General features: G+C 73.5%; 54 protein-coding genes, 3 tRNA genes and 1 pseudogene (2 of these 58 running past the window's edge). 24 read left to right on the top strand and 34 right to left on the bottom strand.

Translation table 11 applies throughout. The annotated features are described in order from the left end of the window. The 6 genes from ACFVXH_RS13065 to ACFVXH_RS13040 all read right to left on the bottom strand — a co-directional run. A protein-coding gene (locus ACFVXH_RS13065; protein ID WP_387822879.1) for a TetR/AcrR family transcriptional regulator crosses the window boundary here: on the bottom strand, positions 1-387 show its 5' portion. 177 nt of this gene lie to the left of the window's left edge; 387 of the gene's 564 nt are visible here — the first part of the coding sequence; the start codon lies at positions 385-387; the stop codon falls past the left edge of the window. Between the two features lie 98 nt (positions 388-485). Further along, positions 486-908, bottom strand: coding sequence for a MaoC family dehydratase (locus ACFVXH_RS13060; RefSeq protein WP_387822877.1), 423 nt, complete (start codon positions 906-908; stop codon positions 486-488). 5 nt (positions 909-913) lie between these two features. Continuing rightward, a complete protein-coding gene (locus ACFVXH_RS13055; RefSeq protein WP_049651991.1) occupies positions 914-1,372 on the bottom strand; it encodes a MaoC family dehydratase N-terminal domain-containing protein in 459 nt (152 codons plus the stop codon). 117 nt (positions 1,373-1,489) lie between these two features. Beyond that, the gene (rpmG, locus tag ACFVXH_RS13050) at positions 1,490-1,654 is read right to left on the bottom strand and encodes a 50S ribosomal protein L33 (protein WP_006604855.1); all 165 of its coding nucleotides are present in this window, start codon (positions 1,652-1,654) and stop codon (positions 1,490-1,492) included. Between the two features lie 83 nt (positions 1,655-1,737). Then, positions 1,738-1,810, bottom strand: a tRNA-Met gene (locus ACFVXH_RS13045). A 43-nt stretch (positions 1,811-1,853) separates the two neighbouring features. Continuing rightward, positions 1,854-1,926 (bottom strand) — tRNA-Thr (locus tag ACFVXH_RS13040). Positions 1,927-2,205: 279 nt separating this feature from the next. Here ACFVXH_RS13040 and ACFVXH_RS13035 point away from each other — a divergent pair. Then, a complete protein-coding gene (locus tag ACFVXH_RS13035) occupies positions 2,206-3,474 on the top strand; it encodes a hydrolase (protein WP_387822875.1) in 1,269 nt (422 codons plus the stop codon). A 269-nt stretch (positions 3,475-3,743) separates the two neighbouring features. On the opposite strand, the gene ACFVXH_RS13030 is transcribed toward ACFVXH_RS13035, so the two are convergent. The 7 genes from ACFVXH_RS13030 to ACFVXH_RS13000 all read right to left on the bottom strand — a co-directional run bounded on the left by ACFVXH_RS13030 (position 3,744) and on the right by ACFVXH_RS13000 (position 14,009). Further along, the gene (locus ACFVXH_RS13030; RefSeq protein WP_049652081.1) at positions 3,744-4,418 is read right to left on the bottom strand and encodes a response regulator; all 675 of its coding nucleotides are present in this window, start codon (positions 4,416-4,418) and stop codon (positions 3,744-3,746) included. Positions 4,419-4,487: 69 nt separating this feature from the next. Further along, a complete protein-coding gene (locus ACFVXH_RS13025) occupies positions 4,488-7,079 on the bottom strand; it encodes an ATP-binding protein (RefSeq protein ID WP_387822873.1) in 2,592 nt (863 codons plus the stop codon). A gap of 121 nt (positions 7,080-7,200) precedes the next feature. Further along, positions 7,201-7,836, bottom strand: a complete 636-nt coding sequence (gene kdpC, locus ACFVXH_RS13020) for a potassium-transporting ATPase subunit KdpC (RefSeq protein WP_387822871.1) — start codon at positions 7,834-7,836, stop codon at positions 7,201-7,203. Between the two features lie 20 nt (positions 7,837-7,856). After that, the gene (gene kdpB / locus ACFVXH_RS13015) at positions 7,857-10,022 is read right to left on the bottom strand and encodes a potassium-transporting ATPase subunit KdpB (protein WP_387822868.1); all 2,166 of its coding nucleotides are present in this window, start codon (positions 10,020-10,022) and stop codon (positions 7,857-7,859) included. Beyond that, on the bottom strand, positions 10,022-11,686 hold the full coding sequence (gene kdpA / locus ACFVXH_RS13010) for a potassium-transporting ATPase subunit KdpA (protein WP_387822865.1): 1,665 nt from the start codon (positions 11,684-11,686) through the stop codon (positions 10,022-10,024). The genes kdpB and kdpA overlap by 1 nt, the downstream gene beginning before the upstream one ends. Before the next feature lies 1 nt (position 11,687). Continuing rightward, positions 11,688-11,777 (bottom strand): K(+)-transporting ATPase subunit F, encoded by a 90-nt coding sequence (gene kdpF / locus ACFVXH_RS13005; RefSeq protein ID WP_045693083.1) that lies wholly within the window; start codon positions 11,775-11,777, stop codon positions 11,688-11,690. A gap of 399 nt (positions 11,778-12,176) precedes the next feature. Further along, on the bottom strand, positions 12,177-14,009 hold the full coding sequence (locus ACFVXH_RS13000) for an APC family permease (RefSeq protein WP_074003983.1): 1,833 nt from the start codon (positions 14,007-14,009) through the stop codon (positions 12,177-12,179). Positions 14,010-14,697: 688 nt separating this feature from the next. On the opposite strand from ACFVXH_RS13000, the gene ACFVXH_RS12995 reads away from it, so the two are divergent. Beyond that, positions 14,698-15,369, top strand: coding sequence for a hypothetical protein (locus tag ACFVXH_RS12995; RefSeq protein WP_387822862.1), 672 nt, complete (start codon positions 14,698-14,700; stop codon positions 15,367-15,369). Between the two features lie 103 nt (positions 15,370-15,472). Here the strand turns inward: ACFVXH_RS12995 and ACFVXH_RS12990 are convergent, their stop codons facing one another. Both ACFVXH_RS12990 and ACFVXH_RS12985 read right to left on the bottom strand, forming a co-directional pair. Then, positions 15,473-16,159 (bottom strand): HAD family hydrolase, encoded by a 687-nt coding sequence (locus ACFVXH_RS12990; protein WP_387822859.1) that lies wholly within the window; start codon positions 16,157-16,159, stop codon positions 15,473-15,475. Then, on the bottom strand, positions 16,156-17,004 hold the full coding sequence (locus ACFVXH_RS12985; protein ID WP_387822856.1) for a GntR family transcriptional regulator: 849 nt from the start codon (positions 17,002-17,004) through the stop codon (positions 16,156-16,158). The genes ACFVXH_RS12990 and ACFVXH_RS12985 overlap by 4 nt, the downstream gene beginning before the upstream one ends. A gap of 520 nt (positions 17,005-17,524) precedes the next feature. Here ACFVXH_RS12985 and ACFVXH_RS12980 point away from each other — a divergent pair. From ACFVXH_RS12980 to ACFVXH_RS12915, 14 genes are all read left to right on the top strand, one after another. Further along, positions 17,525-17,809, top strand: coding sequence for a hypothetical protein (locus ACFVXH_RS12980; RefSeq protein ID WP_387822901.1), 285 nt, complete (start codon positions 17,525-17,527; stop codon positions 17,807-17,809). Continuing rightward, positions 17,806-18,453 (top strand): hypothetical protein, encoded by a 648-nt coding sequence (locus ACFVXH_RS12975; protein WP_387822853.1) that lies wholly within the window; start codon positions 17,806-17,808, stop codon positions 18,451-18,453. The genes ACFVXH_RS12980 and ACFVXH_RS12975 overlap by 4 nt, the downstream gene beginning before the upstream one ends. After that, positions 18,450-19,721, top strand: a complete 1,272-nt coding sequence (locus ACFVXH_RS12970) for a hypothetical protein (RefSeq protein WP_387822850.1) — start codon at positions 18,450-18,452, stop codon at positions 19,719-19,721. The genes ACFVXH_RS12975 and ACFVXH_RS12970 overlap by 4 nt, the downstream gene beginning before the upstream one ends. Positions 19,722-19,738: 17 nt before the next feature. Next, entirely contained in the window at positions 19,739-19,879 is a 141-nt protein-coding gene (locus tag ACFVXH_RS12965; RefSeq protein ID WP_387822847.1) for a hypothetical protein, read from the top strand. A gap of 50 nt (positions 19,880-19,929) precedes the next feature. Beyond that, positions 19,930-20,316 carry an ATPase gene (locus ACFVXH_RS12960; protein WP_387822844.1) on the top strand — a complete coding sequence of 129 codons (387 nt, stop codon included), beginning with the start codon at positions 19,930-19,932 and terminating at the stop codon, positions 20,314-20,316. 11 nt (positions 20,317-20,327) lie between these two features. Beyond that, positions 20,328-20,501: a hypothetical protein gene (locus ACFVXH_RS12955; protein WP_387822841.1), complete on the top strand. Its 174-nt coding sequence runs from the start codon at positions 20,328-20,330 to the stop codon at positions 20,499-20,501. A gap of 179 nt (positions 20,502-20,680) precedes the next feature. Continuing rightward, the gene (locus ACFVXH_RS12950; RefSeq protein ID WP_387822838.1) at positions 20,681-21,709 is read left to right on the top strand and encodes a hypothetical protein; all 1,029 of its coding nucleotides are present in this window, start codon (positions 20,681-20,683) and stop codon (positions 21,707-21,709) included. A 20-nt stretch (positions 21,710-21,729) separates the two neighbouring features. Then, positions 21,730-22,137 carry a hypothetical protein gene (locus tag ACFVXH_RS12945; protein WP_387822835.1) on the top strand — a complete coding sequence of 136 codons (408 nt, stop codon included), beginning with the start codon at positions 21,730-21,732 and terminating at the stop codon, positions 22,135-22,137. A gap of 7 nt (positions 22,138-22,144) precedes the next feature. Next, positions 22,145-23,167: a hypothetical protein gene (locus tag ACFVXH_RS12940; protein ID WP_387822832.1), complete on the top strand. Its 1,023-nt coding sequence runs from the start codon at positions 22,145-22,147 to the stop codon at positions 23,165-23,167. Positions 23,168-23,193: 26 nt separating this feature from the next. Beyond that, positions 23,194-23,508 carry a hypothetical protein gene (locus ACFVXH_RS12935; protein WP_387822829.1) on the top strand — a complete coding sequence of 105 codons (315 nt, stop codon included), beginning with the start codon at positions 23,194-23,196 and terminating at the stop codon, positions 23,506-23,508. Between the two features lie 180 nt (positions 23,509-23,688). Continuing rightward, entirely contained in the window at positions 23,689-24,279 is a 591-nt protein-coding gene (locus ACFVXH_RS12930; protein ID WP_387822826.1) for a hypothetical protein, read from the top strand. Next, a complete protein-coding gene (locus ACFVXH_RS12925) occupies positions 24,276-26,279 on the top strand; it encodes a DUF3987 domain-containing protein (protein ID WP_387822823.1) in 2,004 nt (667 codons plus the stop codon). Before ACFVXH_RS12930 ends, ACFVXH_RS12925 begins: the two co-directional genes overlap by 4 nt. A 255-nt stretch (positions 26,280-26,534) precedes the next feature. Then, positions 26,535-26,726: a helix-turn-helix transcriptional regulator gene (locus ACFVXH_RS12920; protein WP_387822820.1), complete on the top strand. Its 192-nt coding sequence runs from the start codon at positions 26,535-26,537 to the stop codon at positions 26,724-26,726. After that, complete coding sequence (locus ACFVXH_RS12915; RefSeq protein ID WP_387822817.1) at positions 26,726-28,117, top strand: tyrosine-type recombinase/integrase; 1,392 nt, start codon at positions 26,726-26,728, stop codon at positions 28,115-28,117. The genes ACFVXH_RS12920 and ACFVXH_RS12915 overlap by 1 nt, the downstream gene beginning before the upstream one ends. Before the next feature lie 153 nt (positions 28,118-28,270). On the opposite strand, the gene ACFVXH_RS12910 is transcribed toward ACFVXH_RS12915, so the two are convergent. Then, a tRNA-Tyr gene (locus ACFVXH_RS12910) sits at positions 28,271-28,351 on the bottom strand. Positions 28,352-28,571: 220 nt separating this feature from the next. Here ACFVXH_RS12910 and ACFVXH_RS12905 point away from each other — a divergent pair. Further along, positions 28,572-29,060: a YajQ family cyclic di-GMP-binding protein gene (locus ACFVXH_RS12905; protein ID WP_049652087.1), complete on the top strand. Its 489-nt coding sequence runs from the start codon at positions 28,572-28,574 to the stop codon at positions 29,058-29,060. Between the two features lie 126 nt (positions 29,061-29,186). Here the strand turns inward: ACFVXH_RS12905 and ACFVXH_RS12900 are convergent, their stop codons facing one another. Next, complete coding sequence (locus ACFVXH_RS12900) at positions 29,187-29,681, bottom strand: hypothetical protein (protein ID WP_074004049.1); 495 nt, start codon at positions 29,679-29,681, stop codon at positions 29,187-29,189. A gap of 693 nt (positions 29,682-30,374) precedes the next feature. Here ACFVXH_RS12900 and ACFVXH_RS12895 point away from each other — a divergent pair. The 3 genes from ACFVXH_RS12895 to mug all read left to right on the top strand — a co-directional run bounded on the left by ACFVXH_RS12895 (position 30,375) and on the right by mug (position 33,329). Then, a complete protein-coding gene (locus ACFVXH_RS12895) occupies positions 30,375-31,454 on the top strand; it encodes a M24 family metallopeptidase (RefSeq protein ID WP_387822898.1) in 1,080 nt (359 codons plus the stop codon). Positions 31,455-31,623: 169 nt separating this feature from the next. Next, positions 31,624-32,772 carry a phosphatase PAP2 family protein gene (locus tag ACFVXH_RS12890; RefSeq protein ID WP_387822814.1) on the top strand — a complete coding sequence of 383 codons (1,149 nt, stop codon included), beginning with the start codon at positions 31,624-31,626 and terminating at the stop codon, positions 32,770-32,772. 14 nt (positions 32,773-32,786) lie between these two features. Next, positions 32,787-33,329, top strand: a complete 543-nt coding sequence (gene mug / locus ACFVXH_RS12885) for a G/U mismatch-specific DNA glycosylase (protein WP_049652089.1) — start codon at positions 32,787-32,789, stop codon at positions 33,327-33,329. Here mug and ACFVXH_RS12880 read toward each other — a convergent pair. Further along, on the bottom strand, positions 33,269-34,294 hold the full coding sequence (locus tag ACFVXH_RS12880; protein WP_387822811.1) for a LysR family transcriptional regulator: 1,026 nt from the start codon (positions 34,292-34,294) through the stop codon (positions 33,269-33,271). The two genes, mug and ACFVXH_RS12880, sit on opposite strands and share 61 nt — an antisense overlap. A 149-nt stretch (positions 34,295-34,443) precedes the next feature. Between ACFVXH_RS12880 and ACFVXH_RS12875 the strand changes: the two genes are divergently transcribed. Beyond that, positions 34,444-35,448, top strand: coding sequence for an NADP-dependent oxidoreductase (locus tag ACFVXH_RS12875; protein WP_387822808.1), 1,005 nt, complete (start codon positions 34,444-34,446; stop codon positions 35,446-35,448). 39 nt (positions 35,449-35,487) lie between these two features. Here ACFVXH_RS12875 and ACFVXH_RS12870 read toward each other — a convergent pair whose 3' ends face one another. After that, on the bottom strand, positions 35,488-36,420 hold the full coding sequence (locus tag ACFVXH_RS12870; protein WP_375876932.1) for a sigma-70 family RNA polymerase sigma factor: 933 nt from the start codon (positions 36,418-36,420) through the stop codon (positions 35,488-35,490). Between the two features lie 74 nt (positions 36,421-36,494). Between ACFVXH_RS12870 and ACFVXH_RS12865 the strand changes: the two genes are divergently transcribed. Continuing rightward, positions 36,495-37,190, top strand: a complete 696-nt coding sequence (locus tag ACFVXH_RS12865) for an NAD(P)H-dependent oxidoreductase (protein WP_049661113.1) — start codon at positions 36,495-36,497, stop codon at positions 37,188-37,190. Positions 37,191-37,220: 30 nt separating this feature from the next. Here ACFVXH_RS12865 and ACFVXH_RS12860 read toward each other — a convergent pair whose 3' ends face one another. The 3 genes from ACFVXH_RS12860 to ACFVXH_RS12850 all read right to left on the bottom strand — a co-directional run bounded on the left by ACFVXH_RS12860 (position 37,221) and on the right by ACFVXH_RS12850 (position 39,669). Continuing rightward, positions 37,221-38,186 carry a M48 family metalloprotease gene (locus tag ACFVXH_RS12860; protein ID WP_375876934.1) on the bottom strand — a complete coding sequence of 322 codons (966 nt, stop codon included), beginning with the start codon at positions 38,184-38,186 and terminating at the stop codon, positions 37,221-37,223. 3 nt (positions 38,187-38,189) lie between these two features. Continuing rightward, positions 38,190-38,615 (bottom strand): BlaI/MecI/CopY family transcriptional regulator, encoded by a 426-nt coding sequence (locus ACFVXH_RS12855; protein ID WP_049656591.1) that lies wholly within the window; start codon positions 38,613-38,615, stop codon positions 38,190-38,192. Between the two features lie 145 nt (positions 38,616-38,760). Beyond that, positions 38,761-39,669 (bottom strand): DMT family transporter, encoded by a 909-nt coding sequence (locus ACFVXH_RS12850; protein ID WP_387822803.1) that lies wholly within the window; start codon positions 39,667-39,669, stop codon positions 38,761-38,763. Here ACFVXH_RS12850 and ACFVXH_RS12845 point away from each other — a divergent pair. Beyond that, positions 39,668-41,121, top strand: a pseudogene (locus tag ACFVXH_RS12845) (PLP-dependent aminotransferase family protein). The gene ACFVXH_RS12850 and the pseudogene ACFVXH_RS12845 overlap by 2 nt on opposite strands. Before the next feature lie 12 nt (positions 41,122-41,133). Here the strand turns inward: ACFVXH_RS12845 and htpX are convergent. The 11 genes from htpX to ACFVXH_RS12790 form a co-directional block, all read right to left on the bottom strand. Further along, positions 41,134-41,997 carry a zinc metalloprotease HtpX gene (gene htpX, locus ACFVXH_RS12840; RefSeq protein WP_117488274.1) on the bottom strand — a complete coding sequence of 288 codons (864 nt, stop codon included), beginning with the start codon at positions 41,995-41,997 and terminating at the stop codon, positions 41,134-41,136. A gap of 221 nt (positions 41,998-42,218) precedes the next feature. Continuing rightward, positions 42,219-43,763, bottom strand: a complete 1,545-nt coding sequence (locus ACFVXH_RS12835) for an NADH-quinone oxidoreductase subunit N (protein WP_387822800.1) — start codon at positions 43,761-43,763, stop codon at positions 42,219-42,221. 56 nt (positions 43,764-43,819) lie between these two features. Further along, on the bottom strand, positions 43,820-45,376 hold the full coding sequence (locus ACFVXH_RS12830; protein WP_049656601.1) for a NuoM family protein: 1,557 nt from the start codon (positions 45,374-45,376) through the stop codon (positions 43,820-43,822). A 53-nt stretch (positions 45,377-45,429) separates the two neighbouring features. Next, positions 45,430-47,493: an NADH-quinone oxidoreductase subunit L gene (locus ACFVXH_RS12825; protein WP_387822797.1), complete on the bottom strand. Its 2,064-nt coding sequence runs from the start codon at positions 47,491-47,493 to the stop codon at positions 45,430-45,432. Next, positions 47,490-47,882, bottom strand: a complete 393-nt coding sequence (nuoK, locus tag ACFVXH_RS12820) for an NADH-quinone oxidoreductase subunit NuoK (RefSeq protein ID WP_049660586.1) — start codon at positions 47,880-47,882, stop codon at positions 47,490-47,492. Before nuoK ends, ACFVXH_RS12825 begins: the two co-directional genes overlap by 4 nt. Then, positions 47,882-48,610 (bottom strand): NADH-quinone oxidoreductase subunit J, encoded by a 729-nt coding sequence (locus ACFVXH_RS12815; protein WP_074003993.1) that lies wholly within the window; start codon positions 48,608-48,610, stop codon positions 47,882-47,884. Before ACFVXH_RS12815 ends, nuoK begins: the two co-directional genes overlap by 1 nt. Then, positions 48,607-49,164 (bottom strand): NuoI/complex I 23 kDa subunit family protein, encoded by a 558-nt coding sequence (locus ACFVXH_RS12810; RefSeq protein WP_380741640.1) that lies wholly within the window; start codon positions 49,162-49,164, stop codon positions 48,607-48,609. Before ACFVXH_RS12810 ends, ACFVXH_RS12815 begins: the two co-directional genes overlap by 4 nt. Then, the gene (gene nuoH, locus ACFVXH_RS12805; RefSeq protein WP_369808373.1) at positions 49,161-50,120 is read right to left on the bottom strand and encodes an NADH-quinone oxidoreductase subunit NuoH; all 960 of its coding nucleotides are present in this window, start codon (positions 50,118-50,120) and stop codon (positions 49,161-49,163) included. Before nuoH ends, ACFVXH_RS12810 begins: the two co-directional genes overlap by 4 nt. Beyond that, complete coding sequence (locus ACFVXH_RS12800; protein ID WP_387822792.1) at positions 50,117-51,232, bottom strand: NADH-quinone oxidoreductase subunit C; 1,116 nt, start codon at positions 51,230-51,232, stop codon at positions 50,117-50,119. Before ACFVXH_RS12800 ends, nuoH begins: the two co-directional genes overlap by 4 nt. Beyond that, positions 51,229-51,957 (bottom strand): NADH-quinone oxidoreductase subunit B, encoded by a 729-nt coding sequence (locus ACFVXH_RS12795; RefSeq protein ID WP_387822789.1) that lies wholly within the window; start codon positions 51,955-51,957, stop codon positions 51,229-51,231. Before ACFVXH_RS12795 ends, ACFVXH_RS12800 begins: the two co-directional genes overlap by 4 nt. Beyond that, positions 51,948-52,364, bottom strand: a complete 417-nt coding sequence (locus ACFVXH_RS12790) for an NADH-quinone oxidoreductase subunit A (protein ID WP_049657666.1) — start codon at positions 52,362-52,364, stop codon at positions 51,948-51,950. Before ACFVXH_RS12790 ends, ACFVXH_RS12795 begins: the two co-directional genes overlap by 10 nt. Positions 52,365-52,705: 341 nt before the next feature. Here ACFVXH_RS12790 and ACFVXH_RS12785 point away from each other — a divergent pair, with 341 nt between their 5' ends. Next, positions 52,706-53,875, top strand: a complete 1,170-nt coding sequence (locus ACFVXH_RS12785; protein WP_049657675.1) for a sensor domain-containing protein — start codon at positions 52,706-52,708, stop codon at positions 53,873-53,875. A 135-nt stretch (positions 53,876-54,010) separates the two neighbouring features. Here ACFVXH_RS12785 and ACFVXH_RS12780 read toward each other — a convergent pair whose 3' ends face one another. Continuing rightward, positions 54,011-55,099: the 3' portion of a S1C family serine protease gene (locus ACFVXH_RS12780; RefSeq protein ID WP_049657672.1), read on the bottom strand. 27 nt of this gene lie beyond the right edge of the window; the window shows 1,089 of its 1,116 coding nt (coding positions 28-1,116); the start codon falls outside the window, past its right edge; it ends in the stop codon at positions 54,011-54,013.

Genomic DNA, 55,099 nt, shown 5'->3' with positions numbered 1-55,099 from the left:
GGTCTCCCCGACCTCCTCCTCGCCGGCCGCCCGGGCCGAGAAGACCGAGACGTAGAGCTGCATCTGCATCATCAGCTGGTCGCGGTTCTCGACCAGGCCCATGTACGCGTCGGACATCGCCTCGGCGGCCTGCTTGCCGGACAGCCCGACCGAGGCTTCGTCGAACACCCGCCAGGTCTCCTCGACGCAGCGTTCGGCGGCCGCGGCGAAGATCGCCTGCTTGCCCGGGAACAGCCGGAACAGGTACGGCTGCGAGACGCCCACCCGGCGGGCGATCGCCTCGGTGGAGGTGCCGTGGTACCCGCCCCGGGCGAACTCGGTCAGGGCGGCCCGGACGACGCTCTCGCGCCGCTCCTCCGCGCTCATCCGGATGCTCGACTTCGCCATGGGCCCCAAGTTAGTGGCCAATCACTATCTACGCAAGGCCCGCGCCGGCGGCCGGAGATCCCGTACGGGACCCCGGCCGCCGCGCCCCCCGGGGCCGCTCAGCCGAGCCGGACGACGGCCCGGGACATGCCGAGCACCTTCTGGCCGCCCGTGGTGGCCAGCAGGTCGACCTGCACCCTGCGGTCGTCCAGCTTCTTGGCGACCTTGGCCGAGACCTCGACCACCGCGCCGACCCCGTCGTTCGGTACCGGCACCGGACGGGTGAACCGCACGCCGTACTCGACCACCGCGGCCGGGTCGCCGACCCAGTCGGTGACCACCCGGATCGCCTCGGCCATGGTGAACATGCCGTGCGCGATCACGTCCGGCAGGCCGACCCCCAGGGCGAACTTCTCGTTCCAGTGGATCGGGTTGAAGTCCCCCGAGGCCCCCGCGTACCGCACCAGTGTGTCGCGGGTCACCGGGAAGGACTGCGCCGGCAGCTCGGTGCCGACCTCGACCTCGTCGTAGTCGATCGCCATCGCGCTCACTCCCCCGCCTCGTCGGCGGCCCGGGCCACCAGGGTCATGACCGACGTCACAACGTGCCCGCCGGTCGCGTCCGTCACCTCGCCACGCACGGTGAGCACGTCATTGCCCGCCAGCGACTTGATGTTGTCGATGGTCACCGTGACCGACAGCCGGTCACCGGCCCGCACCGGGCGGGTGTAGGCGAACTTCTGGTCGCCGTGCACCACCCGGCTGAAGTCCAGGCCCAGCTCCGGGTCCTCGACCACCTGGCCGGCCGCGCGGTAGGTGATCACGAACGGGAAGGTCGGCGGGGCGATCACGTCGGGGTGCCCCAGCGCCTTCGCCGCCTCAAGGTCGGTGTACGCCGGGTTGGCGTCGCCGACCGCGGTCGCGAACTCGCGGATCTTCTCCCGGCCGACCTCGTACGGCTCGGTGGGCGGGTAGCTACGCCCGATGAAGGAGGGGTCGAGCGCCATGGCGGCTCCTCGGAACGCGGGTGGATACGAAAAAAACTCCGGGCCGCACCCCCTGTGAGGGATGCGGCCCGGAGCAAGAGACCTGAATTCACACAGGCCCGTCGCCCTGCAAGAGGGTCAGCGGGTCTCGCGGTGCGCGGTGTGCGAGTTGCAGCGGGGGCAGTGCTTCTTCATCTCAAGACGGTCCGGGTCGTTACGCCGGTTCTTCTTGGTGATGTAGTTCCGCTCCTTGCACTCCACGCAGGCCAGCGTGATCTTCGGGCGGACGTCGGTGGCAGCCACGGGAGTGCCTTCCTTGGACAACGAATAAGAACACAACAAGAGTAGCCGACCGGGAGTGCGATCTCCCGACCGACTACGCGGGGTAGCGGTGACCGGACTTGAACCGGTGACACAGCGATTATGAGCCGCTTGCTCTACCAACTGAGCTACACCGCCACAGTGATCCGCGGCACAGCCGGAGCTGACCGCTTCTCACCAGAGCCCCCATGCGGAATCGAACCGCAGACCTTCTCCTTACCATGGAGACGCTCTACCGACTGAGCTATAGGGGCGAACGAGGAAGAGATTACACGTTTCGCGCCCGGAGGTGAAATCCGTATCCCGCGGCGAAGACCGCAGGTGGGCGAGGGGTACGGACGGACGATCCAAGGCCCGGCGTTCGATCGGCCCGCGAGCCGCACGGCCCGACCCGATACGACTATTGCCCGCCTCCCGGCGACCCGCCCCCCGGGCCCATAGGCTCGACGCTCATTGATCGGGAGGACTGGCCGGCGGTACGGGCCAGCCGTACGGGGCCGACCGCACGGGCCGGCCCGAGAAGGAGCCGGGCGATGGACAGCGCAGCCGCCGACGGGCCGCACTCCGGGCCCGGCCCGGCGGCCAACCCGCTCGGGCACGGCCCGGTCCTGCTCCTCACCGGCGCCCGGTTGGCGGACGGGCGGGTGGTGGACGTCCGGATCAGCGGCGACCGGATCCAGGCGGTCGGCACCGTCGGCAGCCTCGGCCCGCTGCCCGCCCTGCCCGGCGCGCCCACCGTCACCACCGGCGCCCGGATCGACCTGCGCGGCTACCTGCTGCTCCCGGCCCCCGCCGAGGCGCACGCCCACTACGACACCGCCTTCTCCGCCGCCCTGCCCACCCCGCCGCCGGACACCCCGGCCGACCTCACCCGCCGGGTCACCGAGGCCGCGCTGACCTCGCTCGGCTACGGCGCCACCGCCCAGCGCACCCACGTCCGAATCGGCGACGTGCACGGGCTGCGCCGGCTGGAGGCGGTGCTGACCGCCCGGCAGGCACTGGGCGGGCTGGCCGAGCTCCAGGCGGTGGCGATGCCCCGGCTGCTCACCGGACGGGCCGGCGCGGACGGGCGGGCGCAGCTGCGCGAGGCGCTCAAGCTGGGCGCCACGGCGGCCGGCGGCTGCCCGGAGCTGGACCCGGACCCGGCCGGGTACGTGCAGCTGCTGCTGGAGGCCGCCCGGGAGGCGGACTGCCCGGTGGACCTGCACGCGAGCGCCGGCGACGCCGCCCAACTCGCCCGGATGACCGGGGCGTTGGCCCCGCTGCGGCCCCGGGTGGCACTCGGCCCGTGCGGGGCGCTGCCCCGGGGCGCGTCGACGGTGCTGGCGACCAGCGGGGTCCGGGTGGTCTGCCTGCCGCAGAACGGCTGCTGCACCGGCATGGAGGGCCGCTCGGCGGGCCTGCGGCCGGGCCTGGTACGGGAGTTGGCGGCCGCCGGGGTGCCGCTGGCGGCGGGCAGCGGGGCGCTGCGCGACCCGTCCAACCCGGTCGGCCGGGCGGATCCGCTGGAATCGGCCTACCTGCTGGCGGCCGGTGGGGAGTTGACCCCGGAGGCGGCGTACGACGCGGTGGCGAACCAGGCCCGGGCGGCGCTCGGCCTGGCACCCGTCCGGGTGGACGCCGGGTTCCCGGCGGAGCTGCTGGCGGTGCGCGGGGACAGCCTGGCCGGGGCGCTCGCGGGCGGGCACAGCCGGCTGGTGGTGCACAGCGGCCGGGTGGTCAGCCGGACCAGCGCGGTCCGGGAGTTCGCGGACACGGTGGCGCTGGCGCTGCCCCGGCAGTCCGGGGGCGGGGACGGCTGAGCCGGTCCCGGAGTGGGCCTGATGGCCCCTGACGGCAGATGGGGGCGCGCGACTGGTGTCGCGCGCCCCTCCCCCACCTGCTGGCCGCCTCGGGCGGCGGCTGGAGCGGCCCCGGACCTCCCCCACACGGAGCAGGGGCCGCTCGTTCGACACCGACACTACGCCCGCGGAACACCGCCCCCGAGCGGCCTTGACGCCCCCCTGTCGCCCACCGGGCCGCTCTTGACGGCTCGTTGACGGGGGCGCGCCGGCACCGGTGCGCCGGTCCGTCACGGCACGTACCGGTACCCGATCCCCGGCTCGGTGACCAGGTGCCGCGGCCGGGCCGGATCGCGCTCCAACTTGCGGCGCAGCCCGGCGAAGTAGACCCGCAGGTAGTTGCCGCGCCCCTCCTGGGCCGGGCCCCACACCTCGCGCAGGATCTGCCTCCCGGGCACCAGCCGGCCCGGGTTGGCCAGCAGCAGGGCGAGGATGCGCCACTCGGTCGGGGTGAGCCGGACCGGGCCGTTCGGGCCGTGCACCGCGGTGGCCGCGAGGTCCACGGTGTGGTCGCCGATCACCGGCCGACCCAGCGGCACGTCGCCCAGCGGTCGGCGCAGCACGGCGCGCAGCCGGGCCAGCAGCTCGTCCATCAGGAACGGCTTGGTGAGGTAGTCGTCGGCGCCCGCGTCCAGGGCGCCCACCTTGTCGGCGGCGTCCGTCCGGCCGGAGAGCACGATGATCGGCACCGCGCTGTGGGTGCGCAGGCCGCGCAGCACGTCCATCCCGTCGAGGTCGGGCAGGCCGAGGTCGAGCAGGACGGCGTCCGGGGCACTGTGCGCGGCGCGGTCCAGCGCCTCCCCGCCGCTGGCGGCGGTGCGGACGGCGTAGTGCCGGGCGCTGAGGTTGATCCGCAGGGTGCGCAGGAGGGCGGGCTCGTCGTCGACGACCAGAATCTCACTCATGCGCCCGCCTCGCTTCGCTCGGCAGTCGCTTCGCGAGACGCGCACCTTTCGATGGTTCGTTCACTTCGTTCACTCATGTGGAGGTTCCTCCCCGAAAGCTCCAGGCTCAGTGGTGCTGGGCTCGGTTGTGCCGGGCTCGGTGGTGGCGGCGGGCAGGGTGAGCAGCATGGTGGTGCCGCCGCCCGGGGTGTCCTCGACCTCCAGGCTGCCGCCCATCGCCTCGGCGAGGCCGCGGGAGAGGGCGAGGCCGAGGCCGACGCCGGTGGTGTTGTCGGTGTCGCCGAGGCGCTGGAAGGGCAGGAAGACCCGGTCGCGGTCCTCGGGGGCGATGCCGGGGCCGCGGTCGATCACCCGGATCTCCACCTGGTCGGCGTGGTGGCTGGCGGTGACCAGGACGGGCGCGCCGGGGGCGTTGTACCGCAGCGCGTTGGTGATCACGTTGGCGAGCACCCGCTCCAGCAGCGGCGGGTCGGCGAGCACCGGCGGGGCGGTGTCCAGGTCGAGCGGCTGCACCGGCGCGTACGGGTCGGGGAGGCTGTCGAGCGCCCGGGGCAGGATCTCGTCGAGGTGGGTCTCGGTGAGGTGCAGGGTGAGCGCGCCGGCCTGGAGGCGGCTCATGTCGAGCAGGTTGTCGACCAGCCGGGTGAGCTTGACCAGCGACTCGTCGGCGGTGGCGAGGAGTTCGGCCTGGTCCTCGGGCGAGAACTCGACGTCGGGGCTGCGCAGCGAGCCGACCGAGGCGCGGGCGGCGGCCAGCGGGGTGCGCAGGTCGTGGCTGACGGCGGCGAGCAGGGCGGTGCGCATCCGGTCGGCGGCCTTGATCGGCTCGACCTCGGCGGCGACCACGGCCAGCCGGTCCCGCTCCAGCGCGGCGGCGACGTGGGCGGCGAAGGCGGTCAGCACCCGCTGGTCGGCGGCGGGCAGCCGGCGGCCGGTGAGCACCAGGAGGGCGTCCGCGCCGACCGGGACCTCGGCGGTCTCGTGCGGCCCCTCGCCGTCGCTCTGGTGGTCCCCCTCGCTGTGCGCGAGCACCTCGCCGTCGCCCCGGGAGAGCAGCGCGACGGCCCGCATGCCGAAGGCCGTCCGGGACTTCTCCAGCAGGGCGGGCAGCGCGTCGGCGCCGCGCAGCACGCTGCCCGCCAGGGTGGAGAGGGTCTCGGCCTCGGCGGTGGCGCGGGCGGCCCGGCTGGTGAGCCGGCCGGCGTGGTCGACCACGGTGGAGACGGTGAGCGCGATCGCGGCGAAGACCACCAGGGCGACGATGTTGTTGGTCTCGCCGATGGTCAGGCTGTGGACCGGCGGGATGAAGTAGTAGTTGAGCAGCACCGAGGCGACGACCGAGGCCAGCAGGGCCGACACCGCGCCGCCGAGCAGGGCGACGATCACCACGCCGAGCTGGAAGATCAGCGCGTCGGTGGTCAGGTTGATGCTGTGGTCCGCCTGCGAGAGCAGGACGGTGAGCAGCCAGGGCACCGCCAGGCCGGCCAGGTAGCCGGCGATGGTGCGGCGCCGGGAGTGGCGGCGGCCGAGCGAGGGCAGCCGGCCGCGGCCGGTGAACTCGTGGGTGACCATGTGGACGTCGATGTCCTCGGAGTCGTCCACGGTGGTCTGCCCGGTGCCGGGGCCGGTGAGGAAGCGGTTGATCCGGCCGCGGCGGCTGGTGCCGAGCACCAGCTGGGTGGCGTGGTGGGCGCGGGCGAAGGTGAGCAGCGCGGTCGGGACGTCGTCGCCGACCACCACGTGGTAGCTGCCGCCGAGGGTCTCCACCAGCTGCCGCTGCTGGGCGAGGGCGCCGGAGGAGGCGCCGGCCAGGCCGTCGCTGCGGGAGACGTGGACGGCCAGCAGTTCGCCGCCGGCCGTACGGTCGGCGATCCGGGCGGCGCGACGGATCAGGGTCTCGCCCTCGGGGCCGCCGGTGAGGGCGACCACGACCCGCTCGCGGGTCTCCCAGACCCGGTCGATGTTGTGGCTGGCCCGGTAGTCGCGCAGTCCCTCGTCCACCCGCCCGGCCACCCAGAGCAGGGCGAGTTCGCGCAGGGCGGTGAGGTTGCCGACCCGGAAGTAGTTCGAGAGCGCGGCGTCCACCTTCTCCGCCTTGTAGACGTTGCCGTGGGCCATCCGGCGGCGCAGCGCCTGCGGGGCCATGTCGACGAGTTCGATCTGGTCGGCCCGGCGGACCACCTCGTCCGGGACGGTCTCCCGCTGCGGGATGCCGGTGATCTTCCGGACGACGTCGTTCAGCGATTCCAGGTGCTGGATGTTGACGGTGGTGACGACGTCGATCCCGGCGGCGAGCAGTTCCTCGACGTCCTGCCAGCGCTTGGCGTGCCGGCCGCCGGGGATGTTGGTGTGCGCCAGCTCGTCCACCAGCACGACGGACGGGCGGCGGGCGAGCACGCCGTCGAGGTCCATCTCGTCGAACCCGGCGTCCCGGTAGTCGCGGTGGACGCGGGGCACGACCTCCAGGCCCGCCAGCATGGCCTCGGTGTGCGGTCTGCCGTGGCACTCGATGTACCCGACCACGACGTCGGCCCCGCGCTCCTGTCTGCGCCGGGCCTCGTCCAGCATCCGGTACGTCTTGCCGACCCCCGGCGCGGAGCCGAGGTACACCCTCAGCCGGCCGCCGCGGATGCCGGTGCCGGGGGTGAGGTCGCGGGCCATGGGCACTGCTCTTTCCATCGGGAGGTGGTGCACGTCTGCGGACGCGGGTCGGCCGGCCCGGGCGCGGGAGGCGTGCCCCCGTGCCCGGGCCGGCCCGGTCACCCGTCTGTACGAGGTGGTGTCACTTCTGCTCGCTGAGCGCCTTGTTGAGCAGCACGACGTTGACGCCCTCGTTGCCGAGGAAGCCGAGCGAGCGGCTCTCGGTGTACTTCTCGACCAGTTTGCCCACCGTCTCCACCGGCAGGTCGCGGTGCTTGGCGACCCGCTCGACCTGCTCCTTGGCGTACGCGACGGAGATGTGCGGGTCGAGGCCGGAGCCGGAGGCGGTCAGCGCGTCGGCCGGGACGCTCGCCGGGTCGACGCCGTCGAACGCGGCGACGGCGGCGCGGCGGTCGTTGACGGCCTTCAGCAGGTCCTCGCTGTTCGGGCCGAGGTTGCTGGCGCTGGAGGAGGAGGCGTCGTAGCCGGTCCCGGCCGCGGAGGGGCGGGGCTGGAACCACTTCGGGTCCGGCTGGGCCTCCTCCTTCGGGTCGTCCGGGTTGGCCTTCGGGAGGTTGAAGCTCTGGCCGATCAGGCTGGAGCCGACCTCCCTGCCGTCGGACGTCACCGGCGAGCCGTTCGCCTTGTCGGAGAAGGCGACCTGGGAGACACCGGTGATCAGGAGCGGGTAGACGACCCCGAGGATCACGGTGAGCACCAGGAGCGCTCGCAGGGCCGTGAAGTGGGTGCGGAGGATCGTCGGCAGGGGCTTGGACATGGTTTTCTCTCCTTCCCGCTTCAGCTGAGGCCGGGGATGAACTGGACGATCAGGTCGATCAGCTTGATGCCGACGAACGGCACCACCAGGCCGCCGAAGCCGTAGACGCCGATGTTGCGGCGCAGCAGCGAGCTGGCGTCGGACGGGCGGTAGCGCACGCCGCGCAGGGCGAGCGGGATCAGGCCGATGATGACCAGGGCGTTGAAGATGATCGCCGAGGTGATCGCGGACTGCGGGCTGTGCAGGCCCATGATGTTGAGGTGGCTCAGGCCCGGGTAGACCCCGGCGAACATCGCGGGGATGATCGCGAAGTACTTGGCCACGTCGTTGGCGATCGAGAAGGTGGTCAGCGCGCCGCGGGTGATCAGCAGCTGCTTGCCGATCTCCACGATCTCGATCAGCTTGGTCGGGTTGGAGTCCAGGTCGACCATGTTGCCGGCCTCCTTGGCCGCCATGGTCCCGGTGTTCATCGCGACGCCGACGTCGGCCTGGGCGAGCGCGGGGGCGTCGTTGGTGCCGTCGCCGGTCATCGCGACCAGCTTGCCGCCCTCCTGCTCCTTCTTGATCAGGGCCATCTTGTCCTCGGGCGTGGCCTCGGCGAGGAAGTCGTCCACGCCGGCCTCCTCCGCGATCGCCTTGGCGGTCAGCGGGTTGTCGCCCGTGATCATGATGGTCTTGATGCCCATCCGGCGGAGCTCGTCGAAGCGCTCCCGCATGCCCTCCTTGACCACGTCCTTGAGGTGGATGACCCCCAGGACGCGGGCGGGCGCGCTGCCCGTCTTCGCGGCCACGACCAGCGGGGTGCCACCGGCGGCGGAGATCCCGTCGACCAGGGTGGAGACCTCGTCGCCGACCGAACCGCCGTTCCCGGTCACCCAGTTGGAGACGGCGCCGGCGGCGCCCTTGCGGACCTGGTGGACGCCCACCCGTCGCCCACCACCGCCCTTGTCCGAGTCGCTGCGCTCCGCCCCTTCCATTTCCTCGTCCAGGTCGACGCCCGACATCCGGGTCTGGGCGGTGAACGGGACCCAGGTGGCGTGGGTCAGCTCGCCCTGGGCGCGGGCCCGCAGACCGTACTCGGTCTTGGCGAGGACCACGATCGAGCGGCCCTCCGGGGTCTCGTCCGCGAGCGAGGAGAGCTGCGCGGCGCTGGCCAGGTCCTCGGTGGACACACCCGGAGCGGGCAGGAACTCGGCGGCCTGGCGGTTGCCCAGGGTGATGGTGCCGGTCTTGTCGAGCAGCAGGGTGTTGACGTCGCCAGCGGCCTCGACGGCGCGGCCGGACATCGCCAGCACGTTGCGCTGCACCAGCCGGTCCATGCCGGCGATGCCGATCGCGGAGAGCAGCGCGCCGATGGTGGTCGGGATGAGCGCCACGATCAGGGCGACCAGGACGATCATCGACTGCGGGGCGCCCGCGTAGGTGGCCATCGGCTGGAGCGTGACGACCGCGACCAGGAAGACGATGGTCAGCGAGGCCAGCAGGATGTTGAGCGCGATCTCGTTCGGCGTCTTCTGCCGGGCGGCGCCCTCGACCAGGGCGATCATCCGGTCGATGAACGACTTGCCGGGCTCCGAGGCGATCTTCACCACGATCCGGTCGGACAGCACCTTGGTGCCGCCGGTGACGGCACTGCGGTCGCCGCCGGACTCCCGGATGACGGGCGCGGACTCGCCGGTGATCGCCGACTCGTCGACGCTCGCGACACCCTCGACCACGTCGCCGTCGCCGGGGATGACCTGCCCGGCCTCGACCACCACGTGGTCGCCGAGCCGGAGCGCGGTGCCGGGCACCTCCTCCTCGGCGCTGGTGGCCGGCCAGTCGGTGAGCCGGCGGGCCATGGTGTCGCTCTTGGTCTTGCGCAGGGTGTCGGCCTGTGCCTTGCCGCGGCCCTCGGCGACGGCCTCGGCCAGGTTGGCGAAGATCGTGGTCAGCCAGAGCCAGACGGTGATGGCCCAGGCGAACACGGACGGGTCGGCGATCGCGGCGATGGTGGTGACCACCGAGCCGACCTCGACCACGAACATCACCGGGTTCTTGACCATCACCCGGGGGTCGAGCTTCTTCACCGCGTCCGGCAGGGACGCGAGGATCAGCTTCGGGTCGAGCAGGCCGCTCGACACTCTGTGCGGCGCGGCGGGCTCCGCCTTGTCGGCCGGTGCGGGGTTGAGCGTAGGGGTGGACATCAGGAGGACAGACCTTCCGCGATCGGCCCGAGAGCCAGGGCCGGGAAGTAGGTGAGGCCGACGACGATCAGGATCACGCCCGACAGCAGGCCCACGAACAGCGGCTTGTGGGTGGGCAGGGTGCCCGGGGTGGCCGGGACCGGCTGCTGCTGGGCGAGCGAGCCGGACAGCGCCAGGACGAAGACGATCGGCAGCAGCCGGCCGAAGATCATCGCCAGGCCGAGCGCGGTGTCGTACCAGTCGGTGTTGACGGTGATGCCGCCGAAGGCCGAGCCGTTGTTGTTGGCGGCCGAGGTGAAGGCGTACAGCACCTCGGAGAAGCCGTGGGCGCCCGAGTTGAGCATCCCGGCGCGCTCACCCGGCAGGGCCATCGCCACACCCGTGCCGACCAGCACGATCGTCGGCGTGGTGAGGATGTACAGCGAGGCGAACTTCATCTCCCGGCCGCCGAGCTTCTTGCCCAGGTACTCGGGGGTGCGGCCGACCATCAGGCCCGCCACGAACACCGCGATGACCGCCAGCACGAGCATCCCGTACAGGCCGGAGCCCACACCGCCGGGCGCGATCTCGCCCAGCATCATGTTGAAGACCGTCAGCCCGCCGCCGAACGGCGTGTACGAGTCGTGGAAGGAGTTCACCGCGCCGGTCGAGGTCAGCGTCGTCGAGGCGGCGAACAGCGAGCTCGCGGCGATGCCGAAGCGCTGCTCCTTGCCCTCCATCGCGGCGCCCGCGGCCTGCAGGGCGGTGCCGTGGTGCTGCGACTCGGCGAGGGTCAGCAGGGCCACCGAGGCGGCCCAGAACAGGCCCATCACGGCGACGATCGCGTAGCCCTGGCGGTTGTCCCCCACCATCCGGCCGAAGGTCCGCGGCAGCGCGAACGGGATCAGCAGGATCAGGAAGATCTCGACCAGGTTGGTGAACCCGGTCGGGTTCTCGAACGGGTGCGCCGAGTTGGCGTTGAAGAAGCCGCCGCCGTTGGTGCCGAGCAGCTTGATGACCTCCTGGGAGGCCACCGGGCCGCCCGGGATCTTCTGGACCTCGCCGGCCAGCGAGGTCACCTCGTGGAAGCCGTGGAAGTTCTGGATCACGCCGTTGGCGGCCAGCACCAGGGCGAAGACGATCGAGACCGGCAGCAGCAGGCGCAGGTTGATCCGGGTGAGGTCCACCCAGAAGTTGCCGATCCGGTCCGTCCGGTTGCGGGTGAAGCCCCGGATCAGCGCGGCGACGACGGCGATGCCGACGGCCGCGGAGACGAAGTTCTGCACCGCCAGGCCCGCCATCTGCACCAGGTGGCCCATCGCGGACTCGCCGCCGTAGGACTGCCAGTTGGTGTTGGCGACGAACGAGATCGCGGTGTTCCAGGCCTGGTGGCCCTCCATCTGCGGAACACCCAGGTTCAGCAGCAGGTAGCCCTGGAGGCGGATCAGGCCGTAGAGGAAGAGGACGGAGACGGCCGAGAAGGCCAGCACCGAGCGGAGGTACGACGGCCAGCGCTGGTCCGCGTCGCCGTCGACGCCGATCAGCTTGTAGATGCCGCGCTCGACTCTGAGGTGCTTGGCGGAGGTGAGGAGCTTGGCGATGTAGTCGCCGAGGGGGCGGTAGCACAGGGCCAGCGCGCCGACGAGGGCGATGACCTGGAGCCAGCCCGCGAGAGTGGATCCCATGTCAGAACTTCTCCGGGAAGATCAGCGCCACGACGAGATAGCCGACGAGCGCGACGGCCACGACCAGACCAGCGATGTTCTCCGCGCTCACAGCTTCTCCACCCCCCGCGCGATCAGGGCGATGACGGCGAACACGGCGACCGTGACACCGACGTAGATGAGATCGGACATGGGCTCCACCAGAGTGGTTCGGGAGATGCCGCGACCTGGGCCGAAGGGGCTCGCGCGGCGCCGGCGGACGACCGGCAGATGCAGCAAACCAGCCGTCAGCGGCGCGTTATGGGGCCCTGACGCCCTCCATACGGGTGACAGCGCGACGTTGACGCGGCCTTGACGGGCGCTTCACCGGACCGAGACCGTCGTGATCGGGCCGAGACACGGCGGCGGGCCGGGGGCGCGTTCGGCGGCGGGCCGCCGGGGGCACGCCCGGGTACGGAACGGCCCCGGACGGCGGGCTGCCGTCCGGGGCCGTTCCGTACCCGTCCCCTGATCACATCCGCATGCGCAACCGGCAGACCACCGCGTCGGTGTGCCGCCGCAGGGCGCGGTCGATCACGGCGCCGCGCCGGTTCTGGAGCGCCCGCTGCCACCAGCGGGCCGGCTCCACCTCGGGGATCAGCACGGTGAGCCGGTCGTAGGCGTGCTCCGCCCCCAGCTCGTTGACGAAGTCGGCGATCGGCCGGCCCAGCCGGCGGTGGACGTCCGGGATCTCCACCAACGGCACGCCGGGCCGCCACAGCTCCCAGTCCCGGCGCAGCGCCTCGGCGGCGGCCGGCTCGTGCACCACGGTCACCGCCATCACCTCGTCGCCGAGCGAGAGCGCCGCCGACAGGCCGTCCCTGGTCAGCCGGGTGATCGCGGTCACCGGGACGACGACCAGGCTGCGCTGCCTGGTCACCGGGCCGGGCACCCGGCCCAGCTCCAGCCGCTCGCCGATCCGCCCGTAACTGCGGTGGACCGCCTCGAACAGCACCACCAGCAGCGGCAGGGCCACCACGATGCCCCAGGCGCCCTCGGTGAACTTGGTGCCGGTGACGACCAGCGCCGCGACGCCGGTGAGCAGCGCCCCGAAGCCGTTCAGCGCGGCCTTCCACCGCCAGCCGGACGGCCGGTGCAGCAGCCAGTGCCGGACCATGCCGACCTGGCAGATGGTGAAGCCGACGAACACGCCGATCGAGAACAGCGGCACCAGGCTGTTGACGTCCCCGCCGGAGCCGGCCAGCAGCGCCGCCGAGACCGCGGCCAGGAACAGCACGCCGTACCGGTACACCTGGCGGTCGGCGCGCAGCGCGAACAGGTGCGGGAGGTGGTTGTCCCGGGCGAGCAGGTCGAGCAGCACCGGCAGCCCGCCGAAGGAGGTGTTGGCGGCCAGCCCGAGCAGCACCACGGTGGCGAACTGGACGACGTAGAAGCCGAAGCCGTGGCCGAGCGAGGCGTCGGCGAGCTGGGCGAGCACGGTGACGCCCTCGACCGGCTGGAGGTGGAAGCGGCCGATCAGCACGGCCAGTCCGATCAGCATCACGCCGAGCAGGGCGCCGAGCGCGACCTCGGTGTGCTGGGCGCGCTTGACCCGCGGGGTGCGGAAGGAGGGGACGGCGTTGGCCACCGCCTCCACCCCGGTCAGCGCGGAACAGCCGGCCGCGAAGGCCTTGAGCAGCAGCAGCGCGCCGACGGTGGTGGCGTTCTCGGCGAGCGTCGAGGCGTGGCCGGCGGCGGCCGCGGTGCTGGCCGGGGCGTCCCGGAACAGGCCGACCACGACGATCGCCAGGATGGAGAGCACGAAGACGGCCGTCGGCGCCATGAACCAGCGCGCCGACTCGGCGATCCCCCGCAGGTTCACCGCGGTGACGAGCGCGAGCACCCCCAGGCAGAGCCAGACCCGGTCGTCGTACAGGCCCGGGACGGCCGAGGTGAGCGCGGCGACGCCGGCGGTGACCGAGACCGCCACGTTCAGCACGTAGTCGACGACCAGCGAGGCGGCCGCGGTCAGCGCGGTCCGGCGGCCGAGGTGCGCCTTGGCCACCGCGTAGGCGCCGCCGCCGTCCGGGAACGCCGCGATCACCTGCCGGTAGGAGGCCACCAGCACCGCCAGCAGCAGGGCGATCGCCGCGGTGACCGGCAGCGTGAAGCCCAGCCCGTACGCCCCGGCGGCGGCCAGCACCAGCACGATCGACTCCGGCCCGTACGCGACCGAGGCCATGGCGTCCAGCGAGAGCGCGGCCAGCCCGCCGAGCGCGCTGAGCCGGTGCCGCTCGTCTCCCGCGCCGGTGCCAGGCGGCTCGGAGTCGGCCGTGACGGCCGGGGTGGTGATGGCGCTGGACATCGGACGGGACCTCCGCAGTCGGTAGTTGCTCCGATCCTGCGGTCCGCGCGCCCGTCGCCCGCCGGGCCCCTACGCGTTCCTGACGCCGCCACGAGCGGCCTTGACGCGCCCTTGACGCGGCCGTCACGCCGCGCCGGCCTCCGTCGGGTGGCTGTTGGCGGGGGTGGGGCGAGCCGTTTGTCCCGGCGGTCGCCGGCTGGGAAGACGATCAGCTCTGTCGAAGGACTCCCACCCCCGAGCCCCACTCTGCTGCCTGACACCCGTAATTGCAAGCAATGTGCAATAAGTCGGTCCAGCGCCCGCCCTCCCGACTCCCCGCTCCCCCGCCCCCGGCAAGGCCGCCCGGGCAAAACGAAACAGCCCCCGATCCGCGTTTCCGCAGATCGGGGGCTGTTTCTCTATCCTGTGGCTGGTGCAGGGTTCGAACCTGCGTAGCTTGCGCGACAGATTTACAGGCCGCTGACCAGGCACGCTCTGACCAGGCAACTCTTGATCGCAGGCCGGACCTGGTCCGCCCCTGGTCCGGATCATGGTCTCAGTGGCCCCCTATCAACCCACCCTCGCAAGCACCTAAAGGGCCGCGTCGGGCAGCGATCTTCGCCGTCCGACCCGGCCCTTTAGTGTTTCCGATCACCCCGTCTTGGCCGTAACCCCTCCGGGGAGGACGGGACTCTGCCACGCTTCGCGCATGTCATGGACTCTCGGGCTCGAGTACCTAAAGGCCGTCATCTGGCCGGCCTTTGCTTTCACCCTCGTGATCGTGTTCAGGGAGCAGGCCGCCGCCTTGCTCAGACGCATCTCGTCTGTGGACACGCCCCTGGGCACGGCCACGTTTGATGCTCAGGTCGATGCGGTTGCGCAGGAATCGGAGGAGATCCGGGACAACGCCGCTGCCGAAGCTGAGGTTACCGCGCCCGTCGCGGCGCCTCCCGGGGCTGCCCCCCGCAGGCACCAGGTGCCTGGACTCATGCCAGATAGCGACTACGCAACGCTTCGGGAAGCGGCGCTGAGCAATCCGGTGGCGGGCGTCACCAGAGCTTGGCTTGCTGTCGAAAGGGCCGTGCGCGACGTTGTCACCGTAGCCGGAGACCCGATGCAAGAACGGCTGCCATCAACCGACGTGCAGTTGGCGGTACGCCAAGGCGTCATGTCTCCAGAGCTTGGAAGGGCGGTCGAAGATCTGCTGGTGATCAGGAACCGTAGCGTTCACGAACCTGACCTTCCGCTGTCGACGGAGTCAGCGCTGTCCTACGTAGAAGCAGCAAAGAACGTCGTTGCTGCGATCGCATATCGCCGCAGGGAACGTGAGCTCGAAGCCGCAAGGCCACGGCTGCCTGACAGTCGGGAAGCAAGCAGGTAAGACACTCAAGAGCGGGCTGCTGGTCCGCTGGCGACAAACGCGAAAAGGTTTGGTGTCCGGTTATGTGCTGCCAGCCGCGGCCTTCGCGTGACGGCCCAGCGCGTCAGGCCAAGGCGCCAGCAACAAACTGCATGGAGTCCACGATCACGATGGCACCAGCAGCAGCCAGCTTGACGTCCTTCCCCGGCTTGTTGGCATAACCGATCGTCGGGACGCCAGCGGCCTCCCCGGCCTCGACGTCGCGGGCCGCGTCGCCGACAAAGATGCAGTGCTCCGGCCCGGTTCCCGCGGCCTCCATAGCTTCGAGCAGGAGGCGCGGGTTCGGCTTCATGGAGGAGGGGTCGCCCGGGGCACGCCCGAAAACACCGGCCACATAGGCGCTGAGACCATACTCGGCGAGGTAGGCCTCGATGGCCGCGCCCGCGTTGTTGCTGACCACCGAAATCAGCCGACCCGAGCGGACAGCAGCACGCAGAACCGATTCTCCGCCTGGGGTCGGGCGGGCCACCCGGACAGCCTCGGTCTCCAGCGCGGCCAGCGCGGCGTCCGTGCTCGCCGTGAGGTCGGAGCGGGCGTCCGCGACCAGCCGGAGCAGGGCGAGCGGGTCGGTCTCATCCTCCGCCCCGGCCGGGGCCTGCTCGCCTGCGGCGAGCAGGCCCTCACGGAGTCGCCGCGCGACCTCCGGAGCGGGCAGACCGGCGAAGACCGAGCACACCGGGCCGTCGAAGTCGAGGAGGATGTGCTTCACCGGCCGCAGGAGGTCGGCGAGTTGCTGAGGGGTGGCGATCATGGCTGCCGCTCGTACGCGATCGTGCTCCACACGCTGTCGAACCACATCTGGGCCTGCTGGACGTACTGCGATCCGAGCGAGGCGTCGTCCGGGCCCGCGGCGTGGTGGAACAGGGTGGTGTCCTTGCCGGTCACGTCGTAGAAGGTGTGGGCGGTGTCGTCGATCGCCACGGTGCGCTCGCGGAGCGGGTAGAAGCCGAAGAAGGCCTCCGACCGGTTCAGGATGTACAGCTTGAACAGGCTGGACGCCCGGTGGACCTTGACCTGGACGCTCGCCTTCTGGACCAGGCCGAGCTCGGCCAGCATCTCCACCGAGTGCGCGATCCCGCCGGCGTTCGTCAAGGCGATGTTGCGAGCGCGCTGCCGGAGGGCAACCTCGTCCTTGAGCCCGTCGACTAGGACCGGTACAGCCATCGGCTCCGTGGTGTCCGGCAGCAGCAGACGGACCGTGATGGACTCCGGCGCCAGCCGGCCGGAGCGGACCTTGTCGAGCGGCTCCTGGAGCGCGTTGTGCAGCGTCTCGCTGGAGAAGCCGGCGAAGTCCAGGGTCACCTGCTGCTGCTCGAAGGCGGCTTCGAGGTGAGGCCGCAGCCCGACTGGCCGAGAAGTGCGCTCCCGCACGAACGAGCCGCTCCCCTGCCGGGTCACGATCAGCCCCTCGGTGCGGAGCAGGTCCAGCGCCTTGTCCACCGTGCCGCGGGCCACGCCGAAGTGCTTGGCCAGCTCAGGGCCAGAGGGAAGCTTGTCGCCGGGCTCGAACCCTGGCTGCTTCGTGAGGATCGAGGCCCGCAGGGAGCCGCGGACCTGCTGGTACGGGGGGCGAGAGTCATCCGGGTCTAGGGCCATGGACCAATGCTAGGGGAGGTGCCCAACAGGCGCGAGAAACCCGACTCTCTTGACCTGCCTAGGCAGGTTGTCTATGTTGTGGGTGTCGCACCAAGTGAGACAGGGGCGACACAGAGGGGCCTTCTTTGGGCTGCTCTGACCTGCACAAATGCGCCCGTGAACGGCTCGGCTACCGCCGCGTCCAGGGCGAAGGGGCCCGGGATAGATCGGGCCGAGGCACCCGGCGCCTGGGCAGTCCGGAGGGCAAGACCGAAAGGTCACGCCGTCCACGCCTGAACGGGAGCTCGCTCCCCAAGAGGACGGCACTTCGGGCCCTGCTCCACTTCGGCGGGGTGGGGCCCGAGCTGTGAACGAGTGACTTTGGCCCGGCCCTTCCGCTCGCGGTGGGGCCGGGGCCATGGCTACTCGTGCATCGCAAGTAGCTGGGCCCAGTTGAGTCGGGCCGCCGCGCTCCCGGCCAAGGTTCGCGCGGCGGCCCCGGGCCCACCTCCATCGAGAAAGAGGTAGACCCGTGAAGGACATGGTTGCAGGCCAGACGGCCTGGAGCGAGGACGAGTTCGCCGAGCTGGCGCTCGGTCTCGTCGCGGACTCCGCGTTCGCCCGGCTGTTCACCGGGGTGCCCGGTGAGAGCGTGGTCGAGCGTGAGGCCCGGATGGACGCGGCGGACGACGTCCTGGCGGACCTGCGCCGGGAGGACCCGGTGCTGGCCGCCTACGCCGAGCGGCTGCTGAGCATCGCGCCGGTGCCGCTGCGGCGCCCGGCCGTCATCCACCGCATCGCCGGCGTCGAGCGGGTGGCGGCGTGAACGACACCCTGACCGGTACCGGGTGGCACTTCGACGCCGACACCGGGCTGACCACCCGCAACCCCACGGTGATGGTGGACGGGCCGACGCCGCTGTACGAGGTCCTCGCTCTGCCGGACGACCTGCTGCGGCGGGCCATCGCGGTGCACGAGGCCGGCCACGTGGCGGTCATGCTGTACTTCGAGTTGCCGTTCGAGCGCGTCGCGATCTCGGACGACCTGGGCAAGGACCAGAGCCGTCCCGGCGGCGCCGGCGAGGTCACCATCAGCCGCGACTTCTCGGCCCCGCTCTACGACGCCCTGGTCATGCTCGCCGCCGGCGAGCGGGCCCAGGACCGGTGGCTGCACGAAGCCGACCTGTGGACCGGGACCCGCGGCTGGGCGGCCGAGGCGGGAGCCCTCGGCGACCGTGGCGAGATCAGCAGGATCGTCCACGAGGAGTTCGGCGAGGAGGTCACCTACGGCACCGGGGACGACCCGTGCCGGGACCTGGCCGCACTGCACGACCGCACCGACGCCCTGCTCGACCTGCTCTGGAGCGGGGTGGCCGCCCTCGCCGACGCGCTGACCCAGCACGGGCAGCTGAACTGGGAGCAGGCCGCCGCGGCCGCCAGGTTCTCCCTGGAGCGGGGGTGGCAGCGGTGAGCGGGCTGAACGACTTCCGTTCCGAGCGGCGCGAGGACCGCCGGGCCGAGCGGGCCGACACCCGGGCCGACCTGCGGGAGGAGCGCGAGCAGCGCCGGTTGGACGCCGAGGCGGCCCGCCAGCGGCGCCAGGCCGACGAGCGCGCCGCCGAGGAGGCGAAGGAGCGGCGGCGGGCGGCGCGGGCCGCGCGGTTCGGCCGGGTGACCGGCTGGGTCGCGGCGAACCCCGCGCGGGCGTTCGTCCGGCTGGTGCAGGCCTGCTCGATCGTGCCGGCCGTGGTCTCCCAAGTCGCCGCCCTCGACCACGCCAAGGTCGCGGTCCTGCTCGCGGTGCTGCTGGCCGCGATGCTGGAGGGCGGCGCGTGGGCGCTGGTCGCCATGGGCGCCCAGGCCGAGGGCGAGCGCTCCACCCACACCTACCGCCTCGGCGCCTGGGCCGCCGGCCTGGTCGCCGCCGGGATCAACTTCGCCCACGGCTGGACGCAGTACACCGACGCCCGGTGGGTCGCCGCCGTGCTGGCCCTGTCCAGCATCGGCGCCGTCTGGCTCACCGACCTGCAGACCCACGGCGGCCGCGGCCCGACCACCGCCGAAAAGAAGCAGGCCAAGGAGAAGGCCGAGCACGCCCGCCAGCGGGCCGAGCACCACCCCGAGGTCCGGACGGTCGCGGACCGTCTCCTGTCCGCCGCCGCCTACGGAGCGTTGTCGGCCGACGAGGCGTGGCGGATCGCCTGGGAGTACGTCCACGGCGTCACCGTCCCCGGCCTGACGGCCGATCTGCTGGCACAGCGGCTCAACGCGAGGGCCCGGGTGGCGGAGCTGAGCGCGCTCCCGGCGCCGGCCGACCTGTGGCCGGGAATGCCCGACGACCCGTTCCCCGCACTCACCCTCCCGCTGCCCTCCGGACCGTCCGACGGCGTCTACCTCGACACCGTTCCCGACGGGCTGCGGAACGCTTCCCCGATCACCGCCGAAAGCCTCGAAGCCCTTTACCGAACGGGGTCGTACGCACCCGCACCCGACTCCGGGACACCCGAAACCGAGCCTGCGGACGACCCCGCCGGGAACGCTTCCGCGACCGCCGGGGAACGCCCCCTCGACCCGGCCGACATCGCCCGGGTCCGGGTCCTGGCCGACGACCTCGCCGCCCGCGACGAGGAGCTCAGCACGAAGAAGGTCCGCGACGCGCTCGGCTGCCGCAACGACTACGCCGTGCGCCTGCGCCGCCACGTCGTCGCCGAGCGCAACGACCCGCCGGCCGCCACCTGACCTCGAAGGAGACCGACATGAAGACCTGCGACTACTGCGGCGAGGCCAAGCCGGACGTCGAGGACGTCCTGGACCCGTTCGTCCAGGACGTCTGCAACGAGGAGTGGGTGCGCCCGCTCTGCGACGCCTGCTACCGGCTGCTCTGCGAAGAGATCTGATCCTCTCCCCCCGGCTCCGCCCCGCCACGCCGCACCCGAAGGGCACTGTCATGGCCCTGACCACCATCGAGGTCGTCAGCTTCGGCTACCTGCACGGCACCCCGCCCGAGGCGACCGTTGTCCTCGATCTGCGCCGCCACTTCCGCGACCCGCACGTCGACCCGGCCCTGCGCGAGCAGACCGCCCACGACCTGCCCGTCCGCCAGGCCGTCCTGGCCACCCCGGGCATCCGGGAGTTGATCGCGGGTACCGCGCTGCTGGCCGACGCCTACGACGCCGGGCCCACCGCCGCGCCGCTGATCATCGCGGTCGGCTGCGCGGGCGGACGGCACCGCGCCGCCACCGTCGCCATGGCCCTCGCCCGGCGCCTCGCCAAGACGGGCGCGACCGTCCGCCTCACCCACCGCGACCTCGGCAAGCCCGTCGTCGACCGCTGAAGGAGCGCGTGATGCAGATCTTCCGCCGCAGCCAGCAGCCGCAGTCCGGCCAGCAGCGCCGGGCCTCCGCCGTCCGCGACGCGGACCGCGAGGGCCAGCGCCAGATCGACGCCCACCGCACCAGCCGGTCCATCACCGCCTGGCACCGCGCCCCGGCCTCCCGTGCCTGGTGGCGCTCCTCCTGACCCCCGCCCCCGGTGGTGCACGCGCCCCCGCACGCTCCATGTGTGCGGGGGCGCGTGCACCATCCCTGAACAGGGAGAACCCCCATGGGCTACATGCTCTGCTTCATCTTCCTCACGGCGGACCTCCTGATCGCCGTCGTGTGCGTGCGCGAGCTGATCCGCCGGGGCGGGTGGGACCGATGACGATCCCTCCGCCGCCGTCCGAGCCGCCCACCGTCGGCATGCCCACCCCCGGCCCCGTGGCCGGCGAGTGGTGGCGCAAGGACGGCCCGCGCATCCCGGCCCCGGCCTCCGGCGGCCCGGGCGCCGCCGTCTACACCCCGGTCCCGATCGGCACCGGCGCCGGCACCGCCGTCGAGGCGCCCGGCGTCGCGGCCGCCGCCGAGGCGTTCTGGGCCCCGCTCGGCCGGATCCTGTCCGAGCAGGCCACGACGATCGCCTCGCAGGTCGGAGATCAGATCGGCCAGCTCCTGACCGAGACTGAGGCCCAACGCACGGCCCGCCAGCAGGTCGAGTACGAGGAGATGCTCGCGGGCCAGCGCGCCCGAATGGACGCCGCGCTCGGCAAGGTCGGGGAGAGCGCCCAGGAGCGGTCGGCGCGCCACCGCGTCGAGGACATCCTCACGCCCGCCCAGCCCAGCCACCGAGACGACCTCGTCGGCCTGGTCGACCTCCTCGCGGACCGGATCTCCGAGACCCCGGAGGACCGGGCCGCCCGCAAGGCCGCCGAGCACGAGCTGGAGAAGCAGCGCGCCCGCGCCGAGGAGGACCGGGCCCTCGCGGCCGCAGGGGAGACCCCCGCCCAGCGCGACCTGCGCCACCGCCGCCAGCGCCTCGCCGACCAGCGCGAGGCCAAGCTCAGGGCCCGCCGCCAGCACCGCAAGGCCGCACGCGCCAAGGCCGGCTCCTCCGACCGCGCCCGCCGCGTCCGCCGCTGGTGCGTCCTCACCGCCATCTCCGCCATCGGCGGCTACTCCACCGGCCTGATCCAGGTCATCACCCCCGGCGGCCCCTACGTCGGCCTGCTGCTGGCCGCCGGCGGATGGGTCCTCGACCTCCACCTGCGCGACCGCGGGCGCCTGCGCGTGAGCGAGGTCCGCCGCCCCGTGCCCCTGCTGATCCTGATCGTCTCGCGCGTGCCGGTCGCCGCCGGCCTCGCCGTCGCCACCGGCCTCGGCCCCCTCGTCGCCGCCCTCCCCCTCTTCTAGCCCGTCAGGAGACAGACACCATGAGCAGCCTCATCGCGATGGGCGCCGGTGGCGCCGCCACCGTCACGACCATGTACCTCTACGTCGGTGTCCGCGGCAAGAACAAGATCAAGGTCCAGGATGACGCGGTCCCGTTCTGGGCGTTCGGCATCGGCCTGCTGGCCGCGAACGCCGGCACCGCGTTCCAGCAACTCACGGGAATCGGCGAGCAGTTGGGCGCCTCCCTGCAGGGCAACGCGGCGCTGGGCGACTGGCAGACCGGCGCCACCGCGGCCGTCCTGACCATCGCGGTCTTCGGGCTCAAGGCGCGGCCGTGGAAGGACGCCCTGTGCGGGGCCATCGCCCCCAGCCTCTACGCGAGCGCGGGCGGGTTCTGGGCCATCCCCGCATCCGTCCTCAGCGGCCTCATCCACTCGTTCGTGAGCTGAGGCACCGATGCCCACCCACCTCCAGGACGACCTCGCCCTGCACGCCGAGACCCTCGCCGCCTGGCGCGAACTGCGCGCCGCCGCCCGCGAGATAGAGGACCCCGCCGAGCGCGCCGCCGCCCTCGAAGCCCTGAAGGGCAAGCGGCCGACGCACCCCTACCTGGGCGGCCTCTCCGTCGCCGCCCTGCGACAGGGCAACCGCCGCCTGCTCACCCCGCTCCGGGCCCGCGCCGCCGACGCCCGCGCCGAGCACGCCCAGAGCCTCGGCGCCTGGAAGGAGCGGCGCGCCGAGGCCTTGAAGATCAAGGATCCCGAGCAGCGCGCCAAGGCCCTCGAAGCGCTGGGCGAGCGGCCCAAGCACCCCGTCCTGGTCGCCGCCGGGTGCGCCGTCGTCTGCTCCGTCCTGCTCGCCGGCGTCCCCGCCGTCCGCCACTACGCCCCGGTCGCCATCACCGGCGGCCTCACCCTGTGGGTGATCGCCGCCCTGATCCTCGGCCAGAAGCCCGACCACGCACAGCAACCGACCCCCGCCGAACCGGCCCAGGAGACCGCCCCCGAACCCGACGGTCACGGGCCCGACGAGGAGGTCGAGGAGGACCAGGAGGAGGGGCCCGAGACCACCGCTCCGACCCCCGCCGGGACCCACCTCCTGACCGCCTGCATGACCTCCGACAGCCGGTCCGTTCTCCTCACCGCTCTGGCCGCGAAACTGGCCGACGAACACCCCTCCTGGATGGCCTCCACCAAGGCCGTCCGGACCCTCCTCACCGCGGCCGGCATCCCGGTCCGACCGGGGGTCCGTACCCCTCACGGCAACGGGCCCGGCGTCCACCACGAGGACGTACCCGCGCTCCCCTCCCCCTCCCAGGTGGGGGAGGGGGTCCCTGCTGTTGCCAACGTTGGCGCAGGTCAAAGCGCCAACACCAACACCAACAACACCGACGACCGGGCCCGCCGAGAGGGGTTCGTCATGCGCGCCGACCCCGACAACCCCGCCCGGACGATCGTCAGTCGCACCAGCGCCGCCTGATCCACCGACCGCCTGAAAGGTCCACCGTGGACGACGACTTCGACACGTACGACTACGTCGACTACCCGACCCGCGAGGAGGAGAAGGCGTACGAGATCGCCCTCGACCTCGCCGACGAACAGCGCCACTTCGAGGAGGAGAAGGCCAACCCCCGCCCCGGCCACACCGAGCTGTGCGAGGGCTGCCGCGGCTCCGGCACCGGATACGAGGAGGAGGTCTGGGACAACGAGGCTATGGATGTGGTGGTCGTCGCCCACGGTGACTGCCCCGAGTGCGGCGGCTGCGGCTACTACGACTGCGACGGCACCTGCGAGTTCGCCCAGACCCCCGCCGAGATCTGACCGGACTGCCCACCGGCCGTACCGCCCGGACCACCGCCGCAGCCAGCGGCCGGGGCCCGGACGGCGCGGGGGATCGGCAGACCGCTCCCACACAGCACGAAGCCCCACACCAACCGGTCAGTTCTTGGCAGATCGCCGGTAAGTGCGGGGCCGTGCATCCCAATCAGAGATGGACTAAGCATGCCCCAGTTCGACTACTCCACGCTCATCGTCATCGACGACACCGCCGACCGGGAGAGCGCCAGCGACGGCCACTCCCGCTACGGCGCCTACATCGCCCGCCACGCCGGCCACTTCCACGAGGACGGCGAACCGCTCCGTCCGGCCGAGTTCGCCGCCGCCGCGTGGCGCACCGCCATCAGCCCGGTCATGGCCCCGGGCTACGCGGCCGTGCGCCCGGACATCGACCGGATCGAGGTGTACGTCGACCCCGACGGCGGCGCCCAGCTCTGCGCGAAGATCGGCCTGCGGCACAGCGTGCTCGCGCACCGGCCCGCCGGCCGCCTGCTGGACTGGGAGCGCGCCCCGTGGTCCCGCCCCGGCGAGGCGTGGCCCGCGCTGGCCAGCCCCGAGCGCACCGACCGCCCCGCCGTCCTGGTGACCGCCACCGTGCTCCTCCCGGTCCCCGACACCATCCTCGTCACCCCCACCACGGCCCGGCCCGGGCACACGCTCACCGACGAGGCCAAGACCGTCGTCGCCACCCTCGCCGAGCACGCCAACCACAACCTCGCCCCGCTCGTCGCCGACCTGCTCGGCGGTGTCCGGTGAGCGGACCGGCCACCAGCTCGTTGAGCATCGAGTACGCCCCGAACGTGATCCCGTTCCGGCCCGAGCCCGCCGAGGTCAAGGCCGCCGAGCAGGCCGTCATCGGCGCCGCCCTGCTCGACCCCGCCCAAGTGCCGGCGCTGGCCGCCCAGCTCGGCGACCCAAGCGCCTTCTACCACCCGGCACACGAGACGATCTGGCGCACCATCGTCCGCATGGCCGACGGTGAACGACCGGTCGATCCGGTGCTGCTGGCCGGGGTCCTGCGCGCCCAGGGCGACCTGGTCCGCATCGGCGGGCCCGGCTACCTGCACACCTGCATCGCAGCCACCCCGACCGCCGCGAACGGCGACTACTACGCCGAGGTCGTGCGCGTGGCCGCCGAACGGCGCCGGATCAACTCGGCCACCAGCCGCCTCGCCCACATGGCCGGCGACGACCAGGCCGACCTCGACGACGTCCGCACCGCCGCGCTCGCCGCCCTCGCAGACCTGGCTTCCGGCGAGACCTGGCTCGCCCCCGTCCCGCTCGGCTCCCACGGCACGCTGCCCACCTTCCCCACCCGGGCCCTGCCCGGGTGGGTGGGCACGTACGTGGAGGCGGTGGCGGAGTTCACCCAGACCCCGGTCGACATGGCCGCGACCATGTCCCTGGCCGCGTTGTCAACCGCCGCCGGCGGGCGGGTGGGGGTGGAGATCCGGCCCGGCTGGCGCGAGCAGTCCAACCTCTACCTGGTCTGCGCGATGCCGCCGGCCAGCCGCAAGTCCGACGTGTTCGCGTTCATGACCGGCCCGGTCTACCGGGTCGAGGACGAGCTGCGGGCCGAGTCCCGGGCCCGGATCATCGAGGCCGAGACCGCCAAGGAGACCGCACTGGCCGAGGTCGACGCGCTCATGGCCAAGGCCCGCAAAAACCCCGACCTCGACCGCGCCCACCTGGTGGCCGAGATCTCCGGCGCCCGGATGGTGGCCGACGAGATCGTCGTCCCGCCGAGCCCGCGGCTGACCCTGTCCGGGGACATCACCCCCGAGACCGTCACCCACCAGCTCGGCGTCCACCGCTGCCTGGCCGCGCTCTCCCCCGAGGGCGACCTCTTCGACAGCATCGTCGGCCGCTACAGCAGCAAGCCCAACCTCGGCGTCTTCCTCCAGGCCCACAAGGGCGAGCGCCTCCAGGCCGACCGGATCACCCGCGAGCAGCCCACCGTCGACAAGCCCGCGCTCACCATCGGCGTCACCCCGCAGCCCGCCGTCCTCCAGGAGCTCGGCGCCGCTCCCGGCGCCCGGGACCGAGGCCTGCTAGCCCGCTTCCTCTACTCCCTCCCGCCCTCCAACCTCGGCTACCGCAAGATCCGCACCACCCCTGTCCCCGAACCGGTCGCCACCACCTACGACGTCCGCCTGTCCGGGCTCCTGCGCACCCTCACCGCGCTGGACGAGCCGGTCGTCGTGAAGATGACCGAGGCCGCCGACCTCGCCATCGAGAAGCTCCAGGAGAAGTTCGAGGTCCAGCTCCGCCCGGACGAGCCGCTTGCCCACATCAAGGACTGGGCGGGCAAGTTGGTCGGCCACATCGCCCGCATCGCGGTGCTCCTCCACCTCGCCGACCACGTCGGCGGCGACTGGCGCGCCCCCGTCGAGGCCGCCACCGTCGACCGCGCCGCCGAGATCGCCGAGTACTACACCGCCCATACCCTCGCCGTCTTCGACCTCATCGCCGCCGACCCCGCCACCGAGGACGCTCACGCCCTCCTCCAGTGGCTCCAGCGGCCGAAGAAGGACGGCAGCCACCGCACCCACATCAAGGCCCACGACGCCGTCGCGTCGTCCCGGCGGTTCAAGAAGGTCGCCGACGTCGAACCCGCCCTCGCCCTCCTCGAACAGCACGGCTGGCTCCGCACCGACCAGCCTTCCGCGAGCGGCCAGCGCGGCCGGCCGCAGGCTGCCACCTACCGTGTCCATCCGGCGCTGAGCACCCCCGCAGGTACGGACCCGAGCACGTAACCGTCAGGAATGTCAGGACAAAGCCCTGACCTGGCGATACGCCGCCGGACGGGCCGTCAGCGCACGTCAGGGCTGTCAGGGATAGCCGAGATCTCCTGACAGCCCTGACAACCCCTGACGCCCGGCCAGGAGCCGTATCGGCAGGTCAGCGAGTTCCCCTGACATCCCTGACGTTTTCCGGCCCCAACCCCACCCACGCGCAGGGGCCGTGACTCACCGCAACCGCCATTCGCACCCGTCAAGGGAGGGGCCGTCATGGCCGCGAAGGACCCGAAGCTCAAGCTCAGCGCCGTCCTCGAAGAGATCGACATGTCCCGTGCCGCGTTCTACCGGATGAGGGCCCGTGGTGAGGCCCCGAAGATCATGAAGCTCCCGAACGGCCAGCTCCGAATCCGCCGCAGCGCCCTCGACGCCTGGTGGGCCGCACAGGAACAGGACGCCGCCTGATGCCCACCTCCTACAAGGTCAAGTTCTGGGACCACCGGCACCGCCCGGACCGGCGGGCGCCCTGGATGGTTCGCTGGACCGTCGCGGGGCGAGAGTTCTCCGAGTCCTTCCTGACCAAGACCGCCGCCGACGGCCGGAAGTCCGAGCTGATCTCCGCCCTCCGCGACGGCCAGCCGTTCGACGTCGGCCGCGGCCTGCCGCTCTCCGAGCTCCGCAAAGAGAAGCAGATCACCTGGTACGAGCTCGGCCGACGGTACGTCGAGGCCCGGTGGGAGGGAGCACCGGCGAAGACCCGCACGACGTGGGCCGACGCCCTCGCCACGGTCACCTTCGAGCTGGTGAAGTCGAAGGCCGGCATGCCGGACAAGCGGGTCGTCCGCCGGGCGCTCTACAGCTGGGCCTTCAACGTGCACGCGTGGGGCGAGGAACCGCCGACGGACTGGGCCAAGGCCTTGGCGTGGGTGCAGAAGCAGTCCGTGCCGGTCTCCGCCTTCGAGGAGCCGCCGATGGTGCGCCGACTGCTGAACGCCCTCGCGGTGAAGCTGGACGGCAAGAAGGCGGCCCCCTCGGTCATCCTGCGCAAGCGCCGCATCCTGGGGCACCTCTTCGGCTACGCGGTGGAGGAGGGCTACCTGACCGCCAACCCCCTGCCGACCGTCCAGTGGCAGCCGCCGGAGGCCGAGGAGGAGGTCGACCCCGGTGTGGTGGTCAACGAGGACCAGGCCGCGGCGCTGATCGAGGCGGCCGGACGTCAGGGGAAGCGCGGGGCCCACCTCCGGGCCTCCTTCGCCTGTCTCTACTACGGCTGGCTGCGGCCGGCCGAGGCCGTGTTCCTCACGCTCGCCCGCTGCCACCTCCCGGTCGAGGGGTGGGGCTACGTCGTCCTGGACGAGCCCCGGCCGCGGGTCCCGTCGTCCTGGACGGACGACGGGACGTCGCACGACAAGCGCGGGTTGAAGCACCGGGCCGAGAAGGCGACCCGGCGCGTTCCGATCCCGCCCGAGCTGGTGGCGATCCTGCGGGAGCACGTCGCCGCGTTCGGCGCCGCGCCCGACGGTCGGCTGTTCCGGACGTCCCGGGGCGGCATGGTGCAGGAGAGCGGGTACGGGGTCGTCTGGCAGCGGGCCCGCGCCGAGGTGCTGTCGCCGGCAGACTGCGCCACGAAGCTCGGCAAGCGGCCGTACGACCTGCGGCACGCGGGGATCTCGCTCGGGCTGAACTCCGGGGTCGACCCGACCGAGGTCGCCCGGCGGGCGGGGCACAGCGTGGCCGTCCTGCTGCGGGTCTACGCGAAGTGCCTGCACGGCACCGTCGAGTACGCGAATGAGCTGATCTCGAAGCGGCTCAACCGGAACCGTCCGGCGCCGCCGGCCCCGGATCCTGGTCCGTAGCTGGTCCGTACGCGCTGGTCAGGGCTGGGATTCGGGTGGCGCAAAGTGAGACAAGCCGCCCAAACGGGGCAGCACTCGTCCCCAGTTGCAAGTAAACGAAAAAGCGGTCCCTAGCCTACGTTTCCGCAGGTCAGGGACCGCTTCTCTATCCTGTGGCTGGTGCAGGGTTCGAACCTGCGTAGCTTGCGCGACAGATTTACAGTCTGCTCCCTTTGGCCGCTCGGGCAACCAGCCAGGATCTTCGTTTCCCGGGGTGTTCACCCCGTTCGACTTGGTAAACCATACCCGATGCCGGGGGGTGCTCCGCCACTCGATAGATCACGCGACGATCAAGAAACCGCGGGCGCCCGCTACGGGCGGGGCCGGTGTGGCGCTGGATAGGCTGGGGTCGCGGGCGCCCCCGAGGGGCGGGCCCGTGCCAGTGAAGACCAGAGCATCAAGGAGACCAATACCCATGGCCGACTCCAGTTTCGACATCGTCTCGAAGGTCGAGTGGCAGGAGGTCGACAACGCGATCAACCAGACCTCCCGCGAGATCGCGACGCGCTTCGACTTCAAGAACGTGGGCGCCGAGATCAGCCGCTCGGGCGAGAAGATCGAGATGAAGGCGAACGGCGAGGAGCGCGTGCGCGCCGTACTCGACATCCTCCAGACCAAGTTCGTGAAGCGCGGCCTGTCGCTGAAGGCCCTGGACGCCAACGAGCCCCAGCTGTCCGGCAAGGAGTACAAGATCTTCGCCAACGTCAAGGAGGGCATCACCACGGAGGACGCGAAGAAGGTCGCGAAGATCATCCGTGACGAGGGCCCGAAGGGCGTCAAGGCGCAGGTCCAGGGCGACGAGCTGCGCGTCAGCTCGAAGAGCCGCGACGACCTCCAGGCCGTGCAGGCCCTGCTCAAGGGCAAGGACCTGGACTTCGCGATCCAGTACGTGAACTACCGCTGACCCTCCGGTCGGCCGGTTCGACGGACGACGGCGCGGCCCTGCTCCCCGCTTCGGGGGCGGGGCCGTTCGCGTCGGCGGGGCCGGGGCGGGCGGCGGGGCCGACGGGCGGTGGGGTGCGGGGTCGGGTCAGCCGGCCGACTCCGCCCAGCCGGCGGTGCTGCGGTGCCGGCCCAGGCCGACCGACTCGAACTCGTCCGCCCGGCCCTCCTCGGTGCGCGCGCCGATCCGTCGCAGGACGTGGGAGATCGGGGTGCCGTCGGCCGGGGCGGGCTCGAACTCGCCGATGGTGAGCGGGCCGAGGGTGACCGCGCCGTCCGCCCAGACGGCGGCGCGCTGGGTGCCGCTGCCGCCGAAGTACTCGGCCTCGACGCAGGCGATCGGGCCGGCCTTCGACCAGGCGGCCAGCCGGAGTTCGAAGCCGTCCGAGTGCCAGCCGAACCCGGCCCCGCCGCGCGGCTTGCGCACGCTGCCGTCCCCCTGGAGCGCGGCGAGGACGGCGGAGGTGACCGGGATCATCGCCAGCCCCTGTGCCAAGGGCACCACCCGGGCCGCCGGAACCTCCGCGGCCGCCACCGTCAGCAGCTCCCGTGTTCCTATCAGCGCCTGGAGTTCATAGGACATGGCGGCCATGGTGTCCCACCGCACCGACAGTCGGCCCGGAATTTATGATTCCGTGCCCGGTCGGAGACCGTAGAGCAGGCTGCGGGGCCTTTGGAGCGGTCCGCGGCCGGTCCGCGGGGCCCGGATCGCGCCGTCGGCCGCGGCTCCTCCGGTCCTGCCGCCGGTCACCCGCTCGGGCGCTCGCGGCATGCGGCGGCCGCGGCGCCCCGGTGGACTGGCCGGGTACGGCCTCTCTTCCCGACCCCTCCCCCGGCTCCCGCGCGGTCGGGCGCTCCCGGCCGGGGCCGTACGGAGGAGGACCGCATGCATGCGCCGGACAGACCCCCGCCGAGCCGGACGGCCGCCGCCGCACCGGCCCTGGCGCTCCGCGGGCCGGCCCGCATCCTGCTCGGCCTCGTCCCGGCGCTGGCGCTCCGGCTGTTGGCAGGAGCGATCGCACCGACCCCGCCGATCGCACCGGCAGGACCGGCAGGACCGGCAGGACCAGCCTCCGCCGGGGGCCGCGGCGGCCCCCGGCGGGGAGCGCCGGACCCGCCGGCGCCGCGCCGGCCCGCCGGGGCTCCCCCGAGGGCTTCACCAACTCCTCCCGGAAGTGATGGAGTTGACGCGACGGAGGCTCAGCAGAGCCCGTCCGGCCCCAGAGGAGGAACCGCCGTGCCCCGCCCCTTCACCGTGCAGGACCACACCGCCCGGATGGCCCGTGCCACCGCCGAGGCGACCGCCGCCGGACTGGCCGGCCTGGTCGTCGCCCCCGGCCCCGACCTGGCCTACCTGTGCGGTTACTCGCCCACCGCGATCACCGAGCGGCTGACCGCCCTCGTACTCGCGGCCGGACGCGAACCCACCCTGGTGGTGCCCAAGTTGGAGCGTCCGGACGCCGAGAAGGCGGTCGGCGCCCCGGCCGTCCGGCTGCTCGACTGGTCCGACGGCGAGGACCCGTTCGCCACCGCGGGCCCGCTGCTCGACCCGGCCGGCCGGTACGGCGTCTCCGACAACACCTGGGCCCTGCACCTGCTCGGCTTCCAGGCCGCGCTGCCCGGCGTCTCCTTCACCTCGCTCACCGACAGCCTGCCGATGCTGCGCGCCGTCAAGGACACCGAGGAGCTGGAGCGGCTGGCCTCGGCCGGCGGCGCGGCGGACGCCGCCTACCGGGGCATCCTGGAGGTCCCCTTCGCCGGCCGCCGGGAGACCGACGTGGCCGCCGACCTCGGCGCGCTGCTCATCCAGTACGGGCACAGCCAGGTCGACTTCACCGTGGTCGGCTCCGGCCCGAACGGCGCCGACCCGCACCACGAGGCCGGTGAGCGGGTCATCCGTACGGGTGACACGGTGGTGCTGGACTTCGGCGGTCTCAAGGACGGCTACGGCTCCGACACCACCCGGACCGTGCACGTCGGCCCGGACGTGCCGGACGAGGTGCGGACGGTGCACGAGCTGGTCCGGCTGGCCCAGCAGACCGCCTTCGAGGCGGTCCGGCCCGGTGTCAGCTGCCAGGAGATCGACCGGATCGCCCGCCGGGTGATCACCGAGGGCGGGTACGGCGAGTACTTCATCCACCGCACCGGCCACGGCATCGGCACCACCACGCACGAACCTCCGTACCTGGTCGAGGGCGAGGAGCGGCCGCTGGTGCCCGGCATGTGCTTCTCCATCGAGCCCGGGATCTACCTGCCCGGCCGGTTCGGGGTGCGGATCGAGGACATCGTCACCGTCACCCCGGCCGGCGGCCGCCGCTTCAACAACACCCCGCACGAGCTGGGCATCGTGGCCTGAGGCCGCCGGACGGTGCCGGAAGGCGCCCGACGGTGTCCGCAGGTGCCCGAGGGCGCCTTCCGGTGCCTGACCGTGTGTCGAACCGGGTGACGACCGGGTCGGACGTTCTTACGATCCGGTCATATTTCACCCAGAGACCTCCAAGTTTGGGTTGCTAGTTTCAGTGCGCATGACCAAGACCCTCTCCCCGGCCCCGCACGACGTGCGGGCCGGGCAGCCGCGCCCGGTGCCTCCGCCCCGCCCCCGCGTGACGGGCTGGTCGAGACTCCGATGGCTGGCCTGGCCGCTCTACCTGACGTGCCTCCTCTGGTTCCTGCGCACCGAGGGCATCCCCGCGGCCAACGACGTGCTGTTCCTCTGGCTGATCGCCGCCCTGCTGACCGGCGCCGTGCACAGCGGACACGGCCCCCGCGGCTTCCTCCTGGTCCTGCGCGACTGGGTCCCGGTGATGGCCGTGGTGTGGACGTACTCGCTGCTGCGCGGCTACGGCGCGCACACCCCGTGGGCCCCGCACTGGCTGCCGCAGCTGCGCTTCGACGAGGTGCTCGGCTTCGGCGAGACCTGGACCGTCCGGCTCCAGCACGCCCTCTACACCGCCGGCTCGCCGCACTGGTACGACTACGCCGCGGTGGCCGTCTACCTCTCGCACTTCTTCGTCGTCTTCCTGCTGCTCGCGGTGCTCTGGCGGCGCGCCCACCAGCGCTTCCGCCAGCTGCTCGCCGCCTACCTGACGCTCACCTTCGCGGGCTTCGCCACCTACCTCCTCTACCCGGCCGACCCGCCGTGGCTGGTCGCCCAGGAGGGCAACCTGCCGCACCTGTCCCGGGTGGTCTGGGAGGTGATCTCGGTGAGCGGGCTGCCGCAGGCCGACTCGCTGCTGGAGAACGGCAGCCAGTTCGCCAACGACGTCGCCGCGATGCCCTCGCTGCACTCCGCCTACCCGGCGATGCTGCTGTTCTTCTTCTGGCCCACCGCCAAGCGCTGGCTGCGGGCGGTGCTGGTCGCCTACCCGCTCGCGATGACCTTCACCCTGGTGTACGGCGCGGAGCACTTCATCATCGACGTCTTCGTCGGCTGGGCGTACGCGGCCGCGGTGGTGTTCGGCCTGCGCCGGCTGCGCGACCGCCGGGCGGCCGGGGCCTCGGCCCGGCTCGCGGCCCCGGCCCCGGTCCGTACGGAGGCGACGGCCGAAGGCACGACCCAGGCCCAGGCCCAGGCCCGGGCGGAGGCGACGGCCGAGGACGCGACCGAGGCCCCGGCCGAGGGCACGGCCCGGACGGAGGCCCCCGCCAAGGGCACGGCAGACTTGGCCGGGTGAATCCGAGCGCACCGATGAAGCCCACGGCCGAGCAGCTGCTGGCCGCCAAGGACAGCACCATCCCGGACGTCTCCGGGCCCGGGCTGCGGGTGCTGTTCTGCGGCATCAACCCGGGCCTGTGGTCCGGCGCCACCGGCCACCACTTCGCCCGCCCGGGCAACCGCTTCTGGCCCGCCCTGCACCGCTCCGGCTTCACCGGGCGCCAGTACCGCCCGGACGAGCAGCGGGAGTTGCTCGCGCTCGGGCTGGGCATCACCAACGTCGCCCCGCGCGCCACCGCCAAGGCGGACGAACTGACCACCGAGGAGCTGCGCGAGGGCGGCGCCGCGCTGCGCGAGCGGGTGCTGCGGCTGCGCCCGCGCGCCCTGGCCGTGCTCGGCATCGGCGCCTACCGGACGGCCTTCGGGCAGCGCCGGGCCCCGCTCGGGCGGCAGCCGGAGGGCATCGGCGACACCGAGGTGTGGGTGCTGCCGAACCCCAGCGGCCTCAACGCCCACTACACCCTGGACGGGCTGGCCGAGGAGTTCCGCAGGCTCCGGGAGGCCGTCGGGGGCTGAGCAGCCGCCGGGGCCGGGGCCTCTTCCGGAGCCCCGGCCGGTGCCGAAGGACGCGCCGCCCCCGCGGGCCGGGCCGCCACCAGCCCGGCGGGCAGCGGCAGTTCGCGCAGTTCCCGGATCAGCGCCCGGACGGCGGCCGTCCCGGCCAGCTCGGGCGTGGTGACGTACCCGACGGAGCGGCTGGGCGGCCGCGGCCCGAGGTCGGTGACGGCGAGGCCGGCCGGGGCGCCGAGCAGGGCGGTCCGGGGCATGATCGCCATGCCGAGGCCCTGGGCGACCAGCGAGACGGCCACCGTGTCGTCCTCCACGTCCACGGTCGCGGGCGGGATCCAGTCCTGCCGCTGCCACCAGTCCCGGGTGTACGAGCCGCAGTTCTCGTCCCAGTCGACCAGCGGGAGTTCGCGCGGCGCCGGGTGGCCCTGCGGGTGCGCGAGCGCGTACGACTCCTCGTACAGTCGCACCGCGACCAGGCCCGGGACGGGCGGCGGGCCGCCCGCGTCGAGCGTTGCCAGCCCGAGGTCGGCGCGCCCGTCGGCGACCTCCCCGGCGCTGCCCCGGCCGAGCTCCCGGACGATCCGGACGCGGGTGCCGAGCCCGGGGTGGCGCTCGGCGAGCCGGGCCAGGACGGGTGGCAGCAGGTGGGCGGCGGCGCTGCGGAAGGCGGCGATCCGCAGGGTGCCGGTCAGCGGCCCGTCCGCTCCCGCGCCGCGCACCTCGGGGCCCATCGCGTCCAGCAGCCGCAGGATCCGGCGGGCGTACGCCACCGCCCGCGCGCCGCCCTCGGTGGGGCGTGCGCCGTGGCGCCCGCGGTCGAAGAGCACCGTGCCGAGCTTCCGCTCGCAGGCGCGGACGGCGTGCGAGACGGCGGACTGGGTGGTGCCCAGGCGTGCGGCGGCCGCCGTGAAGCTCCGCTCCTCCTCGACGGCGACCAGGGTCCGCAGCTCGTGCGGGGCGAGATCGATCATGCGCCCGAATCTAATCCGCGGGCCCGCGATCCATCGATCCCGCTCATGGACCGGCCCGTTCCATCGACCGCCGCCCCTGCCCGGCCGCTCCCGCGCTTCCTACGGTGATCACGTCCCGCCGAGCCCCCCGCGCACCTGGAGCAGCCCCGATGTCCCGTCCCACCACCCGCGCCGTCCACCTGGTCGCCCGCCCCGACGGCGCGCCGACCGCCGCGGACTTCGCCTTCGTCGACGAGACCGTCCCGGCCCTCGCGGCGGGCGAGGCCCTCGTCGAGAACCTCTACCAGTCCGTCGACCCGTACATGCGCGAGGAGATGGAGGAGGGCGGCTGGGCACTGCACGCCCCGCTGGAGGGGCGCACCCTCGGCCGGGTGGTGGAGTCCCGGGCCGACGCCCTGCCGGTCGGGGCGCTGGTCCAGCACCGCCAGGCCTGGCGCACCCTCTCGGTGGTCACCGCCGAACGGGCGAGCCTGCTCCCCGACCTCGCCGGCGTCCCGCTCAGCGCCCACCTGTCGGTGCTCGGCGGCACCGGCCTGTCCGCCTGGGTCGCGCTGACCAGGATCGCCCGGCTCCAGCCCGGCGAGACGCTCTTCGTCTCGGCGGCCGCGGGCGGCGTCGGCACCGCCGCCGGACAGCTCGCCCGCCTGCTCGGCGCCGGACGGATCGTCGGCAGCACCGGCTCCGCCGCCAAGGCCGCCCGCCTCACCGAGCGGCTCGGCTTCGACGCCGCCTTCGACTACCACGACGGCCCGATCGCGGACCGGCTGCGCGAGGCCGCCCCCGAGGGGCTGCACGTCTACCTGGACAACGTCGGCGGCGACCACCTGGAGGCCGCCATCGGCGCCCTGCGCGAGCGCGGCCGGATCGCCTGGTGCGGCGCGGTCGCCCAGTACAACCGGCTCGGGAACCCGCCGGCCGCGCCGCGCAACCTGTTCGACGTGGTCGGGAAGAGCCTGCGGCTGGAGGGCTTCCTGGTCCGCGACCACCTCGACGCCCGGCCGGAGCTGTACGACTTCCTCGTCCCGCACCTGCGCTCGGGCGCCGTCGTCCCGGACGAGACGGTCGTGGACGGCTTCGACCGGGTGGTGGACGCCTTCCTCGGCATGCTGCGCGGCGAGAACACCGGCAAGATGCTGGTCCGGATCGCCGACTGACCACCCCGTGCCCCGCCGCAGCGCCCACCCCGGCGGCACTCACCCGGGCAGCGGCAGCACGGCCAGGTCGAGCGCGGCGAGCCGGGCCGGGTCGGCCACCACCTCGTAGCCGGCCACCCGGCCGTCCGCGACCGCCATCCGCAGCACCAGCCGCAGCCGCCCGTCCGGGGCGATCAGGATCCCGGGCACCCCGTCCACCAGGGCCACCGCGCCGTACCGGGCCCGGCGGCCGAAGACCGTGGTCTCCCGGGCGACGGCCTGCGCGCCCCGGGCCACCAGGGCGCGGCCCGGTGGCAGCGCCGCCGGATCGGCCCGGCGCACCACGTCCGGCGCCAGGACGGCCAGCAGGTCGGCCAGGTCCCCGCCCCGGGCGGCGGCCAGGAAGGCCTCCACCACCCGCCGGTGCCCGGCCAGCGGCTCCGGGGGCAGCGCGGCCGTCCCGCGGACCCGCTGCCGGGCCCGGCTGGCCAGTTTCTTCGCGGCCACCGGGGTCCGCCCGACGATCGGCGCGATCTGGTCGAAGGGCACCGCGAAGCCGTCGTGCAGCACGAAGGCGACCCGCTCGGCCGGGCCCAGCCGGTCCAGCACCACGAGCAGCGCCCGGCCCACCGACTCGACCAGCAGCGCCTCCCGCTCCGGCTCCGGGCCGCCGCCCGCCGCCTCCGGCAGCGCCTCGTCGGCCGGCTCCTCGCGGCGCGCGGCACGGGCCCGCAGCAGGTCCAGGCAGATCCGGGAGACCACCGTGGTCAGCCAGCCGGGCAGGTTGTCGATCTCCGCCGGACCGGTGCGGACCAGCCGCAGCCAGGCCTCCTGCACGGCGTCCTCGGCCTCGCCGGTCGAGCCGAGCATCCGCTGGGCGATCGCCCGCAGCCGGCCGCGCTCGGCCTCGAAGCGCTCCTCCGGCGCCTCGGCCCGCCGCCCCGGGGCCGCCGCCGCCCCGGCCGCCGCTCCCGACATCGCGTCCCGGTCCATCGGTCACCTTTCCTCGGCGCGGCCCGTCACCGCTATGACGATCCGTCCTCCTCCGAGGTGACCGGGAGACCACCATGACCTCCACCACGCTGCTCCACCTGGACTCCAGCATCAGCCCGTCCGGCTCGGTCAGCCGCGCCCTGACCGCCCGCTTCGCCGACGCCTGGCACGCCCGGCACGGCACCGCCGGCCGGGACCGGTACCGGTACCGCGACCTCGCCGCCGACCCGGTGCCCCCGGTGCGCGCCGCCTACGACGCCCTCGGCCGCCGCACCGAGCGCAAGGGGATACTCCCGTTGGACGACATCGGCCGCCTCGCCGAAGGGCCGGACGAGGCGCACGAGTGGACGCTCAGCCGCCCGCTGATCGAAGAGCTGCGGGCCGCCGGCACCCTGCTGGTCGGCAGCCCGATGTACAACTACACCGTCTCGGCCGGCCTCAAGGCGTGGATCGACCGGGTCACCTTCCCCGGCGTCCACCACGACCCGGAGACCGGCGAGCCGCTGCTGCGCGACACCCGCGTGGTGGTCGTCGCCGTCCGCGGCGGCGGCTACGCACCGGGCACTCCGCGCGCCCACTGCGACTTCCAGGTCCCGTACCTGCGGGCGTACTTCGACCGGATCGGGGTCGCGCCGGAGCACCTGCACGTGGTCACCGCCGAGCTCACCAGGGCCGCGGACGTCCCGGCGCTGAACGCCCTCCAGCCGCTCGCCGCCGAGTCGCTGGCGGCGGCCGAGGCCGCCCTCGACGAGCTGGCCGCGACGCTCTGAGCCGCCCTGACAGGCCTGGCCGGGCGGCCGCTACAGCGGGGTGACGGCCTTGAGCACCACCAGCAGGGCCACGGCGGCGTTCAGCGCGCACAGCGCCGACACCGCCGTGCCGATCGCCGCGACCATCGCCGCCAGGCCCGCCGGGGTCTTGGCCGGCGGCCAGTTGCGGGAGGTCGGCACCGGGCCGAGCAGCGCGGCGACCCGGCGCGGCACCGGGCCGGCGGCGGCCGCCGCCGCGGTCGGCGTCGCGAAGGCCGCGAAGCCGGGGGCCGGGGCGGCGTGCGAGACCAGCGCCGCCCGGGCCACCGCTCGCGCGGTGATCCGGCGGTCCCCCACGGCCTGCGCCGACTCCTCGTCCGCCCACCGCTCCGCGCTGAACGCCACCGCGTGCTGCAGCGGCCGCAGGAACGGGTTGACGCAGGCAGCGAGCTGGGTGGTCAGCAGGTACCGGTGGTGCCGGTGGCGCAGGTGCGCCCGCTCGTGCGCGAGCAGCGCCTCGCGCTCGTCGGCGGCCAGGCCGGCCAGCATCCCGGTGGAGACCACCACCCGGCCGGGCGAGCCGGGCAGCGCGTAGGCGTACGGGCTGTGGTCCGGCAGCACCGCGAGGTCGCCGGACTCCCCCGGCTCCGCGGGCAGCCCGCTCAGCGCCCGGCGGGCCCGGTTCCGCACCCGCAGGTGCCGGACGACCGTCCGGGCGCAGGCCAGGACCACCAGGGCCAGCAGCCACATCGCGGCCGTGCCGACCGTCTCGTGGTACGGCAGCGCGGCCCGCACCTCCGGGTCGGACCAGCTGTCCGGCAGCGGGTTGCCGGGGATCTGCGCGGTGCCCACCACGCCGATCAGTCCGAGGCAGAGCACGCTGCACACCGCCATCACCGCGCTGATCACGGTCATCAGCCGGGCCGCGCCGCGCGGATGCAGGTGCTGCTCGGTCAGGCGCGCGATCGGGACCGCGGTGAGCGGCAGGACGAGCGGGAGGAAGACGAAGAAGCCCACGGGTCAGCTCTCACGGTCGGGCGCCGCCGGATCGGCGGACGCGGCGTCCAGCAGCGCCCGCAGCAGTTCCTCGTCGTGCGGCAGCAGCGCGCTGACGAAACTGGCCAGGACCGCGTCCCGGTCGGCCTCCCCGTCGAGCATCCGGCGCATCCGCAGCGCGGCCAGCCCGGCGGCGTCCGCGGAGGCCTGCCACAGGTAGGAACGGCCGGCGCGGGTCCGGGTCACGGCGTTCTTGGCGTGCAGCCGGGACAGGATGGTCATCACGGTGGTGTACGCCAGATCGCCCTCCAAGCGTTCCTGGACCCACCCCGCGGCGGCCGGGCCGGGCGCCTGCTGGAGCACCGCGAGCACCTGCGCCTCCAGCTCGCCCTGGCCTCGTCGTCGGGGCGGCGCGTCCCCGGCCGTCGGGGCGTGCCTCTGGTCTGCCATGACGGCCCACTCCCTCCGGATGCCGCGCCCGGACCGGCGGGCGCGGGTTCATCCTAACGAGCGCGGGGCCGCGCCGATCCGGTCGGAGCGAGGGTTCGGGGGCGTACGGCGCCGCTCCGCTCCGGGGCCGGTGCCGCCCGCCTGGTCAGCTCCGGGCCCGCTGGGTCACCGCGATGCAGACCAGCACCACCACCGCGGTGACCGGCGCCGCGGCCGGCAGGTGCTCGCCGAGCAGCAGCACCGACCAGACCAGCGTCAGCAGCGGCTGCGCGAGCTGGAGCTGGCTGGCCCTCGGCACCCCGATCGCGGCCATCCCCCGGTACCAGAGCACGAGCCCGCCGAGCTGCGAGACCGCCGCCGTGTACGCCAGCCCGGCCAGCGCCTTCGCCCCGAACCGGACCGGCTCGGCGCCCAGCCCGAGCACGGCGGTCAGCAGCGTCGCGGGCAGCGCGACCAGCACCGCCCAGGCGATCACCTGTCCGCCCGGCAGGTCCCGGGAGAGCCGCCCGCCCTCGGCGTACCCGGCGGCGCAGAGCAGCACCGCCACGAAGAGGTAGAGGTCCGCGGCGGTCGGCCGGCCGTGGCTCTGGACCAGGGTGAAGGCGAGCACCGCCGCGGCCCCGGCGAGCGCCGCCGCCCAGAACGCCCCGGACGGCCGGCGGCCGGTGCGCAGCGCCGAGACCACCGCCGTGGCCAGCGGCAGCACGCCGATGACCACCGCCGAATGGGCGGTCGAGGAGGTGCGCAGGGCGAGCGTGGTGAGCAGCGGGAAGCCGAGGACGCAGCCGGCCGAGACCACCAGCAGCCCGGGCCACTGCCCCCGCCGCGGCGGCCGGGCGCGGACGGCCAGCAGGTAGAGCGCGGCCAGCACAGCGGCCAGGACGCCGCGCAGACCGGTCGCGGTCCACGGGCCGAAGCCGGTCAGGGCCCACGCGGTGGCGGGGAAGGTGAGCGAGAAGGAGGCCACCCCGAGGGCCGCGAGGGCGGTGCCGGAAGCGGGGGCCGGTCGAGGTGCTATCGCCTTCGGGCGGATAGCGCTATCTTGTGCCGTCATGAACGAGCGTAGCAGCGTGACCGAACTCGCCGACATCCTGCGGCGGGAAGTGGAGCGCTACCCGGAGGGGCGGAAACTGCCTGCCAGCCGGGCGCTGGTGGAACGCCACCAGGTCAGCCCGTGACGGTCTCCCGGGCCATCGCGGTGCTCGTCGCCGAGGGGCTCGTGGTCTCCCGGCCGGGCGCCGGGGTGTTCCGGGCGGCCGCCTTCGCCGCTGCCCCGGCCGTCCCCGCCCCGCCGGCCGGCCGGACCGGCGACCTCTCCTGGCAGGAGATCGCGCTCAGCGCCGACTCCGGCCCGCGCGACCTGCTCGCCGCCCCGGTGTTCGACACCCTCCGGGTGCCCGCGCCCGACGTCATCGACCTCAACAGCGGCTACCCGCACGCCTCGCTGCTGCCCGAACGGCTGCTCGCCGCCGTCCTCGCCCGGGCCGGCCGGCGGCCGGGCGCCTGGGACCGCCCGCCCACCGACGGGCTGACCGAACTGCGCGGCTGGTTCGCCCGCGACATCGGCGGCCACGGCGGGCCGATCGGCGCCGGGGACGTCCTGATCACCGCCGGCGGGCAGAGCGGGCTGACCGTCGCCATGCGGGCGCTCGCCGCGCCCGGCTCGCCGGTGCTGGTGGAGTCGCCGACGTACTCGGGCATCCTGGCGGTCGTCCGGGCGGCCGGGCTGCGGCCCGTCCCGGTGCCGGTCGACGCCGACGGCGTGCGCACCGACCTGCTGGCGGAGGCCTTCGCGGCCACCCGGGCGCGGGTCTTCCTCTGCCAGCCGCTGTTCCAGAACCCCACCGGCGCGGTGCTGTCGCCCGTACGGCGGGAGGAGGTGCTGCGGATCTCCCGGGCGGCCGGGGCCTTCGTGGTCGAGGACGACTTCGCCCGGCTGCTGGTCCACGCGGACGCCCCCGCGCTGCCGCGCCCGCTCGCCGCCGACGACCGGGACGGGGTCGTGGTGCACCTGCGCTCGCTGACCAAGGCTGCCTCCCCCAACCTGCGGGTCGGCGCCCTCACCGCGCGCGGCCCGGCGCTGGCCCGGCTGCGGGCCACCCAGGTGGTGGACAGCTTCTTCGTGCCCCGGCCGCTCCAGGAGGCCACCCTGGAGCTGGTCTCCGACCCCGCCTGGGCCCGCCACCTGCGCACCCTCGGCGCCGAACTGCGCGACCGCCGCACCGCCGCCGTCGCCGCCCTGCACCGCGAGCTGCCCGGCGTCGTCGGCACCCACCGCCCCGGCGGCTACCACCTGTGGCTGCGCTTCCCCGACGGCGTCGACGACACCACCCTCGCCAGGGCCGCCCTGCGCGCCGGCGTCCAGCTCTCCCCCGGCCGCCCGTACCACCCCGCCGAGCCCCCGGCCCCCCACCTCCGGCTCAGCTACGCCGCCGCCGAGAGCTCCGCCCAGGTCGCCGAGGGCGTCCACCGGCTGCGGCTCGCGTACGAGGAGCTCGCGGACTGACGCCCCGGGGCCCTAGACCCGCCCGCCCGCCATCCGCTCCAGGCGGGCGATCCGCTCGGCCATCGGCGGGTGGGTGGAGAAGAGCCGCGCACCGGCCTCGCCGGGCCGGAACGGGCTGGCGATCATCATGTGGCTCGCGGTCTGGAGCTGCGGCTCGGGCGGCAGGGGCAGCTGGCGGGTGCCCGCGTCGAGCTTGCGCAGGGCGTTCGCGAGGGCGAGCGGGTCCCCGGTGATCCGGGCGCCGTCGGCGTCGGCCTGGTACTCGCGGGAACGGCTGACCGCCATCTGGATCAGCCCGGCCGCGAGCGGGCCGAGGATCATGATGGCGAGCATCCCGAACAGCCCCGGGCCGTCGTCGTCGTCGCTGCGCCCGAACGGCACCAGCCAGGCGAAGTTCACCAGGAACATCACCACCGAGGCGAGCGCCCCGGCCACCGAGGAGATCAGGATGTCCCGGTTGTAGACGTGGCTCAGCTCGTGCCCGAGCACGCCCCGCAGCTCGCGTTCGTCCAGGATCCCCAGGATGCCCTCGGTGCAGCAGACCGCCGCGTTGCGCGGGTTGCGGCCGGTGGCGAAGGCGTTCGGGGCCGGGGTCGGGGAGATGTAGAGGCGGGGCATCGGCTGGCGGGCGGAGGTGGAGAGCTCGCGGACGATCCGGTACAGCCCGGGTGCCTCGAACTCGCTGACCGGCCGGGCCCGCATGGCCCGCAGCGCGAGCTTGTCGCTGTTCCAGTAGGCGTAGGCGTTGGTCCCGAGGGCGACCAGCAGGGCGATCACGAAGCCGGTGCGGCCGAAGAGGCCGCCGATCACCAGGATCAGCGCGGAGAGGCCTCCGAGCAGGACGGCGGTCCTCAGTCCGTTGTGCCGGCTGTGCACGTCAGGCCCTCCAATGGTGCGGTGGGGAAGCCCTTTCTGCCTCGTCCCTCTTGCCCGGTCAACGGGTGGGGCCGGGGACCTTGTTCCCTTGTGACCGACGTGACACCGCCGGGCCGCACCCCCGGTACCACCGCACCGTCACCGGGCCGTCACGGCGGAGCGGCCCGGCCTCACCCCCGGATCGGCCCGACCAGGGCCCGGAACCACGGCCCGGCCCGGGCTCAGAACAGCGAGCCGCCCGCCACCTGGAGGACCAGCTGCGGCGCCACCGAGAGCACCACGGCGGCGGAGGCGGTGAGTCCGAGCGTCGCGGTGAGGCTCACCGGCAGGCGGTGCCCGGCGGCGGCCCCGTCGAGGGGCGCGTCGCCCGCCGGGGCGAACAGCCGGGCCGTCCAGAGCAGGTAGTAGTACAGGGCGACGACCACATTGACGGCCATCACCACGGCGAGCCAGCCCAGCCCGGCGTCGACCGCCGCGCGGAACACCACGACCTTGCCGAACAGGCCGACCACGCCCGGCGGCAGCCCGGCCAGGCAGAGCAGGAAGAAGGCGAGCGCCAGCGCCGTCCAGCGGTTGCGGGCGAACAGGCCGCGGAAGTCGTCCACGCTGGTCCCGGCCCGGCGGCCGACGGCGGCGACCACCCCGAAGGCGCCGAGGTTCACCACGCCGTAGATCAGCGCGTACGCGGCGGTGGCGCCGAGCGGGTCGACGCCGGTGGGCGCGTAGCCGGCCGCGGCGAGCGGCACCAGCAGGTACCCGGCCTGGCCGACCGAGGACCAGGCGAGCAGCCGCACCGCGCTGTACCGGGTGTCGAAGCGCTGCCGCAGCGCGCCGACGTTGCCGACGGTCATGGTGACGGCGGCCAGCACCGCGAGCACCAGGCCCCAGGTGTGGGCGTACGGGCGGAAGGCGACGGTGGTGGCGAGCGCGAGCCCGGACAGGCCGGCCGCCTTGCCGACCACCGAGAGGTAGCCGGCCACCGGCAGCGGGGCGCCGGTGTAGGTGTCGGGCACCCAGAAGTGGAACGGGACGGCGGCGACCTTGAAGGCGAAGCCGACCAGGGTCAGCACCGCGCCCGCCTCGGCCAGCGGCCTGAGCTGTCCGGGGGCGTGCTCCAGGCCCTGGGCGACGGCGCCGAGGTGCAGGCTGCCGCTCGCCGCGTAGACGAAGCCGACGCCGAGCAGCATCACGGCGGTCGCGGTCACCGAGGAGACGAAGAACTTGAACGCGGCCTCGGCGCCCCGGCCGTCCCGGCGCAGCGCGACCAGGGCGAAGGCGGGCAGCGAGGCGACCTCCAGGGCGATCACCATGGTGGCGAGGTCCCGGGAGGCGGGCAGCAGGGCGGCGCCGGTGGCGCTGGAGAGCAGCAGGAACCAGTACTCGCCGCGCGGCAGCTTCTCGTCCTCCACGGTGTGCGTCGACAGCAGCGCCGCGATCAGCGCGCCGCCGAGGGCGAGCAGCTGGAACACCAGGGCGAAGTGGTCGGCGACGTACGAGCAGCCGCCGTTGTCGGACCCCCCTGCTACGTTCTGCACGCAGAAGGTGGCGCGGGGTGACGATCCGGTGAGGGGAAGGAGCGCGATGAGGGCGAGGGCGAGTCCGGCCGCGGTGAGGCGGCCGAGCCACTTCTTGTGCCGCTCGGGCAGGAACAGGTCCGTGAGCAGCACGGCGAGGGCGGCCACGGCGGCGATCAGCGGGGGCGCGATCGCCACCCAGTCCACGGACTGGATCAGGCTGCCCGGGTTGGCTACGGCGAGGGAGGTCACAGTGTGCTGCCCCGTGGAGTGAGGTCCGAGTGCGGCGGTCTGGGCTGCGAGCACGGTCAGCCACCCCCGAGGAGGTGCTTGACGGCGGGGTCGGAGAGGCCGAGCAGCAGCGCGGGCCAGAGTCCGGCGAGCAGGGTGAGCGCGGCCAGCGGCGTCCAGCTGACGGCCTCGTACGGGCGCAGGTCGGCGAGCTCGGCCACCGGGGCGGGCTGCTCGGGGTCGCCCATGCAGACGCGCTTGACCACGATCAGGAGGTACGCGGCGGTGAGGAGGGTGCCGAGGCCGGCCAGGACCATGTAGGTGACGAACGCGGGGCGCGACAGGCCGGCGGCCGGGTCGAACGCGCCGAACATGGCGAGCAGCTCGCCCCAGAAGCCGGCCAGGCCGGGCAGCCCGAGGCTGGCGACGGCGGCGAAGGCGAGCAGCACGCCGAGCCGCGGGGCCCGGCCGTACAGGGCGGCGCCGGTGGTGCCGGCCAGGGTGTCGAGGTCGGCCGTGCCGTAGCGGTCCTTGAGCGCGCCGACGACGAAGAACAGCAGGCCGGTGATCAGGCCGTGGGCGATGTTGGCGAACAGCGCGCCGTTGACGCCCACCGGGGTGAGGGAGGCGATGCCGAGCAGCACGAAGCCCATGTGGCCGACGGAGGAGTACGCGATCAGGCGCTTGAGGTCGCCCTTGGCGCCGGGGCGGGCCAGCGCCAGGCAGGCCAGTGAGCCGTAGACGATGCCGACGGCCGCGAAGGCTCCCAGGTAGGGGGCCAGGGTGGCGGCGCCGTCCGGTACGACCGGGAGGAGGACGCGGACCAGGCCGTAGGTGCCCATCTTCAGCAGCACGCCGGCGAGCAGCACCGAGCCCACCGTCGGGGCGGCGGTGTGCGCGTCGGGGAGCCAGCTGTGCAGCGGCCAGGCGGGGGCCTTGACCGCGAGCCCGACCAGGATCGCCAGCGCGGCGATCACCTGGGTGGTGTGGCTCAGGCCGCTGCCGTGCGCGGCGGCCAGGGCCTGCATGTCGAAGGTGCCGGCCTTGCTGCCGATCAGCAGGAAGCCGAGCAGCATCACGGCCGAGCCGAGCAGCGTGTAGAGGATGAAGCGGTTGGCGGACGGCACCTTCGCGCCGCTCCCCCAGCGGGCGATCAGGAAGTACATCGGGATCAGCACGATCTCGAAGGCCAGGAAGAAGAGCAGGAGGTCCAGGACCGCGAAGGTGGCGAGCATGCCGACCTCGAGCAGGAGGAACAGCCCGACGAAGGCCTGCGCCGAGGGCACGGTCTCCCCGTCCGGCAGCCGCTTCTCCGAGTACAGCGCGCAGAGGAAGGTGAGCAGCGCGGTCAGCACGACCAGCGGCAGCGAGACGCCGTCCACGCCGAGGTGGAGGCGCACGTGCAGGGCCGGGATCCAGGACACGTCGGTGGTGGCCTGCATCCGGGCGGGTTCGTCGTGGTCGAAGCCGGCCGCGAGGGCGACGGCGAGCAGGAGCACCGCGCCGGTGACGACGGTGTTCAGCCGCAGCGCCCGCCGGTCGGCCACGGCCCGGTCCGGCCCGAACACCGGCGCCAGGGTGAGTGCGGCGCCGAGCAGCGGCAGCAGCAGGAGGGCGATGAGGACTGCGTTCATCGGGGGCTCCCAGCAGCGGTCGAGGTGGCGGAGGTCGAGGACAGCAGCACCGGCTACACCGCCACCAGGACGGCCAGCAGGACGACGCCGGCCAGCAGGGCGCTGAGGTACGTCTGCGCGTTGCCGGTCTGCGCGAGCCGGACGGCCCGGCCGAGCAGGTTGGCGCCCGCTCCGCTGCCGCGCACGTAGGTCTCGACGACCTCGCGGTCGAGGAAGCGGACCAGCTTCGCGGCGGCGCCCACCGGGCGGACGAACAGCGCGTGGTAGAGCCGGTCGACGCCGAAGCCGTGCCGGGCCGGGCCGAACAGCGGGCCCAGCAGGGTGCGCCCGGGGTCGGCGACGATCACCTCGGCGGCCGGGGCTCCGCCCTGCTCGGGCACCCTCCCCCAGCCTCCGGCCGGGGCCGGGCGGCCGGTGCCCAGCCGGGCGGTCGCCGAGCGCCAGGCGCCGTACGCGGCGATCACGCCGACCGCGGCGAGCCCGGTCCCGGTGACGGCGGTGACCGCGGAGGGCCGCAGCGAGCCGCCGTCCAGGAGCGCGGGCAGCCAGTCCGAGCGCAGGCCGACGATGCCGAAGCCCATGGTCGGCACGGCCAGCACCCAGAGCGGCCAGCGCATCGCGGGCGGCTCGGCGGTGGCCGGGTCGGCCTCGTCGAGTTCGGGCGAGTACGGCGCGCCGGCCTCGTGGTCGGCCGGTGCCAGGGCCTGGACCCGGGCCTTGGCGGCCGCGGCCGTCGGCACGGCGGCCCCGGCCGGGCTGTGGAACGCCAGCAGGAAGAGCCTGGTCGCGTACGCGGCGGTGAGCAGCGCGGTGAGCCCGGCGGAGATCAGCACGATCCACCCGGCCGCCTGCGGCACCGCCGAGGCCGGGCCGAGCCCGTTGGTCAGCGCCTCGCCGTTGGCGGCGTGCTCGGCGGCGGTCAGCACCGCCTCCTTGCTGAAGAAGCCGGAGAACGGCGGCAGCCCGACCAGGGCGACGAGCGCGATGCCCGTCGTCCAGTAGGCGTCCGGCACCCGCTTGCGCAGCCCGGGCATGCGGGACATCGCGGAGATCGAGTTGGTGTGCGCGGCGTGGATCACCACGCCGGCGGCCAGGAACAGCAGCGCCTTGAACGCGCCGTGGCTGACCAGGTGGAAGACCGAGGCCTCGCGGTCCCCGCTGGCCAGCGCGCCGGCCATGTAGCCGAGCTGGCCGACGGTGGAGTAGGCGAGCACCCGTTTGAGGTCGTCCTGGGCGAGCGCGCAGAGCGCCGAGCCGATCATCGTCACGGCGGCCATCACCGCGAGCACGACCAGCGCCGCGCCCGACAGCAGGAACACCGGCAGCAGCCGGGCGACCAGGTAGATGCCGGCCGCGACCATGGTGGCGGCGTGGATCAGCGCGGACACCGGGGTCGGGCCGGCCATCGCGTCCGGGAGCCAGGTGTGCAGCGGGAACTGGGCGCTCTTGCCGGCCACACCGGCGAGCAGCAGCAGCGCGGTCAGCGTCGGGTGCCCGAGCCGGCCCTCCGTCGCGGCCGCCAGCACGTCCGGGACGCGGAAGCTGCCGGCGTCCGCGCCGAGCAGGAAGATCCCGAACAGGAACGGCACGTCACCGAGCTTGGTGACCAGGAAGGCCTTCAGCGAGGCCGAGCGGGCGTCCGCGGTCTCCCAGTGGTGGCCGATCAGGAAGTACGAGCACAGGCCCATGACCTCCCAGCCGACCAGCAGCACGATCAGGTCGCCCGAGTAGACCACCAGGAACATCGCCGCGGTGAACAGCGAGACCAGCGCCGCGTACGAGGGGTAGCGCGGGTCCTCCTTGAGGTACGCGGTCGAGTAGACCTGGACGCAGGTGGCGACCAGGCCGACCAGCACGGAGATCAGCGAGCTGAAGCCGTCCAGGTGGAGGCCGAGCGTGATGTCCGGGCCGCCGGTCGGGGTGAGCCGGGTGCCGGCGTCCAGGGTCCGGCCGGTGCCGAGCTGGAGGGCGACCACCAGGGCAAGCACGGCCGCGACGGCGACCGGGACGATCGCCAGCGGCCGGGCCAGCCCGGGCGCCTTCCGGCCGACGGCCAGGGTCGCGGCGGCGCCGAGCGCGGGCAGCGCGGGGACGAGTACGGGCAGGGCGAGGTTCATGCGGCGGCCTGGCCCTTCAGTGCCTCGGCTCCGGTCGGCGTCCCGGCGCCGACCGGCGTCTCCTCGACGGCGAGCGCCTCGCCCGGGTCGCCGAGCGCGGTGGCCCGGTCGATGTCCGCGGTGCCCCGGGCCCGGAACAGCAGCAGGACGATGGCGAGCCCCAGCCCGACCTCGGCGGCGGCGACGGTGATGGTGAACAGGGTGAGCGCCTGCCCGGCGTGCAGCGAGTCCCGCAGCCACGCGTCGAAGGCGACCAGGTTGAGGTTGACGGCGTTGAGCATCAGCTCGACGGACATCAGCACCAGGACGGCGTTGCGCCGGGCGAGCACGCCGTACACGCCGACGCTGAACAGCAGCGCGGCGAGGACGGCGGGGTAGGCGAGGTGCATCAGCTCTCCTCCGACGCGGACGGCGCGGACGGCGCGGACGGAGCAGCGGGAGCGGCCGTAGTCGTCGCGTTCACGTTCGCGGCCGCGTTCGCGGCGACCGTCCCGTTGGACCCGACCGGCCGCCCGGCGCGCAGCCTGCCCGCCCGGGGCGGCGGCACCCGCCGCCCCGAGCCGCGCGACAGCACGATCGCGCCGACCAGCGCCGCCAGCAGCAGCACGGACAGCGCCTCGAAGGGCAGCACCCAGTGCCGGAACAGGCTGGCCCCGGTGACGGCGGCCGAGCCGCCGCCTTGGCCGAGGTCGATCCAGGAGGTCCGGAAGGCGTCGACCACCAGCGTGACCAGCGTCCCGGCCGCGGCCAGCGCCACGACCAGGGCCACCCAGCGGTTCTTGGAGTCGGCGTCCGGCGAGCGCCCGATCGGCGCCTTGGTGAGCATCAGCCCGAACAGCACCAGGACGACCACCGAGCCGAGGTAGATCAGCACCTGCACCCAGGCGATGAACTCGGCCGTGAGCAGCAGGAACTCCACCGCCAGCCCGCCGAGCGCGACCACCAGCCAGAGCGCGGCGTGCACCAGCTGCCGGGTGGTCACCGAGACCACGGCCGAGCCGAGCACGGCGATCCCGACCAGCAGGAAGACGATCTCCTGCCCGGTCGGGGACAGGAACGAACGGGCGGCCGGCTCCAGGGAGCCGGTCGCCGCGAGAAGCGTGGTGGCACCGGTCACGCGTCGTCACCCTTCTCCTCGAGGGCCGCCGCGGCGGCGGCCGCCAGCTTGTCCGCGGTCTTGCGCGCGGTGGCGATCTCCTTGGGCTCCTCGGCCGCCGGGTCCAGCGCCGGCGGCGCGGGGACGGTCCACATCCACTCGCGGAGCTTCTCCCGCTCGTGGGTCAGCTCGTGGATGTCGGTCTCCGCGTACTCGAACTCCGGCGACCAGAACAGCGCGTCGAAGGGGCAGACCTCGATGCAGATCCCGCAGTACATGCAGAGCGAGAAGTCGATGGCGAACCGGTCCAGCACGTTGCGGGTACGGGCCCGGGCGTTCGGCTCGGCGGCCGGCAGCGTCTCCTTGTGGGAGTCGATGTAGATGCACCAGTCCGGGCACTCGCGCGCGCAGAGCATGCAGACCGTGCAGTTCTCCTCCAGCAGCGCGATGACGCCGCGCGAACGCGGCGGCAGCACCGGCTGCACGTCGGGGTACTGCGCGGTGACGCTCTTCCTCGTCATCGTCCGCAGCGTCACGGCCAGGCCCTTGGCGAGCCCGATACCGGGGAAACTCATGAGATCGCCACCTTGATGATGCCGGTGAGGGCCAGCTGGACCAGCGCGAGCGGGATCAGCACCGTCCACGCGAAGCGCATCAGCTGGTCCTCGCGCAGACGCGGGTAGGTGACCCGCAGCCAGATGACCACGAAGGCCAGCGCGAAGGTCTTGAGGATCATCCAGAGCCAGCCGAGCTGGTCCGGCAGCGGTCCGTGCCAGCCGCCCAGGAAGAGCACCGCGGTCAGTGCGGACACCACCAGGATGCCCACGTACTCGGACAGCAGGAACAGGGCGAACCGCAGGCCGGTGTACTCGGTGTACGCGCCGAAGATGATCTCCGAGTCGGCGATCGGCATGTCGAACGGCGGGCGCTGGAGTTCGGCCAGACCGGCCGTGAAGAAGACGAACGCCCCGATCAGCTGCCAGGGCAGCCAGTACCACTCCCAGGCGTCCACGATCCCGGGCAGCGACAGCGTGCCGGCGGCCATCGCCACCGAGGCCGCCGCCAGCACCAGCGGCAGCTCGTACGACATCAGCTGCGCGGCCGTGCGCAGGCCGCCGAGCAGCGAGAACTTGTTCGCCGAGGCCCAGCCGGCCATCAGCTTGCCGATCACGCCGACGCCCATCACGGCGAGCACGAAGAACAGCCCGGCGTCGATCGCCTGGCCGACGAAGCCGTCCGGGCCGACCGGGATCGCCAGCAGCACGAAGAGGTACGGCAGCAGCGAGACGGCGGGCGCCAGCTGGAAGACCCGGCGGTCCGCCCCGGCCGGGACGATGTCCTCCTTCTGCGCGAACTTCACGCCGTCCGCGACGAGCTGCGCCCAGCCGTGGAAGCCGCCCGCGTACATCGGGCCGAGCCGGCCCTGCATGTGCGCCATGACCTTGTGCTCGGTCTGGCCGATGACCAGCGGGAGGACCAGGAAGACGACGAGGGTGGCGACGCAGCGCAGCACCGTGTCGAGCAGGTTCACGCGCCTTCTCCGTCCTGGTCGGCCGGTCCGGCCGAGGTCTCGTCCTTCTGCTCGACCGGCTTGCCCAACTTGCCGGGCTCGGCGGGCTCGCCCGACGGCTTCTCCTCGTGGGCGGGCACCGGGTTGTGCCAGGGCGCGTCGGAGGACCGGGGCGCGTCGGAAGGCCGGGGCCGTACGGGAGCCGCGGGCTCGGCCGTCGGCTCGGCGGCCGGTTCGGCGGGAGCCTCGGCGGCCGTCTGACTGGCCGACCCCTCGGACACCGACCGGGTCCGTCGCGGCCGGTCCGCCCGCACCGGCGGGGTGCCCTCGGCCGGAGCGGCCGCGGGAGCCTCGGCGGCCGCCTGGCTCGCCGACCCCTCCGACACCGACCGGGTCCGCCGCGGCCGGTCCGCCCGCACCGGGGCACCGCCCTCGGCGCCCGCGGCAGCCGCACCGGCACCGGCCGCACCAGCGGCGCCCGCACCAGCGCCCGCAGCCGCGCGGGGCGTCCGCGCCGCCGCCCCCGCCGCCCGCGCACCGCGCGCGGGCCGCTCGGCGACCGGCGGCAGGGTGCCCTTGAGCGGCCCCCACTCGTTCGGGTCCGGCACACCGGCCGGCTGCATCTTGCGCCGGGCCGGCCCGCCGCCGTGGTCGGACTCGCCGGGCTCCTTGGCGCCCGGCCAGTCCTTGGCGACCCGGGCCGCGAGCACGAACTCCTTGCGCAGCGGGTTCCCCTCGAAGCCGTCCGGCAGCAGCAGGGTGGCCAGGTGGGGGTGCCCGGGGAAGTCGATGCCGAACATCTCGTGGGTCTCGCGCTCGTGCCAGGCGGCACCGGCGTACACCGGGACGGCGGTCGGCAGCGCGGCCCGGTCGCGCGGCACCCGGGTGCGCAGCGCGAGGTGCCGGACGCCGGGCGCCTCGACGGCGGCCAGGTGGGCGACCACGGAGAAGCCCTCGGCGAGCTCGTCGACGGCGCTCAGCCAGTCGAAGAAGCCCAGGCCCAGGACGTCCCGGGCGTTGGTGAGCGCCTCGGTCCAGTGCTCGGCGGGGACGTCGACGGTGACCAGCCCGTACGCCTCGGCGCCGGTCGCCCACTCCCCGACCGACGCCGCGTACTGCTCGGCGGATGTCACGAGACCCCTCCCTCGGTCGAAGCGCCGGCCGCGGAACCGGCCGCGGTCCCGGGCGCGGAGCCTGCCGCGGAGCCGCTCGCGGTACCGGCCGCGGAAGCCCCCGAAGGCCCGGCCACCAGCGGCCGGCGCAGCGCCGCCACGGGCGCGGGCACGGTGTAGCGGTCCGGCAGGGACTCGGCGGCGATCTTCTCCTGGAGCTTGAGGATGCCCTGGAGCAGCGCCTCCGGCCGCGGCGGGCAGCCGGGCACGTAGACGTCCACCGGGATGATCTGGTCCACGCCCTTGGTGACCGAGTAGGAGTCCCAGTAGGGGCCGCCGGAGTTGGAGCAGGCGCCGAAGGAGATGACGTACTTCGGCTCGGGCATCTGCTCGTAGAGGCGCTTGACGGCGGGCGCCATCTTGTCGGTGACCGTCCCGGAGACGATCATCAGATCAGCCTGACGGGGTCCGGGCGCGAACGGGATGACACCCATCCGGATGAAGTCGTGTTTGGCCATCGAGGCGGCGATGAACTCGATCGCGCAGCAGGCCAGCCCGAAGTTGAAGCACCAGAGGCTGTAGCGGCGCCCCCAGTTGAGCACCACCTTGACCGGGTCCGGCGCGAGCCGGGCCAGCGGGCCGAGGCCGCGGCGCTCGACGGCGCCGGGGCGCGCGGGGTCCGGCAGGCCGAGCGGGACGGGACCGCCCTGTGCGCCGCCGTGCGAGTGGGAGTGCGTCACGTCCATTCCAGAACGCCCTTCTTCCAGGCGTAGAGCAGCCCGACCGCGAGGAAGCCGATGAACAGGAACATCTCGATCAGCGTCCCGGCGCCGTACCCGGCGGTGGCGAAGACGGTCGCCCAGGGGAACAGGTAGATCGCGTCCACCGCGAAGATCACGTACAGGAAGGCGTACACGTAGTAGCGGATCTGGGTGTGCGCCCAGTCCTCGCCCACCGGGTCCACCCCGCACTCGTAGGCGAGGAGTTTCTCGGGCGAGTACACCACGGGCCGCAGCAGCCGGTTGGCGGTGAACGCCACGGCGACGAAGAGCACCCCGACGACGGCCATCAGGCCCATCGCGGCGTACGCGTCGAAGTAGCCGCTGCCGACCGCCGGGTCGGCCGCGACGGCAGCCGCGTGCTTCCCCTCCATGCCTTCGCCTCCACCTCGGCCGTGAACCCGCCCTCAAGACAGTTCTACGACGTTTGCTCTCACCGGCCCAACCATGGCCAAAGCGTGAGTCTAAGGGGACCGCTCCGCTCCGCCCGAACCCTGCCCGCTCCGCAAGACGGCCGGTGGACACCCGGGCGGGCGTCCGGTGACCGGGCGCGGGGGTGGGGTTAACCCCCGGCCGGGAAGATGTATCACCCCCATGGCCCCCACCGCTCCCGGTTCGGGAAGCTTGGTCCAGCCGCACGACGAAGTAGGGACGGTAGATCCGCATGAAGCCGCTGCACCGCGCCGTGGACGCCATCAAGGAGCAGGACGCCCGGATGGAGCGCCCACCGCTGTACGGCACGAGGATGTGGCACCAGGTCGGCCAGTTGCTGCTGAACCTGCCGCTCGGCATCTTCGGCTTCGTGCTGGCCATGACCGCGCTGTCGGTCGGCCTGGGCCTGTCGGTCACCGTGCTCGGCCTGCCGATGCTGGCCGGCGGCCTGGCCGTCTCGCGCTCCCTGGGCACGCTGGGCCGGCGGCGGGCGCGCGCCGCGTACGGCTCCGCGATCGACGAGCCGGAGCCGGTGAAGCCGCGCCGCCCGGGGGTGGTCGGCTACACCATCGCCCAGCTCACCGACCTGCTGAACTGGCGCTCGGCGCTCTACAACGTGCTGATGCTGCCCTGGGGCGTGCTCAGCTTCGCCCTGACCCTGGTCTCGGTGATCGTGCTCTGGCCGGTGCTGCCCTGGGTGATCCGCGGGCTGGCCTCGGTCGACCGCATCCTGATCGAGTCGCTGCTCTTCCCGGGCGCCCTGGCCGAGCGGGTGCGCGAGCTGGAGGACGACCGCGGCACCGTGGTCGACACCGCCGCCGCCGACCTGCGCCGGATCGAGCGCGACCTGCACGACGGCGCCCAGGCCCGGCTGGTCGCCCTGGCGATGGACCTCGGCATGGCCAAGGAGCGGCTGCGCGAGGTGGAGTCCGAGGACGACATGGCGGCCGCCGCGAAGATGGTCGACAACGCCCACGGCGAGGTGAAGCTGGCCCTCCAGGAGCTGCGCGACCTGGCCCGCGGCATCCACCCGGCGGTGCTCACCGACCGCGGCCTGGACGCCGCGCTGTCCTCGGTCGCCGCCCGCTGCACCGTCCCCGGCGGGGTCCGGGTGAGCGTCGACCTGAGCGGCCCGGACGGGCAGCCCGAGCGCCCGGACTCGGCGGTCGAGGGCATCGCCTACTTCACCGTCAGCGAGCTGCTGACCAACGTCTCCAAGCACGCCGGCGCCCGCTCCGCCACGGTCGAGGTCTGGCGCTCGGACAACCAGCTGATGGTGCTGGTCCAGGACGACGGCAAGGGCGGCGCGGCCCCGTACCCGGGCAGCGGCCTGGCCGGGCTGGCCGAGCGGATCCGCGCGGTGGACGGGGTCTTCCTGGTGGACAGCCCCGACGGCGGCCCGACCACCGTCACCGTCGAGCTGCCCTGGCGCACCCGCACCGCCCGCCGCTGACCACGGGAACAGCACGGCACAGTAGGGCGCCGGGACCTCGTCGAGGCGAAGACGAGGTCCCGGCGCCGTTCCGGTACGGCACCCGGCCCGCTGAACCCTTGCGCGGCGTGCGGCCCGGCGTCCCCGTACCGGGGCTCAGGGGGAGGAGGTCTGGGCGCCTTCCAGTTCGCCGAGGGTGACGTCGGCGGTCTTGCTGCCGCCGTCCCGGGTGTAGGTGACGGTGACCTTGCTGCCCGGGGTGAGCGAGGCGAGCGCGGTGGTGAGCGCGTTCAGCGAGTCGACCTGGGTGTCGCCGATCCTGGTGATGACGTCGCCGGCCCGGAGCCCCGCCGAGGCCGCCGCCCCGCCCGGGGTGACCGCCACGATGACCGCGCCGGCCGGCTGGAACTGCTGGTTGAAGCTGGTCCGGGCGGTGATGCCGAGCGCGGCCCGGCCGGAGTTGGTGACCTTGCCCTGCTTGATCAGCTGGTCGGCGATGTTGGTGATGGTGCTCGCCGGGATGGCGAAGCCGATGCCGGGGGCGGCCGCGCCGTTGCTCTGCGGCTCGGTCGCGGCGAGCGTGTTGATGCCGATCACCTTGCTGTCCAGGTTCACCAGCGCGCCGCCGCTGTTGCCCGGGTTGATCGCCGCCGAGGTCTGCACCATGTTGCCGATGGTGGCGCCCGGCGAGCCGGGGCCCTGGGGTTCGGAGACGGTCCGTCCGGTGGCCGAGACGATGCCCTGGGTGACGCTGCTGGAGAGCCCCAGCGGGCTGCCCATGGCGAGGGTGATCTGGCCGAGCTGGACCTTGCCCGAGTCGCCGAAGCTGGCCGGCCGGAGACCGCTCGGCGGGTTGTTCAGCCGGATCACCGCGAGGTCGGAGTCGGGGTAGCTGGCGACCAGGCCGGCGTCCAGCGTCGTGGTGCTGTTGGCGAGGGTCACCGTGAAGGTCTTCGCGGAGCCGACCACGTGGGCGTTGGTGACGATGTCGCCCTTGTCGTCGTAGACGATCCCGGAGCCGAGGCTGTCGCCGGTGGTGATCTGCACCACGGAGGGCAGCACGTTGGCGATCACCGCCTGGTAGGCGTCCTGCAGCTGGGTCCCGCCGTTCGACTGGCCGGACGTCGCGGAGGCCTGGGTGGAGCCGGGGGACGAGGGCGAGCCGGTGGCGGCGACGGTGGCGGAGGAGGACGTGCCGCTGCTGCAGCCGGCCAGCGCCAGCGCGGCCGCCACGGCGACCACGGC

The organism is Kitasatospora sp. NPDC058184 (assembly GCF_042883725.1).
Lineage (GTDB): Bacteria > Actinomycetota > Actinomycetes > Streptomycetales > Streptomycetaceae > Kitasatospora.
Note: the sequence above shows the minus strand (reverse complement) of the source record. Positions and strands in the feature narration are given on the sequence as shown.

Bases quoted from the DNA above. Each gene is read 5' to 3' on its own strand.
- ACFVXH_RS13030 (WP_049652081.1), bottom strand. From the start codon at position 4,418: ATGAGTGAGATTCTGGTCGTCGACGACGAGCCCGCCCTCCTGCGCACC.
- ACFVXH_RS12795 (WP_387822789.1), bottom strand. From the start codon at position 51,957: ATGGACGTGACGCACTCCCACTCGCACGGCGGCGCACAGGGCGGTCCC.
- ACFVXH_RS13060 (WP_387822877.1), bottom strand. From the start codon at position 908: ATGGCGATCGACTACGACGAGGTCGAGGTCGGCACCGAGCTGCCGGCG.
- ACFVXH_RS12915 (WP_387822817.1), top strand. From the start codon at position 26,726: ATGCCCACCTCCTACAAGGTCAAGTTCTGGGACCACCGGCACCGCCCG.
- nuoK (WP_049660586.1), bottom strand. From the start codon at position 47,882: ATGCACCTCGCCTACCCCGCCGTCCTCGCCGCGCTGCTGTTCAGCGTC.
- kdpC (WP_387822871.1), bottom strand. From the start codon at position 7,836: ATGTCCAAGCCCCTGCCGACGATCCTCCGCACCCACTTCACGGCCCTG.
- ACFVXH_RS12945 (WP_387822835.1), top strand. From the start codon at position 21,730: ATGAGCAGCCTCATCGCGATGGGCGCCGGTGGCGCCGCCACCGTCACG.
- ACFVXH_RS12785 (WP_049657675.1), top strand. From the start codon at position 52,706: ATGGAGCGCCCACCGCTGTACGGCACGAGGATGTGGCACCAGGTCGGC.
- ACFVXH_RS12995 (WP_387822862.1), top strand. From the start codon at position 14,698: ATGTCATGGACTCTCGGGCTCGAGTACCTAAAGGCCGTCATCTGGCCG.
- ACFVXH_RS12790 (WP_049657666.1), bottom strand. From the start codon at position 52,364: ATGGAGGGGAAGCACGCGGCTGCCGTCGCGGCCGACCCGGCGGTCGGC.
- ACFVXH_RS13055 (WP_049651991.1), bottom strand. From the start codon at position 1,372: ATGGCGCTCGACCCCTCCTTCATCGGGCGTAGCTACCCGCCCACCGAG.
- ACFVXH_RS12830 (WP_049656601.1), bottom strand. From the start codon at position 45,376: ATGAACGCAGTCCTCATCGCCCTCCTGCTGCTGCCGCTGCTCGGCGCC.
- ACFVXH_RS12905 (WP_049652087.1), top strand. From the start codon at position 28,572: ATGGCCGACTCCAGTTTCGACATCGTCTCGAAGGTCGAGTGGCAGGAG.
- ACFVXH_RS12855 (WP_049656591.1), bottom strand. From the start codon at position 38,615: ATGGCAGACCAGAGGCACGCCCCGACGGCCGGGGACGCGCCGCCCCGA.
- ACFVXH_RS12920 (WP_387822820.1), top strand. From the start codon at position 26,535: ATGGCCGCGAAGGACCCGAAGCTCAAGCTCAGCGCCGTCCTCGAAGAG.
- ACFVXH_RS13035 (WP_387822875.1), top strand. From the start codon at position 2,206: ATGGACAGCGCAGCCGCCGACGGGCCGCACTCCGGGCCCGGCCCGGCG.
- ACFVXH_RS12880 (WP_387822811.1), bottom strand. From the start codon at position 34,294: ATGATCGATCTCGCCCCGCACGAGCTGCGGACCCTGGTCGCCGTCGAG.
- mug (WP_049652089.1), top strand. From the start codon at position 32,787: ATGAAGCCCACGGCCGAGCAGCTGCTGGCCGCCAAGGACAGCACCATC.
- ACFVXH_RS12850 (WP_387822803.1), bottom strand. From the start codon at position 39,669: ATGACGGCACAAGATAGCGCTATCCGCCCGAAGGCGATAGCACCTCGA.
- ACFVXH_RS12965 (WP_387822847.1), top strand. From the start codon at position 19,739: ATGAAGACCTGCGACTACTGCGGCGAGGCCAAGCCGGACGTCGAGGAC.
- ACFVXH_RS13000 (WP_074003983.1), bottom strand. From the start codon at position 14,009: ATGTCCAGCGCCATCACCACCCCGGCCGTCACGGCCGACTCCGAGCCG.
- ACFVXH_RS12875 (WP_387822808.1), top strand. From the start codon at position 34,444: ATGTCCCGTCCCACCACCCGCGCCGTCCACCTGGTCGCCCGCCCCGAC.
- ACFVXH_RS12870 (WP_375876932.1), bottom strand. From the start codon at position 36,420: ATGGACCGGGACGCGATGTCGGGAGCGGCGGCCGGGGCGGCGGCGGCC.
- ACFVXH_RS12990 (WP_387822859.1), bottom strand. From the start codon at position 16,159: ATGATCGCCACCCCTCAGCAACTCGCCGACCTCCTGCGGCCGGTGAAG.
- kdpA (WP_387822865.1), bottom strand. From the start codon at position 11,686: ATGGGATCCACTCTCGCGGGCTGGCTCCAGGTCATCGCCCTCGTCGGC.
- ACFVXH_RS12895 (WP_387822898.1), top strand. From the start codon at position 30,375: ATGGCCCGTGCCACCGCCGAGGCGACCGCCGCCGGACTGGCCGGCCTG.
- ACFVXH_RS12950 (WP_387822838.1), top strand. From the start codon at position 20,681: ATGACGATCCCTCCGCCGCCGTCCGAGCCGCCCACCGTCGGCATGCCC.
- ACFVXH_RS12960 (WP_387822844.1), top strand. From the start codon at position 19,930: ATGGCCCTGACCACCATCGAGGTCGTCAGCTTCGGCTACCTGCACGGC.
- ACFVXH_RS12955 (WP_387822841.1), top strand. From the start codon at position 20,328: ATGCAGATCTTCCGCCGCAGCCAGCAGCCGCAGTCCGGCCAGCAGCGC.
- ACFVXH_RS12825 (WP_387822797.1), bottom strand. From the start codon at position 47,493: ATGAACCTCGCCCTGCCCGTACTCGTCCCCGCGCTGCCCGCGCTCGGC.
- kdpB (WP_387822868.1), bottom strand. From the start codon at position 10,022: ATGTCCACCCCTACGCTCAACCCCGCACCGGCCGACAAGGCGGAGCCC.
- ACFVXH_RS12900 (WP_074004049.1), bottom strand. From the start codon at position 29,681: ATGTCCTATGAACTCCAGGCGCTGATAGGAACACGGGAGCTGCTGACG.
- ACFVXH_RS12980 (WP_387822901.1), top strand. From the start codon at position 17,525: ATGGTTGCAGGCCAGACGGCCTGGAGCGAGGACGAGTTCGCCGAGCTG.
- ACFVXH_RS12940 (WP_387822832.1), top strand. From the start codon at position 22,145: ATGCCCACCCACCTCCAGGACGACCTCGCCCTGCACGCCGAGACCCTC.
- ACFVXH_RS12930 (WP_387822826.1), top strand. From the start codon at position 23,689: ATGCCCCAGTTCGACTACTCCACGCTCATCGTCATCGACGACACCGCC.
- ACFVXH_RS12890 (WP_387822814.1), top strand. From the start codon at position 31,624: ATGACCAAGACCCTCTCCCCGGCCCCGCACGACGTGCGGGCCGGGCAG.
- ACFVXH_RS12810 (WP_380741640.1), bottom strand. From the start codon at position 49,164: ATGAGTTTCCCCGGTATCGGGCTCGCCAAGGGCCTGGCCGTGACGCTG.
- ACFVXH_RS12865 (WP_049661113.1), top strand. From the start codon at position 36,495: ATGACCTCCACCACGCTGCTCCACCTGGACTCCAGCATCAGCCCGTCC.
- ACFVXH_RS13025 (WP_387822873.1), bottom strand. From the start codon at position 7,079: ATGGCCCGCGACCTCACCCCCGGCACCGGCATCCGCGGCGGCCGGCTG.
- ACFVXH_RS12985 (WP_387822856.1), bottom strand. From the start codon at position 17,004: ATGGCCCTAGACCCGGATGACTCTCGCCCCCCGTACCAGCAGGTCCGC.